General features: G+C 54.7%; 50 protein-coding genes and 1 tRNA gene. 38 read left to right on the top strand and 13 right to left on the bottom strand.

Going from position 1 to position 54,501, the window contains the following annotated elements:
* The first annotated feature begins 95 nt into the window (after positions 1-95).
* Positions 96-172: transfer RNA gene (locus VV869_RS23625), tRNA-Met, on the top strand.
* 971 nt (positions 173-1,143) lie between these two features.
* Here VV869_RS23625 and queG read toward each other — a convergent pair.
* Positions 1,144-2,271 carry a tRNA epoxyqueuosine(34) reductase QueG gene (gene queG, locus VV869_RS23620; RefSeq protein ID WP_337737402.1) on the bottom strand — a complete coding sequence of 376 codons (1,128 nt, stop codon included), beginning with the start codon at positions 2,269-2,271 and terminating at the stop codon, positions 1,144-1,146.
* A gap of 209 nt (positions 2,272-2,480) precedes the next feature.
* Here queG and VV869_RS23615 point away from each other — a divergent pair, with 209 nt between their 5' ends.
* The 12 genes from VV869_RS23615 to motX all read left to right on the top strand — a co-directional run bounded on the left by VV869_RS23615 (position 2,481) and on the right by motX (position 15,733).
* A complete protein-coding gene (locus tag VV869_RS23615; RefSeq protein ID WP_337737401.1) occupies positions 2,481-3,968 on the top strand; it encodes an NAD(P)H-hydrate dehydratase in 1,488 nt (495 codons plus the stop codon).
* A 9-nt stretch (positions 3,969-3,977) separates the two neighbouring features.
* Positions 3,978-4,442, top strand: a complete 465-nt coding sequence (gene tsaE, locus VV869_RS23610) for a tRNA (adenosine(37)-N6)-threonylcarbamoyltransferase complex ATPase subunit type 1 TsaE (protein ID WP_337737400.1) — start codon at positions 3,978-3,980, stop codon at positions 4,440-4,442.
* A 50-nt stretch (positions 4,443-4,492) separates the two neighbouring features.
* Positions 4,493-6,166: a LysM peptidoglycan-binding domain-containing protein gene (locus tag VV869_RS23605; protein WP_337737399.1), complete on the top strand. Its 1,674-nt coding sequence runs from the start codon at positions 4,493-4,495 to the stop codon at positions 6,164-6,166.
* Positions 6,167-6,168: 2 nt separating this feature from the next.
* Positions 6,169-8,262 carry a DNA mismatch repair endonuclease MutL gene (mutL, locus tag VV869_RS23600; RefSeq protein ID WP_337737398.1) on the top strand — a complete coding sequence of 698 codons (2,094 nt, stop codon included), beginning with the start codon at positions 6,169-6,171 and terminating at the stop codon, positions 8,260-8,262.
* A complete protein-coding gene (gene miaA / locus VV869_RS23595; RefSeq protein WP_337737397.1) occupies positions 8,255-9,190 on the top strand; it encodes a tRNA (adenosine(37)-N6)-dimethylallyltransferase MiaA in 936 nt (311 codons plus the stop codon). Before mutL ends, miaA begins: the two co-directional genes overlap by 8 nt.
* Positions 9,191-9,275: 85 nt before the next feature.
* Positions 9,276-9,542, top strand: coding sequence for an RNA chaperone Hfq (hfq, locus tag VV869_RS23590; protein WP_337737396.1), 267 nt, complete (start codon positions 9,276-9,278; stop codon positions 9,540-9,542).
* Between the two features lie 28 nt (positions 9,543-9,570).
* Entirely contained in the window at positions 9,571-10,860 is a 1,290-nt protein-coding gene (hflX, locus tag VV869_RS23585) for a ribosome rescue GTPase HflX (protein WP_337737395.1), read from the top strand.
* 57 nt (positions 10,861-10,917) lie between these two features.
* Complete coding sequence (hflK, locus tag VV869_RS23580) at positions 10,918-12,078, top strand: FtsH protease activity modulator HflK (protein ID WP_337737394.1); 1,161 nt, start codon at positions 10,918-10,920, stop codon at positions 12,076-12,078.
* 2 nt (positions 12,079-12,080) lie between these two features.
* Positions 12,081-13,067 carry a protease modulator HflC gene (gene hflC / locus VV869_RS23575; protein WP_337737393.1) on the top strand — a complete coding sequence of 329 codons (987 nt, stop codon included), beginning with the start codon at positions 12,081-12,083 and terminating at the stop codon, positions 13,065-13,067.
* Between the two features lie 140 nt (positions 13,068-13,207).
* Positions 13,208-13,402 (top strand): DUF2065 domain-containing protein, encoded by a 195-nt coding sequence (locus VV869_RS23570; RefSeq protein ID WP_337737392.1) that lies wholly within the window; start codon positions 13,208-13,210, stop codon positions 13,400-13,402.
* A 122-nt stretch (positions 13,403-13,524) separates the two neighbouring features.
* Entirely contained in the window at positions 13,525-14,841 is a 1,317-nt protein-coding gene (locus VV869_RS23565) for an adenylosuccinate synthase (protein WP_337737391.1), read from the top strand.
* Positions 14,842-15,106: 265 nt separating this feature from the next.
* A complete protein-coding gene (motX, locus tag VV869_RS23560; protein ID WP_337737390.1) occupies positions 15,107-15,733 on the top strand; it encodes a flagellar protein MotX in 627 nt (208 codons plus the stop codon).
* A 143-nt stretch (positions 15,734-15,876) separates the two neighbouring features.
* Here motX and hmpA read toward each other — a convergent pair whose 3' ends face one another.
* Positions 15,877-17,061: an NO-inducible flavohemoprotein gene (gene hmpA, locus VV869_RS23555; RefSeq protein WP_337737389.1), complete on the bottom strand. Its 1,185-nt coding sequence runs from the start codon at positions 17,059-17,061 to the stop codon at positions 15,877-15,879.
* A gap of 113 nt (positions 17,062-17,174) precedes the next feature.
* On the opposite strand from hmpA, the gene nsrR reads away from it, so the two are divergent.
* The 7 genes from nsrR (at position 17,175) to rplI (ending at position 22,694) form a co-directional block, all read left to right on the top strand.
* Positions 17,175-17,606: a nitric oxide-sensing transcriptional repressor NsrR gene (gene nsrR / locus VV869_RS23550; RefSeq protein WP_337737388.1), complete on the top strand. Its 432-nt coding sequence runs from the start codon at positions 17,175-17,177 to the stop codon at positions 17,604-17,606.
* A gap of 121 nt (positions 17,607-17,727) precedes the next feature.
* Positions 17,728-20,280, top strand: a complete 2,553-nt coding sequence (gene rnr, locus VV869_RS23545) for a ribonuclease R (protein ID WP_337737387.1) — start codon at positions 17,728-17,730, stop codon at positions 20,278-20,280.
* A gap of 3 nt (positions 20,281-20,283) precedes the next feature.
* Positions 20,284-21,024 carry a 23S rRNA (guanosine(2251)-2'-O)-methyltransferase RlmB gene (gene rlmB, locus VV869_RS23540; protein ID WP_337737386.1) on the top strand — a complete coding sequence of 247 codons (741 nt, stop codon included), beginning with the start codon at positions 20,284-20,286 and terminating at the stop codon, positions 21,022-21,024.
* Between the two features lie 238 nt (positions 21,025-21,262).
* Entirely contained in the window at positions 21,263-21,649 is a 387-nt protein-coding gene (rpsF, locus tag VV869_RS23535) for a 30S ribosomal protein S6 (RefSeq protein ID WP_261601114.1), read from the top strand.
* 7 nt (positions 21,650-21,656) lie between these two features.
* Positions 21,657-21,959 (top strand): primosomal replication protein N, encoded by a 303-nt coding sequence (gene priB, locus VV869_RS23530; RefSeq protein WP_261601113.1) that lies wholly within the window; start codon positions 21,657-21,659, stop codon positions 21,957-21,959.
* Positions 21,960-21,975: 16 nt separating this feature from the next.
* The gene (gene rpsR / locus VV869_RS23525) at positions 21,976-22,203 is read left to right on the top strand and encodes a 30S ribosomal protein S18 (RefSeq protein WP_002539422.1); all 228 of its coding nucleotides are present in this window, start codon (positions 21,976-21,978) and stop codon (positions 22,201-22,203) included.
* 38 nt (positions 22,204-22,241) lie between these two features.
* Complete coding sequence (gene rplI / locus VV869_RS23520) at positions 22,242-22,694, top strand: 50S ribosomal protein L9 (RefSeq protein WP_261601112.1); 453 nt, start codon at positions 22,242-22,244, stop codon at positions 22,692-22,694.
* Positions 22,695-22,835: 141 nt separating this feature from the next.
* Here the strand turns inward: rplI and VV869_RS23515 are convergent, their stop codons facing one another.
* Positions 22,836-23,600, bottom strand: a complete 765-nt coding sequence (locus tag VV869_RS23515; RefSeq protein ID WP_337737379.1) for a DUF481 domain-containing protein — start codon at positions 23,598-23,600, stop codon at positions 22,836-22,838.
* A gap of 239 nt (positions 23,601-23,839) precedes the next feature.
* Here VV869_RS23515 and VV869_RS23510 point away from each other — a divergent pair, with 239 nt between their 5' ends.
* Complete coding sequence (locus tag VV869_RS23510) at positions 23,840-25,237, top strand: replicative DNA helicase (protein WP_337737377.1); 1,398 nt, start codon at positions 23,840-23,842, stop codon at positions 25,235-25,237.
* A 22-nt stretch (positions 25,238-25,259) separates the two neighbouring features.
* Positions 25,260-26,339, top strand: coding sequence for an alanine racemase (alr, locus tag VV869_RS23505; protein ID WP_337737376.1), 1,080 nt, complete (start codon positions 25,260-25,262; stop codon positions 26,337-26,339).
* Between the two features lie 156 nt (positions 26,340-26,495).
* Here the strand turns inward: alr and VV869_RS23500 are convergent, their stop codons facing one another.
* Entirely contained in the window at positions 26,496-27,962 is a 1,467-nt protein-coding gene (locus tag VV869_RS23500; protein WP_337737375.1) for a RimK family protein, read from the bottom strand.
* 74 nt (positions 27,963-28,036) lie between these two features.
* Here VV869_RS23500 and VV869_RS23495 point away from each other — a divergent pair, with 74 nt between their 5' ends.
* Positions 28,037-29,152, top strand: a complete 1,116-nt coding sequence (locus VV869_RS23495) for a GNAT family N-acetyltransferase/peptidase C39 family protein (protein WP_337737374.1) — start codon at positions 28,037-28,039, stop codon at positions 29,150-29,152.
* Here the strand turns inward: VV869_RS23495 and VV869_RS23490 are convergent.
* Entirely contained in the window at positions 29,133-29,552 is a 420-nt protein-coding gene (locus VV869_RS23490; protein WP_337737373.1) for a secondary thiamine-phosphate synthase enzyme YjbQ, read from the bottom strand. The genes VV869_RS23495 and VV869_RS23490 overlap by 20 nt on opposite strands.
* A gap of 281 nt (positions 29,553-29,833) precedes the next feature.
* Here VV869_RS23490 and pgi point away from each other — a divergent pair, with 281 nt between their 5' ends.
* Positions 29,834-31,486, top strand: coding sequence for a glucose-6-phosphate isomerase (gene pgi / locus VV869_RS23485; protein ID WP_337737371.1), 1,653 nt, complete (start codon positions 29,834-29,836; stop codon positions 31,484-31,486).
* A 69-nt stretch (positions 31,487-31,555) separates the two neighbouring features.
* Here the strand turns inward: pgi and VV869_RS23480 are convergent, their stop codons facing one another.
* The 3 genes from VV869_RS23480 to zur all read right to left on the bottom strand — a co-directional run bounded on the left by VV869_RS23480 (position 31,556) and on the right by zur (position 32,980).
* Positions 31,556-31,765: a cold-shock protein gene (locus tag VV869_RS23480; RefSeq protein WP_261601104.1), complete on the bottom strand. Its 210-nt coding sequence runs from the start codon at positions 31,763-31,765 to the stop codon at positions 31,556-31,558.
* A 266-nt stretch (positions 31,766-32,031) separates the two neighbouring features.
* Positions 32,032-32,496, bottom strand: a complete 465-nt coding sequence (locus tag VV869_RS23475) for a chemotaxis protein CheX (protein ID WP_337737370.1) — start codon at positions 32,494-32,496, stop codon at positions 32,032-32,034.
* Between the two features lie 34 nt (positions 32,497-32,530).
* Complete coding sequence (gene zur, locus VV869_RS23470; protein ID WP_337737369.1) at positions 32,531-32,980, bottom strand: zinc uptake transcriptional repressor Zur; 450 nt, start codon at positions 32,978-32,980, stop codon at positions 32,531-32,533.
* 844 nt (positions 32,981-33,824) lie between these two features.
* Between zur and dusA the strand changes: the two genes are divergently transcribed.
* The 7 genes from dusA (at position 33,825) to VV869_RS23435 (ending at position 40,846) form a co-directional block, all read left to right on the top strand.
* Positions 33,825-34,865, top strand: a complete 1,041-nt coding sequence (gene dusA, locus VV869_RS23465) for a tRNA dihydrouridine(20/20a) synthase DusA (RefSeq protein ID WP_337737368.1) — start codon at positions 33,825-33,827, stop codon at positions 34,863-34,865.
* A 220-nt stretch (positions 34,866-35,085) separates the two neighbouring features.
* A complete protein-coding gene (pspG, locus tag VV869_RS23460; protein WP_337737367.1) occupies positions 35,086-35,322 on the top strand; it encodes an envelope stress response protein PspG in 237 nt (78 codons plus the stop codon).
* 146 nt (positions 35,323-35,468) lie between these two features.
* Positions 35,469-36,107 carry a TIGR04219 family outer membrane beta-barrel protein gene (locus VV869_RS23455; protein WP_337737366.1) on the top strand — a complete coding sequence of 213 codons (639 nt, stop codon included), beginning with the start codon at positions 35,469-35,471 and terminating at the stop codon, positions 36,105-36,107.
* A 114-nt stretch (positions 36,108-36,221) separates the two neighbouring features.
* Complete coding sequence (locus VV869_RS23450; protein WP_261601098.1) at positions 36,222-36,455, top strand: thymidylate kinase; 234 nt, start codon at positions 36,222-36,224, stop codon at positions 36,453-36,455.
* A 134-nt stretch (positions 36,456-36,589) separates the two neighbouring features.
* Positions 36,590-38,401 carry an assimilatory sulfite reductase (NADPH) flavoprotein subunit gene (locus tag VV869_RS23445; protein ID WP_337737365.1) on the top strand — a complete coding sequence of 604 codons (1,812 nt, stop codon included), beginning with the start codon at positions 36,590-36,592 and terminating at the stop codon, positions 38,399-38,401.
* The gene (gene cysI, locus VV869_RS23440) at positions 38,401-40,092 is read left to right on the top strand and encodes an assimilatory sulfite reductase (NADPH) hemoprotein subunit (RefSeq protein WP_337737364.1); all 1,692 of its coding nucleotides are present in this window, start codon (positions 38,401-38,403) and stop codon (positions 40,090-40,092) included. Before VV869_RS23445 ends, cysI begins: the two co-directional genes overlap by 1 nt.
* A complete protein-coding gene (locus tag VV869_RS23435; protein WP_337737363.1) occupies positions 40,085-40,846 on the top strand; it encodes a phosphoadenylyl-sulfate reductase in 762 nt (253 codons plus the stop codon). Before cysI ends, VV869_RS23435 begins: the two co-directional genes overlap by 8 nt.
* A gap of 155 nt (positions 40,847-41,001) precedes the next feature.
* Here the strand turns inward: VV869_RS23435 and VV869_RS23430 are convergent, their stop codons facing one another.
* Positions 41,002-41,490 (bottom strand): DUF2780 domain-containing protein, encoded by a 489-nt coding sequence (locus tag VV869_RS23430; protein WP_337737362.1) that lies wholly within the window; start codon positions 41,488-41,490, stop codon positions 41,002-41,004.
* Between the two features lie 213 nt (positions 41,491-41,703).
* Positions 41,704-42,324 (bottom strand): FKBP-type peptidyl-prolyl cis-trans isomerase, encoded by a 621-nt coding sequence (locus VV869_RS23425; protein ID WP_337737361.1) that lies wholly within the window; start codon positions 42,322-42,324, stop codon positions 41,704-41,706.
* A gap of 121 nt (positions 42,325-42,445) precedes the next feature.
* On the opposite strand from VV869_RS23425, the gene VV869_RS23420 reads away from it, so the two are divergent.
* Entirely contained in the window at positions 42,446-43,159 is a 714-nt protein-coding gene (locus VV869_RS23420) for a LysM-like peptidoglycan-binding domain-containing protein (protein WP_337737360.1), read from the top strand.
* 72 nt (positions 43,160-43,231) lie between these two features.
* Here the strand turns inward: VV869_RS23420 and VV869_RS23415 are convergent, their stop codons facing one another.
* From VV869_RS23415 to VV869_RS23405, 3 genes are all read right to left on the bottom strand, one after another.
* Positions 43,232-43,696, bottom strand: coding sequence for a GNAT family N-acetyltransferase (locus VV869_RS23415; RefSeq protein WP_337737359.1), 465 nt, complete (start codon positions 43,694-43,696; stop codon positions 43,232-43,234).
* A 187-nt stretch (positions 43,697-43,883) separates the two neighbouring features.
* Positions 43,884-44,453, bottom strand: a complete 570-nt coding sequence (locus VV869_RS23410; protein ID WP_337737358.1) for a Crp/Fnr family transcriptional regulator — start codon at positions 44,451-44,453, stop codon at positions 43,884-43,886.
* 95 nt (positions 44,454-44,548) lie between these two features.
* Entirely contained in the window at positions 44,549-46,507 is a 1,959-nt protein-coding gene (locus VV869_RS23405) for a bifunctional 2',3'-cyclic-nucleotide 2'-phosphodiesterase/3'-nucleotidase (protein ID WP_337737357.1), read from the bottom strand.
* 411 nt (positions 46,508-46,918) lie between these two features.
* Here VV869_RS23405 and cysG point away from each other — a divergent pair, with 411 nt between their 5' ends.
* The 6 genes from cysG to cysQ are packed head-to-tail and all read left to right on the top strand — an operon-like array spanning position 46,919 to position 53,836.
* Complete coding sequence (gene cysG / locus VV869_RS23400) at positions 46,919-48,325, top strand: siroheme synthase CysG (RefSeq protein WP_337737356.1); 1,407 nt, start codon at positions 46,919-46,921, stop codon at positions 48,323-48,325.
* A 13-nt stretch (positions 48,326-48,338) separates the two neighbouring features.
* Positions 48,339-49,247, top strand: coding sequence for a sulfate adenylyltransferase subunit CysD (gene cysD, locus VV869_RS23395; RefSeq protein WP_337737355.1), 909 nt, complete (start codon positions 48,339-48,341; stop codon positions 49,245-49,247).
* Between the two features lie 10 nt (positions 49,248-49,257).
* Positions 49,258-50,688, top strand: a complete 1,431-nt coding sequence (cysN, locus tag VV869_RS23390; protein ID WP_337737354.1) for a sulfate adenylyltransferase subunit CysN — start codon at positions 49,258-49,260, stop codon at positions 50,686-50,688.
* Between the two features lie 5 nt (positions 50,689-50,693).
* Entirely contained in the window at positions 50,694-52,421 is a 1,728-nt protein-coding gene (locus tag VV869_RS23385) for an SLC13 family permease (protein ID WP_337737353.1), read from the top strand.
* Positions 52,422-52,456: 35 nt separating this feature from the next.
* A complete protein-coding gene (gene cysC / locus VV869_RS23380) occupies positions 52,457-53,080 on the top strand; it encodes an adenylyl-sulfate kinase (protein ID WP_337737352.1) in 624 nt (207 codons plus the stop codon).
* 15 nt (positions 53,081-53,095) lie between these two features.
* Positions 53,096-53,836, top strand: coding sequence for a 3'(2'),5'-bisphosphate nucleotidase CysQ (cysQ, locus tag VV869_RS23375; protein ID WP_337737351.1), 741 nt, complete (start codon positions 53,096-53,098; stop codon positions 53,834-53,836).
* Positions 53,837-54,501: the final 665 nt, after the last annotated feature.

Here is a 54,501-nt window from a genome sequence, read left to right as displayed (position 1 = left end):
GCCTAGTTCCTTGAAGATCAGGAACCTCGTGTGTCGCTCCACTTTTTATTTAGTGGAAAGCATAGTTGTCATCGTGCTTAACGATGAAATACGGACGCGGGGTGGAGCAGCTTGGTAGCTCGTCGGGCTCATAACCCGAAGGTCGTCGGTTCAAATCCGGCCCCCGCAACCAACAATTTCAGACAGTCGGGTGTTGTCTTTGTCATAACCCTCAGGCCGTCGACGGAAGCGCCGCCCGGATCAAATCCGAGCCCGCAACCAATGCGACACTAGCTCAGCTGGTAGGCTACAACCTTGTTAAGGTTGAGGTCACGCCTGGTTCCTCGAAGATCAGGGGCCTCGTATGTCGCTCCAAATCTTGCTGTCGCCAAGAACGTGGTGATACGGCAAACTACTACTGTGAAGTATTAGTCCTACTGCAACATTCCTCGATCAGACGATAAATTCGTTGATCTTGTGTGTCGCGCCAGAGTTCCGGATCCATACGATTCAGAGCCCAAGGAAGCAATCAGCTTCAATGACATCATCAGATAGAGATTTCAGCAGCCCGAGCGGCTGTTTATTTGTCTCTGCTAGTTAGGATGTTTTGTCAGCCAGCCGATGAGAGGCTGGATCCCTGGTAACGGTACATGCTCTTTGATTTTGTGGATACCCCCTGATGATTGCAGGGAGGCTTGATCTGTAAATCATATTTCTTATCCAGAATCTAACCCCGCCGGAATGCAGATATTCTCTGGGTTTGCAGTGAGCTGGGTTGATCAATTCAATCGTTCGTGCACAGAGTTATCCACATCTTTTGGGTTGTGGGTAACTCAGTTGATTACATGTGCCGACGTCGTGTGAATAACTCTTTTCACTCACTTGTTATTTTCCTATTTCTTATTTTTCAATAAAAGATACCAACAAGGCAAGTCGTTGATAAGTCTTGGTTTTTCTGTTTTTGCCCAAGGCTTATATACAGCCTGATCAATATGTTCAGCCTTGGGATAACTGTTTTGATTGTGAGTATATTCGGCTGTGTTTAATCTTTTTGAGAATGGAAAATATTGGCGGGGGTGAAACGGTTTTCCACATTTCCGGTGAAGGCTGACATCGCTCCCACTTTGTGCAATGTCTCGAACGGGCGGGAGCGTTTCAGACGCTTTAAGCGTCGCGGGGGAGTCCTTTTTCGATAATTCGGATGAGTCGTTTGGTTTTACCCGGCAACACTTCAATGGTGAGTTCCTGGCGTTTTTCACGTTGCTTGTCGAGGGCCCAGTGGATGTGCTTATCTAAGAGCTCACTCTCCCCCTGCCGTTGTTCGAGGGCATCAATAATCTCTTGCCGATAGGGGGCATTGCCCATCGCAATAGTCAGGTTTCGCAGCCACTGCAGGTGACCGATCCGCCGAATGGCTGAGCCTTCGGTCTGTTTGAGAAATTGCGATTCTGTCCACTGATATAAAACATGCAGGGGCTGTTGGTCTAGGCTGTCCCGGCAATGATAGTCACGCTCTTCGGTAATTTCGGCATAGCGATTGAACGGACATACCAGCTGGCAGTCGTCGCAGCCGTATATCCGGTTGCCCATTGGCTCGCGAAATTCTTCCGGGATCACCCCGTCGAACTCGATGGTCAGATAGGAAATACAGCGTCTGGCATCCACGACGCCTTCTTCAACAATGGCGCCTGTCGGACAACTGGTCATGCAGGCGACGCACTTACCGCATTGGTTCTCGACGGGTTGGTCAACGGGTAAAGGTAAATCGATCAGAAGTTCACCCAGGAAAAACCAGGAACCGGCCTGCTCACTCAAAATTAACGAATGTTTACCGGTCCACCCTAATCCGGCTTTTTCAGCCAGTGGTCGTTCCAGAATCGGGGCTGAGTCGACAAACGGCCGATACCCAAAGGCCCCGACGGCTTGTTCAATCCGCTGGCCCAACAGCTTCAAGCGGTTTCGGATCAGCTTGTGGTAATCCCGGCCCAGAGAATAGCGACTGATGTAAGCCAGCTCCGGTTGCTTCAGGGTTTGGGCAAATCCGGCTTCAGGGGGCAGATAATTCATCCGCACGCTGATCACCCGCACGGTGCCGGGTAAAAGTTCGTCCGGTCGGGCGCGCATCATGCCGTGGCGGGCCATCCAGTCCATTTCGCCGTGATAGCCGACATCAAGCCAGCGCTGAAGCTGGGCCTCGTGTTTTTTCAGATCCACATCGCAGATCCCAACCTGCTGAAAACCGAGTTCTTTTCCCCATTGCTTAATGTTTAGGGCCAGTTCGCTGTAGTTTATCGTCATTTTGGGTGTGTACTGCGTGGCTGAGAGTAAAGGGGCCGAAGTGTACCATAATCATCAACGATTGAATCAATCATAGAAGCCTTGGTGTCTGCTTCAAGCTGTTGGGGATTTATGATTGTACCTGATGGCGGTTTTGGGCACTATTTGTTCACTGTCAGCCGTGCGCTCGAGGATGGGCTCAGGCTGTGAACGAGGGAGCGCATATGGTCACAACACAATTACCTCAATTGCTGTATCGGGCTGAGCAGGTCCGTAAAGGTGAGCTTCGGGCTGCCCAGGCGATGCAATTGGAGATGTATCAGTTAATGCGACGCGCGGGCGAGGCCGTATTTTCCGTGCTGAGCCAGCGTTACCCGACGTGCCGGTCTGTGCTGATCTGTTGTGGGGGTGGGAACAATGGCGGTGACGGGTATGTGGTCGCCCGGCTGGCGCGTGCGGCAGGGATCTCGGTTCGACTGTGGCAATTGGGTGATGCAGCGCGACTCACCGGCGATGCGGCGCGGGCGCGGGATGACTGGTTGGCTGCCGGTGGGCAGATCACTTCGGCGCAGTCGCAGGTTCCGGATGATGTCGAAGTGATTGTTGACGCGCTGCTGGGCACAGGCCTGACCGGCCCGGTGCGCGAAGATTGCGGACAACTGATTGGGCTACTGAATCAGGCTGCCCGGCCGATCATCGCAGTGGATGTACCTTCGGGTCTGTGTGCCGATACGGGGGCCGTTCTGGGAACGGCCATTCAGGCTGAAGCCACGGTGACCTTCATTGGCTGCAAGCAGGGCTTGTGTACCGGCCAGGCCAGCCAACATTGCGGGCAGCGTTATTTTGCCGGGTTGGGGGTGGAGTACACCTTTGCGAGCGAGACGGAGCCTGCAGCTTATCGGGTGGATCACCAAAGCGTGCTGCACGCGTTACCCCCGCGGCGGCGAACGGCGCACAAAGGCGATCATGGCCGGGTCTTGTGTGTCGGGGGCGATTTGGGGATGCCGGGTGCGATTCGGCTGGCTGCTGAAGCTTGTGTCCGGAGTGGTGCCGGGCTGACGGCCGTGATCACGCAATCTGACAATGTATTGTCAATTGTGACAGCCAGGCCTGAAATAATGGTGCAGGGCTGGCACGACAAAGCCCATGAAATTCGCCAGCGGCGGGACTGGGCCGATGTGATTGTGATTGGACCGGGGCTGGGACAAAGTGATTGGAGCAAGGCCTTGCTGTTCCACTTTGAAGACACCGAGAAAAAAATGGTCGTGGATGCAGACGGGTTGAACTTATTAGCCCTCTCACCAGACTATAAAAATAATCGTATAATAACGCCGCACCCGGGCGAGGCGGCCCGGCTGTTGGGCTGGTCTGTGGCCAGGGTCGAAGCTGACCGGTTTACGGCAGCCCGGCAGTTGCAGCAACAATTTGGTGGTGTAGTGGTCCTCAAAGGGGCCGGTACACTAATTGATGATGGTAGGCAGTGCTGGATCTGTACTGCCGGTAATCCGGGAATGGCAACGGGCGGCATGGGAGATGTGCTGTCCGGGATCATCGGGGCACTGGCAGCGCAGGGTATGTCCTTATCCGAAGCGGCACGAACGGGGGTGTGGATCCATAGCACCGCAGCCGATTTATGTGCCCGTGATGGTGAGCGTGGGATGCTGGCCAGTGATCTGTTTCCCTATCTTCGCCAACTGGTTAACCCAAGATAAAAGAAAACAATGCAAACATTTGAAACATTGCTTGCCGATGAGCAGGCAACCGTCGCGTTAGGCCTTCAACTGGCCAATGCTTGTCATCGCCAGACCACGATCTATCTGCATGGCGATCTCGGCGCGGGAAAAACCACGTTTAGCCGTGGCTTTATTCGTGCACTGGGTCACGAGGGTAATGTTAAAAGCCCGACGTACACCCTAGTGGAACCGTATGAGCTGCCGCCCTGGCAGGTCTACCATTTCGATCTGTATCGCCTGGCCGATCCGGAAGAGCTGGAATTTATGGGGATCCGGGATTACTTCACGGCAGATGCGATCTGCCTGGTAGAGTGGCCGGAGAAAGGAGAAGGTCTGTTACCGGCCCCGGATCTGGATATTGAGATGCGCTATCATGACACTCAGCGCCAGGTCATTATGACGGCGAATAATGAGTATGGTCGAGCATTGATCGAGCGTTTGGAGTTGTGTTGATCAGGATGTCACTTCGGTCTTTATTGCCCATATTGATAGCCGGTGCAGGGATGTGCAGCTCGTTGGCCTGGGCCAACGAGCTGAAAAGCATTCGTGTCTGGCCGGCACCGGATGAAACCCGGGTAGTGCTGGATGTGCAGGATGAAGTGGCATTTACCTTTTTCACCCTGACTAAGCCGAACCGCCTGGTTGTCGATCTAAAAGAGACTGCGCTGAAAACCAAGTTGCCGCTTCGCGTGGACAATAGTGCCGTCCTGACGAACATTCGCAGCAGCAGCCCGCCGGAGGCCGGAACCTACCGCCTGGTGTTTGAAACCAAGGCCGGGACCGATCCGACGATCTTCAAGCTGGCACCGACGCCGGATGGCCATTACGGCCACCGTCTGGTGCTGGACCTGCCGCATCAGAAAAAAGTGACGCCAGCGCAGCCGGTCGCCAAGAAGCCGGTGACTCAGAACCGTGACGCGCTGCTGCCGTATGGTACTGACGATATTATCGTTGCGATTGATGCCGGACACGGCGGTGAGGATCCGGGCTCGATCGGCCCGAGCCGTAAGTACGAGAAAAACGTCACCCTGGATATTTCGAAAGAGGTCGCGGCCAAGATTAATGCGACCCCGGGGATGAAAGCGGTCCTGACCCGGCGCGGCGATTATTTCGTGAATCTCAATAAGCGCTCGGAAATCGCCCGCAGGAACAAGGCACACCTGTTGGTGTCCATCCATGCCGATGGATTTCACCAGCCGCACCCGCGTGGGGCTTCGGTCTGGGTACTCAACACCCGTCGGGCCAATAGCGAGATTGGCCGCTGGCTGGAGCAACAAGAAAAGCAGTCAGAGTTGCTCGGCGGGGGCGATGTGCTCACGGGGGGCAACGATGATCAATACCTGAGCATGGCGGTATTGGATCTGCAGTTCAGCCACTCCCAGAAAGAGGGGTATGACGTGGCTTCGCGGGTACTGAAAGAGCTCAGTAAAATTACCGCGTTGCATAAGAGCAAGCCGGAACACGCCAGCCTGGCCGTGCTGAAGTCGCCGGATATTCCTTCCCTGCTGGTCGAAACGGGTTTTATCACGAACCCGCAGGAAGAGCGGCTTCTGAACACCCGGGCCCATCAGAGCAAGCTGGCCAATGCCGTCTACCGGGGGGTGCTGGCTTACTTTAACGAGAAACCGCCTGAAGGGACGCTGTTTGCAGCCCGGAAAAACGGGGTCAAACATACCGTGGCCCGGGGGCAGTCGCTCAGTTTGATTGCCGAACGCTACGGCACGACCACCGCGGCGCTGAAACAACTCAATCACCTTAAGAGCACGACACTACGGGTTGGGCAGGTACTGCAGATCCCGCATGCCGGAACGCCGACCCCGAGCGTGGTGCCTCCGGCCGCGACTCCTGTATCGCCTCCGGCAGGGACCCGTACCGTGACCCGCACCCATACGGTGAAGCGGGGGGAATTTTTGGGCAAGATTGCGGCCGACTACGGCGTAACAGTGGCTAGTATTCGTCAGGCAAACCGGTTGCGCTCGGATGAGTTGGCGATCGGTCAACAACTGCAGATTGCCGTGAAGGCGCCGGAAGCCCTGACCCACACCGTGAAACGGGGGGAGTTTCTGGGTAAAATCGCGGCCCGCTACGGGGTCAGTATCAGTCGTATTCGTGAGGCGAATCAGCTAAGCTCAGATACACTGGCTGTCGGCCAAACGCTAACGATACCTAGAAGTTAATTATGCCTATTCAGATCTTGCCGGCCCGCCTGGCAAACCAAATCGCGGCGGGAGAAGTGGTCGAGCGCCCGGCATCAGTGGTGAAGGAGCTGGTCGAGAACAGCCTGGATGCTGGAGCCACCCGAATCGAGATTGATATCGACAAGGGCGGCAGCCGCATGATCCGGATCCGCGATAACGGCAAAGGGATCCCCAAAGATGAACTTCAGCTGGCGCTGAGTCGTCATGCGACCTCCAAGATAGCGACGTTGGATGATCTGGAAGCCATTGTCAGTCTGGGCTTTCGCGGCGAGGCACTGGCCAGTATCAGCTCGGTTTCCCGGCTGACGCTGACGTCACGGACGGCGGCGCAGGAGGAAGCCTGGGCCGCGTATGCCGAAGGGCGGGAGATGGAGGTCAAGCTCAAGCCAGCGGCCCACCCGGTGGGAACCACGCTGGAAGTGCTGGATCTGTTTTTTAATACCCCGGCCCGGCGCAAGTTCCTCCGAACCGAAAAAACCGAATTCGGCCACATTGACGAGCTGCTCAAACGAATTGCCCTGAGCCGGTTTGATGTCACCATCAACCTGCGCCACAACGGCAAGAGTGTGCGCCAGTACCGGGCGGCGCAAACGCAGATCCAGCAGGAGCGTCGGTTGGCCGCAGTCTGTGGCACCCCTTTCCTCAACCATGCCCTGGCTGTATCGCTCGAGCATGGCGATCTGAAGCTGTCGGGCTGGATTTGCAGCCCGCAAGGTGCCCGATCTCAGAACGATATTCAGTATTGCTACGTCAACGGCCGGATGATGAAGGACAAGCTGATCAACCACGCCATTCGTCAGGCCTATGAGAGTAGCCTGACGGCGGATCAGTATGCGGCCTACGTGCTCTATATCGAGGTTGACCCGCATCAGGTGGATGTGAATGTCCACCCGGCCAAACATGAAGTCCGCTTTCACCAGGCGCGTCTGGTGCATGATTTTATTTGCCAGGGGCTGCAAAGCGCGTTGCAGCAGTCGCTGGCTGAGCCGAATGGCCTGTATCAGACGCCGACCCGGGCCAGTGCCCGGGCCGACTATGACTACCCGGCGCAACCCAGCGCGCCGTCCGCTGAACCGGCGACGGAGATCCCGACATCAATGATGGCGGCACTGGCCCGGACGCCGGATTACCCGAATAAAGCACAAGCTCACAAATGGATGCCTGCTACAGAGACGCCGCGGGATCGTCCGGTCCCGGCCCGACGTGGTGAATCGCGTGCGGCCGCGCCGCATTCAGCCCAGCGCCCGGCTTCCGGCAATGCGGCTTCTGGTGGTGATCGCCGCTATGGCAGCGAATCTCCTTCGGCCCGGGAAGTTCGGGCTTACCAGCAGCTCATGCAGACCCCGGCGCCACCGGAATCTCCGGCGCGGCATCCGGCACCGGCACCGGCACCTGCACCGCGCGATGTGCGTCCGGCTTCAGCCCCGGTGAAACCAGCGGCTCCATCGTCAATTGCCGTCACTCCGGCCAGTGGCGTTTCTGCGCCGGTCACCGATTATGCGGGGGCTGGATTGGGCAAAGCCCTGTGTCTGATGGAGCAACGTTATTTGCTGCTCAACCGGGAGGGCGGATTGGCGTTGTTATCGCTCGATTATGCCCAGCGACTCCGGTATAAAGGCCAGTTGCGCCAGGCGCAGGGCGAGGGGCTGAAACCACAGCCTTTGTTGATCCCGCATGCGCTGCCGGCTGAGCCGGCGATGATCGAGTGCGCAGAGCAACATGCCCTGCTGCTCAAGCAACTGGGGATTCAGCTTAAAGCCAAGGGCAATACTGGCTTGATCGTGATGTCGGTGTGTTTGCCGCTGCGCCAGCAGAACCTACAACAACTGGTGCCGGCACTGCTCGATTATCTGGCCGGGGTGGCCGATGATCCGGAGGCCCAGGGCTGGGAGCCGTTGTTGGACTGGCTTGCTGCCCAACTTGTGATCCCCACCGCAACATTCAGTTTGTCCCAGGCGATTCAGCTGGTGGCCGAGCTGGAACAATTGTGGGGGGAGACCCTTGAACATTATTATTCACACCTGTTGCGTCCGGTCGATATCCGCGCAGCAGTAGAAGCATTTCATTATGACTAAGCCACTACCACAGGCCATCTTTTTAATGGGGCCGACCGCATCGGGAAAAACGGATCTGGCCATTCGTTTGCGTCAGCAATTACCGGTGGAGTTGATAAGTGTTGATTCCGCCCTTATTTATAAGGGGATGGATATCGGAACAGCCAAACCGGATGCCCGGGAGCTTGCTCTGGCGCCGCACCGTCTGATAGATATTCGTGATCCAGCGCAAAGTTATTCAGCTGCGGACTTTCGTGCTGATGCACTGAAAGAAATGGCTGATATAGTGGCTGCTGGACGGATTCCTCTGCTGGTTGGTGGTACTATGTTGTACTACAAAGCCTTGCTGGAAGGCTTGTCTCCTCTGCCTGCGGCCGATCCTGCGATTCGGGCAGCGATCGAGCTGGAAGCAGAAACCAAAGGGTGGCAGGCATTGCATGAGGAATTGGTACGGATTGATCCGGTCTCTGGAGAGCGGATCCACCCGAATGATCCGCAGCGTTTGTCTCGGGCATTGGAAGTTTTCCGTATTTCGGGTAAAACTTTAACTGAGCTGACGAAAACCCAGGGTGAGTCTTTGCCGTATAAGGTTCATCAGTTTGCAATAACCCCCAAGGACAGGGCTGTCCTGCATCAGAGGATCGAACAGCGTTTTGCCAACATGATCAAAGCCGGTTTTGAACAGGAAGTTCGTGCTTTGTATGAGCGAGGGGATCTCCATCCGGATTTGCCGTCGATACGCTGTGTAGGATACCGACAGATGTGGGAATACTTGGACGGGAACTGCGATTTAGACGAAGCGGTGTTCCGCGGGATCTGCGCGACCCGTCAATTGGCGAAACGTCAAATCACCTGGCTGAGAAGCTGGAAAGATTTGACGTGGTTGGATAGCAGTGATGTGGAGACTGCGTTACAAACCGTCACAAACTCAGTTAGATGTGACGTTTGATTCGCGTGTATACTCACACTGTTTTGCGTATTTTTAATGTTGTTCGTTGCTAAATACAACTACAAACAAATAAGGAAAAGAAATAATGGCTAAGGGGCAATCTTTGCAAGACCCGTTTTTGAATGCGCTGCGTCGAGAAAGAATTCCGGTCTCTATCTACCTGGTCAACGGTATCAAACTGCAAGGCCAAATCGAGTCATTCGATCAGTTCGTTATCCTACTCAAAAATACGGTTAACCAGATGGTGTATAAACACGCTATCTCGACTGTTGTACCGGCTCGCCCGGTGAACCACCATCATGCCGGTGAGCGTCAGCCTACCGAGCGTACTCAGGAAAAACCTGAAGAATAATTTCATTCTTCAATAAGGAGTTGATTGCTTGTTTGACCGTTATGAAGCCGGCGAGCAGGCTATTCTTGTTCATATCAACTTCACGCAAGAAGGGGAATGGGAAGACTTAAGCGAGTTTGAAATGCTGGTCTCCTCCGCGGGAGTCAATGCGCTGCGTGTGATCACAGGCAGTCGTAATACTCCCCACCCTAAGTATTACGTGGGAGAAGGTAAAGCACAGGAAATTGCCGATGCGGTTCGGGCCGAAGAGGCCGAGATCGTCATATTCAACCACTCCCTCTCTCCAGCGCAAGAGCGGAACCTGGAGCGGATCTGTAAATGCCGGGTGTTGGATCGAACAGGTCTGATCCTGGATATCTTTGCGCAGCGGGCGCGCACTCACGAAGGTAAACTGCAAGTTGAACTGGCGCAGCTACGCCATATCTCAACCCGATTGATCCGGGGCTGGACCCACCTTGAGCGACAAAAAGGCGGGATCGGTTTGCGTGGTCCGGGTGAGACCCAGCTGGAAACAGACCGTCGTTTGTTAAGGGAGCGGATCAAAACCATCCTGAAACGGCTGGATAAAGTGGCTAAGCAGCGGGATCAGGGCCGCCGGGCGAGAAATCGGGCAGAAATTCCGACGATCTCGTTGGTGGGTTATACCAACGCCGGGAAGTCGACCTTGTTCAACCGGGTGACAGACGCTGGGGTGTATGCTGCGGATCAGCTGTTTGCAACGCTGGATCCGACGCTACGTAAGATCGATGTGGCGGATGTCGGTACCACCATTCTGGCCGATACGGTCGGATTTATCCGCCACCTGCCGCATGATCTGGTCGCCGCGTTTAAAGCGACTCTGAAAGAAACCCAGGATGCCAGTTTACTGCTGCATGTCGTTGATGCCAGTGATGATCGCTTTCGCGAAAACATTGATGCGGTCAACAACGTGCTGGAAGAAATTGAGGCTGCCGAAGTGCCGACGCTGGTGGTCATGAATAAGATTGACTGCCTGGAAGGGGCGACGCCGCGGATTGAACGCGACGATGACGGGATGCCGCGCCGGGTCTGGATTTCTGCGATGGCCGGGCAGGGGATTGACCTATTGTTCGAGGCCCTGACGGAGCGTCTGTCCGGTACCATGGTGAAACATACCCTGCGTTTGCCGCCGCATTTGATTGGGCGCTATCGCAGTAAGTTTTACCAGTTGGGCTGTATTGTGCGTGAAGAATATGAGCCCGATGGCAGTCTGACGGTGGACATTCGCATCCCGCTGGCAGAGTGGTCCCGGCTGCAAAAAAGAGAAAGTACAACGTTAGATGACTTTATCGTAGCCTGATGGGCTGCTAGAGTAATAAGAAAAACTGTCGTCATATCATATTGATGGAGTTCTATAATGGCGTGGAATGAGCCTGGTAACAACGGTGGCCGTGATAAAGACCCTTGGGGGAATAATAATCGCGGCGGTCGTGATCAAGGGCCACCGGATCTCGATGAGGTTTTCTCGAAACTGAGTCGTAAGTTTGGTGGCATTTTGGGGAATAAGAGAGGTCCTTCGTCCGGTGGCAGTGCTGCGGGTCTGGGGGCAATTGCCGTACTGGCAGCCGCTGTTTGGGGATTTTCCGGATTTTACACCATCGGGGAAGCTGAGCGGGGCGTTGTGCTGCGTTTTGGTAAGTTCTACGAAATGGTCGATCCGGGTCTGAACTGGAAACCGACCTTTATCGATGAAGTTGAGCCGGTCAACGTTCAGGCGATCCGTTCGCTGCGTAGCTCGGGCCTGATGCTGACCAAAGATGAAAACGTGCTGAAAGTCGAAATGGATGTTCAGTACCGCGTTTCTGACGCCAATAAGTTCCTGTTTAGCGTGACCAGTGCCGATGACAGCCTGCGTCAGGCGACGGATTCTGCACTACGTGCGGTGATCGGGGACTCGACCATGGATGCGGCACTGACCACAGGTCGTCAGGTGATCCGTTCGAAGACGCAGGAAGAGATCGACAAGATCATCAGCAAATACGACATGGGTATTCTGGTTGTCGATGTGAACTTCCAGTCGGCACGTCCGCCGGAAGCGGTGAAAGATGCGTTTGATGACGCGATTGCCGCCCGTGAGGATGAAGAGCGTTTTGTGCGTGAAGCGGAAGCTTACAGCAACGACATTCTGCCGAAAGCGACCGGTCGTGCTGAGCGTCTGAAGAAAGAAGCCCAAGGTTATTCGGAGCGGGTGATCAACGGAGCACTGGGTGAAGTGGCACAGTTTGAGAAACTGCTGCCGGAGTACCTGGCGTCCCGGGAAGTCACACGGAACCGTCTGTATCTGGAGACGATGGAGCGTGTTTACGGCAATACCAGCAAGGTCATGATCGACTCGAGCTCGAGCGGTAACCTGCTGTATCTGCCTCTGGATAAGCTGATGAACCAATCGGGCCAGGGTAGTCAGCCGAAGAGTACGACACCAAGTGGCTCTTTTGGCATTGAGCTGGAAAAAGTAGAAAATTCCGATCCCGTATCGCCGACTCCTCGTGGTGATACTGGCCGTCAGGGGAGATATTAATCATGCGTAAATTAATGATCCCAGTGATTGTCATCTTTATCGCGGCATTGCTGATGTCAATGTTTGTGGTGAAGGAAGGCGAGCGCGGTATCGTCGTCCGTTTTGGTCGGATCCTGAAAGACAACAATGAAATCGCGCGGATTTATGAGCCGGGCCTGCATTTCAAAGTGCCGGTTTTTGACCGCGTGCGGATGCTGGATGCCCGTATTCAGACCATGGATGACCAAGCTGACCGTTTTGTGACGTCTGAGAAGAAAGACGTCATCATTGATACCTACCTGAAATGGCGTATCAAAGACTTCGGTCAGTACTACCTGACCACTGGTGGCGGTAACGTCTCGACGGCCGAAGCGCTGCTGAAACGTAAAGTGGTCGACAGCCTGCGCTCGGAAATCGGTTCGCGTGAAATCAAGCAGATCGTTTCCGGTCCGGATAGTGATGTGCTGGGCTCGGTGAGTGCTGAGCTGGCGGATGCGCCGGCAACAGAAATTGTTGCCGAAGTTGCGCCGCGTAAAGAGATCGAAGGTCAGCGCGATGAGATCATGGCGAACGTTCTGGCGGATACCAAGATCAGCGCGATGAAAGACCTGGGTGTCGAAGTGGTTGATTTCCGGATGAAGAAAATCAACCTGCCGGATGAAATCAGTGAATCGATTTACCGCCGGATGCGTGCAGAGCGTGAGTCAGTGGCTCGGAAACACCGCTCGCAAGGCCGTGAAAAGGCTGAAGTGATCCGCGCCCAGTCTGAGCTGGAAGTGGCGAAGATCCTGTCCGAAGCCGATCGCCAAGCGCGGACGGTTCGCGGTACTGCGGATGCGAAAACTGCTGAAATCTACTCGGCTGCGTTCAATAAGGATCCGGAGTTTTACAACTTCCTGCGTTCTCTGAAAGCTTATGAGAACAGCTTCAAGTCGAAGAACGATGTGCTGGTGGTTGATCCAAACAGCGACTTCTTCAAATACATGAAAGAAGCGAACGGCGTACAGTAATCGCCTGCAGAACCCGAAAAGACAAGGCTCTGGCCTTGTCTTTTTTTTTGCCTGGCGTCTGGCCCCGGGACGGCGATGGCAGGATAATACCGGGCGCAATGATGTAATGGACACCCAATACGGGGCAGGTGGAAGAAACCATGAGTGAAGCGATATGGCTGGCGGTCGGGCTGGTCTTGGTGGTGGAAGGCTTAGGACCGCTGCTGGCACCGCGCGGGTGGCGTGAGATGGTCAGTCAGCTCAGTCAGCAGAATGACAATACACTACGGCGGATTGGCGGCTGCCTGGTGGCGGCGGGTAGTGTGATTGCTTACATGATGTACAGTCGTATGTAAAATAGCCTAACCTGCAATCGTGACGCTCTTCTGACAAAAATATTGCCCATGGTTAAAAAATGACTGCAAGGCGAAGATGAAGGTGCTAGAATCGGTTTTTAACTACTGATAGACGAAGAAAGATGGCAAATAATGTAGTCGTTCTTGGCACCCAGTGGGGTGACGAAGGCAAGGGTAAGATCGTTGATCTGTTGACCGAAGATGCTAATTATGTTGTGCGCTACCAGGGTGGTCACAACGCGGGTCACACCCTCGTCATTGATGGTGAGAAAACTGTTCTTCACCTGATCCCATCCGGTATCCTGCGTGACAACGTTAAATGTATCATCGGTAATGGTGTGGTGCTTTCTCCGGATGCCCTGATGAAAGAAATGGGCCCGCTGGAAGAGCGTGGTATCCCAGTTCGCGAACGTCTGTTCCTGTCAGAAGCTTGTCCGTTAATCCTGCCATATCATATCGCTCTGGACCAAGCGCGCGAAGCTGCCCGTGGTAAGAAAGCCATCGGTACGACTGGCCGTGGTATCGGTCCTGCCTACGAAGATAAAGTTGCCCGTCGCGGTCTGCGTGTTGGCGACCTGCTGGACAAAGAAGCCTTTGCTGAGAAGCTGAAAGAAGTCATGGCCTTCCATAACTTCCAGCTGGAGCATTACTACAATGCCGAGCCAGTGAGCTACGAAGTAGTGCTGGAAGATGTCATGGCACAGGCGGACATCCTGACGTCGATGATCATCGACGTGACCCAAGAGCTGGACGATGCGCGTAAGCGTGGCGACAAGATCATGTTTGAGGGTGCGCAAGGGACGCTGCTGGACATTGACCACGGTACTTACCCATATGTAACGTCTTCTAACACCACTGCTGGCGGCGTTGCTGCAGGCTCTGGTTTCGGTCCGCGTCACCTGGGTTACATCCTGGGTATCGCTAAAGCTTACTGTACCCGTGTGGGTGCGGGTCCGTTCCCGACCGAGCTTTATGACGGTCAAGAGAAGCAAGACCCAGTTGGTAAGCACCTGGGTACAGTCGGTCACGAATTTGGTGCCACAACGGGTCGCCTTCGTCGTACCGGTTGGTTTGATGCCGTGGCGATGCGCCGTGCCATTCAGATCAACTCCATCTCTGGTTTCTGCCTGACCAAGCTTGACGTCTTGGATGGCCTGAAAGAAATCAAGATCTGTACGGGTTACAAGACCAAAGATGGCAAGGTCCTGGAAGTTTCTCCAATGGCGGCTGATGCTTACGAAGATCTAGAACTGATTTACGAAACGATGCCTGGTTGGTCTGAAAACACCGTTGGTGCGAAGTCACTGGATGCGCTGCCACAGGCTGCTCTGGATTACATCGCGCGTATCGAAGAGCTGACGGGTGTGCCAATCGACATCATCTCGACTGGCCCGGATCGTAACGAGACGATTATCAAGGTTCACCCATACGGGAACTAATCGCCGTCTGGCACCCTTGATGTACGCCGCACCGTGAGGTGACGGATAGAAGAAAACCAACCTCGTAAGGTTGGTTTTTTTTATGCCTCCTATTTGGCAAATACGGCTTGATGTTGCTCCCAAACTTGGCCGGATCTTGTTGCGTCAAATTTTTCGCCATGGATCGACTGCATAGTGGCAAAAAAATGCCGATTTTCTGATAAAGTGATTAAAGTCTGATCCCGAACCGCCGATAAGATAACTACGGTTCAACAGAGAAGTTTTCATGAGACTGCATACCCTGCTTCTTTTTACATGGCTGGCTGCAACACCTGCGCATGCATTGGAAGATGTCGGCGATGCAGTACCCGTCTATACCGACAATGAGTTGAACCGGTTGTTTGAAAACAACACGCACTTGCAGCGCGTGAAGGCAGATGATTGCCAGTTGATCCAGGATATTGAGGCCAGGGCAGTCCGGGTGGAGTCGCCGTCGTATCAGTTCTTGTACGGGGATATGCTGGCCTGGGGCGTGTGTGTGGAGCGGGATGTGGAGCTGGGGGTGTATTACATGCAGTCAGCGGCGCATCAGGGCTCACCAGCCGCGTTGGAGCAACTCGGGCGCTATTATGCTACCGGCACTCTGGTGCAACAGGATCAGGAACGTGCGATTCCGTATTTGCGCGAAGCCGCAGCCATGGGGCACGTGGAAGCCCGGATCCAGCTGGCAGAGCTGTTACTCCGAGACTATGGCAGCCCGCTGGACTTTGAAGATGCCTATCGCTGGTTATATAACACCGTGACTGCCAGCCGACAGAAACACAGCCAGATCGCCCGGTTGCGCAGCAGCCTGGAAACCCGGATGCCGGGTAATGTGATCGCCCGGGCCAAGCGCCGGGATACCTTCTGGTAAGTCGTTATCGCGGCGAAGCGGGAGAGTTTTCTGCACTGTGAAGCCGTCAGACAAATCGAGAATATAAAAAGAGAGGTCATTGACCTCTCTTTTGCGTTTCTGGGGATCGGTAACCGAGCTGTATTACACGGTCCCGGCTGTTGTTAAAGCACTTTGTGCGGACCGAAGCACTCGTAATGCAGGCGATCTTCGCTGATCCCCATCGCCTGCAACTGGCGGGCGACATGCTGCATAAAGCCAACCGGGCCGCAGAAATAGTAATGCATGGCCGGGTTGTCGAGCGCTGCGCTCAGCTTGGACAAGTCGACCAGGCCCTGATACTGGAAATCTTCCGCCGGGCGATCCTCGGCTTGTGGTTCGCGATACCAGGTATGGGTCGCGATATGCGTTGACTGCGCGGCCAGGTGTTGGACATGTTGGCGGAACGCGTGTTGGGCGCCGTTTTCCGTGGCGTGGATCCAGTGCACCTCGGCCTGATGATCGCACAGGCTTTCCAGCATCGACAGGGTCGGGGTGAGGCCGACACCACCGGAGATCAGGGCGACCGGGGTTTGCGGGCTGACGTCAAGGAAAAAGTCCCCGGCCGGCGGGGCCAGTTCAACGCGATCGCCGACTTGCAGCGAATCGTGGAGATAGCTGGAGACCTTGCCACCAGCCTCGCGCTTGACCGAAATGCGGTAATGATCAGGATGAGGGGCGCCGGAGAGACTGTACTGGCGGATTTCCTGGTGCTCAAAACCGGCTGGTTGCAGCACGATCCCCAGGTATTGGCCGGGCTTGAAGGTCGCGACTGCTTCACCGTCAATCGGCTTGAACACGAAGCTGGTGATGGTGTCGCTCTCGCGCTGTTTTTCAATCAGCATGAAGGTGCGGATGCCGCGCCAGCCGCCTTGTTTGTGCTCATTTTCCTGATAGATCGCTTCTTCACGCTGGATAAAAACCTCAGCCAGCACGCCATAGGCTTCGCCCCAGGCATCCAGAACCGCCTGTCCCGGCGCGAGTAGCTCATCAATGGTGGCCAGCAGATGGCCGCCGACAATCGCATATTGCTCGGCCGTGATCATAAAACTGGTGTGCTTGTGGGCAATTTTTTCAACCGCGGGGAGCAGGGCCGCCAGGTTATCGATGTTGTTGGCATAAGCACAAATTGCGTTGAACAGGGCTTCACGCTGATCCCCGTTGCGCTGGTTGCTCATGTTAAAAATATCTTTGAGTTCAGGGTTATGGCTGAACATGCGCTCGTAGAAATGGGCCGTCAGGGCCGGGCCGGTTTGGGCCAGGATCGGTGCGGTGGCTTTGACGGTTTCAATGGTTTGTTGGCTAATCATGGCTGAAGGACTTTCTCTTTTTAAAGTTGTATATTTAATGCACCTTATAAGTTGTATCTGATCTGTATCTTTTAGTCAATAACCAGATTAAAATGGCAGCAGGAGGAGTTATTGTGCAGCTAACGAGTTTTACTGATTATGGCCTGCGGGCCCTGATTTACCTGGCGACCCTTCCGGAAGGTGAGTTGGCCAGTATTTCGAAAGTCACAGATATCTACAGCGTCTCCCGCAATCACATGGTGAAGATCATCAATAAGCTCGGGCAATTGGGCTATGTGGAGACGGTGCGGGGAAAAAATGGCGGGATCCGTTTGGGGATGCCGGCAGAGCAAATTGTGATCGGGGATGTAGTTCGGGCGATTGAACCGTTGCAGATCGTCAATTGTAGTGACGACTTTTGTCATATCACCCCGGCGTGTCGCCTCAAAGGGGTCCTGGATACTGCGCGGAGTGCATTTCTGGCTGAGCTGGATAGACATACCCTGGCCAGCATGGTGACCGATAATCCACCGCTTCGTGTCCTTCTGGACCGTCCTGTCGTATAATCGTAACAACGAATCAATAACTTCTTAGCTTTATTCCGTGGCGACAGGCACAGTCTGTCTCCCGTCTGTTCACCTAAAGGCGGATATACTCATTATTATTTTCGCCAAAACGGATCTGCATATGTCCAAAGGTACTACCGATTTACCGGTCGATCCTTTTCGCGATCGCGAAGCACAAAATTATGAAAACCCTATCCCTAGCCGCGAAATGCTCCTGGAAGTGATCCGCGGCTTTACCGCACCGGTCAGCCGGGATCAGCTGTTTACTGAGCTGAAGCTGGAAGGGGATGACCAATACGAAGGCTTACGCCGCCGGCTGCGCGCCATGGAGCGCGACGGCCAACTGATTTTTACCCGTCGCCAGTGCTATGCCCTGCCGGAGCGGCTGGATTTGATTAAAGGCCATGTGATTGGCCACCGTGATGGCTTCGGCTTCCTCCGTCCGGAAGGCAGCCATGCCAAAGAAGATGATTTATTGCTGCCGCACCACCAGATGCGCGGTGTGATCCACGGTGATTACATCCTGGCCCAGGTAGCCGGAACCGACAAAAAAGGCCGCCGTGAAGGGCGGGTGGTCCGAGTGCTGCAACAGTACGAAGGCCAGATTGTCGGGCGTTTCTTCATTGAAGACGGCATGGGCTATGTGGTGCCGGATGATTCGCGGATTGCCCAGGATATCGTGATCCCGAACGAGCAGCGCATGGGTGCCCGGATGGGGAACGTGGTGGTGGTTGAAATTTCCCAGCGGGCGACCCGCCAGTACAACGCGGTCGGTAAGATCGTCGAAGTACTGGGCGAGAGCATGGCGCCGGGGATGGAAATTGATATAGCTCTGCGCACCTATGATATTCCGCATCAGTGGCCGGCTGAGGTCGAGAAACAAATCAAAGGTCTGAGCGAAGAAGTGCCGGAATCGGCCAAGCAAGGACGGGTTGATCTGCGCGATTTACCGCTGGTCACCATTGATGGCGAAGATGCCCGTGACTTTGATGATGCCGTCTATTGTGAACGCAAAAAGTCCGGCGGTTGGCGCTTGTGGGTGGCGATTGCGGATGTGAGTTACTACGTCCGTCCGGGTTCGGCCCTGGATCACGAAGCGATCAAGCGCGGCAACTCGGTGTATTTCCCGGCCCAGGTGATCCCGATGCTGCCGGAAGTGCTGTCGAACGGGCTGTGTTCGCTCAACCCGCAGGTCGATCGCCTGTGTATGGTGTGTGAGATGACCGTTTCGGAAAGCGGCCGTTTGTCGGGTTTCAAACATTATGAAGCGGTGATGAACTCCCACGCCCGCCTGACTTACACCAAAGTCAGCAAAATGCTGGAAGGGGATGAAGAGCTGCGCGAGCGTTATGCGCCGCTGGTTCCGCACTTAGAAGATCTGTACAGCATGTACAAGGTGCTCAAGCAGTCCCGTGAGGAGCGGGGCGCGATTGAGTTTGAGACGGTGGAAACCCAGTTTATCTTCAATGCCGATCGCAAGATTGAACGCATTGTGCCGGCGGAGCGCAATGACGCCCATAAGATCATCGAAGAGTGTATGATCCTGGCCAACATCGCCTCGGCTCGCTTGGTGGAAAAAGCCAAAGAGCCGGCCCTGTACCGGGTGCATGACGCGCCGGGTGAAGAGCGTCTGACCGGCTTCCGCGACTTCCTGGGCGAGCTGGGCCTGCAGCTGTCGGGTGGCCTGGAGCCATCGCCGAGAGATTATGCGGCCCTGGCGCATCTGATCCATGGCCGGGCGGATCAGGAGCTGATCCAGACCATGCTGCTGCGCTCAATGAAGCAGGCGGTGTACCAGGCGGATAATATCGGCCACTTCGGCCTGGCGCTGAATCAGTATGCCCACTTTACCTCGCCGATCCGTCGTTATCCGGATCTGCTGCTGCATCGGGCCATCAAGTACCTGATTGCCAAAGAAGCCGGGAATAACCAGGATCGCTGGACTCCGACCGGGGGCTATCACTACTCGTTTGATGAAATCGACACTATGGGTGAGCAGTGCTCGATGACCGAGCGCCGTGCTGATGATGCTACCCGCGATGTGTCGGACTGGCTCAAATGTGAGTACATGCAGGATCATGTCGGTGATGAGTTTGATGGTGTGATTGCCAATGTCACCGGCTTCGGTTTTTTTGTCCGCCTCAATGAACTCAACATTGATGGTCTGGTGCATATCTCCAACCTGGCCAATGATTACTACCAGTTTGATCCGGTTGGTCAGCGGTTGATCGGGAACAGCTCGGGTCAGGTCTACCGTCTGGGCGATACGGTGAAAGTGAAAGTTGCTTCGATCAACCTCAACGATCGCCAGATTGACTTTGACATCGTCGGCAGTACCCGCAAGCCGCGCGGCGCTGGCAAAACCGCCAAGCAACGTGACGAGCGTGAGCAGCAACAGCGGATGCGCAAGGCGGAAGGGCTGAAGCGCCAGAGCCTGAAAGTATACCGGGTGGAAGAAGGCGAAGCGCAAGAGTCGACCAGCAAAGCCAAGAACGAGCGTCGCTCGATCCGCCAGAAGCTGAAAGCCGGGGCGATCCCGCGGGTTGAAGGCGACAAGGCGCCGGGCGACAAAGCAGACGATAAAAGTGCCAAGGGGAAAAAGAAAAAATCCACCAAGGCTCGTAAAAAGAAACAACGTGCCGGTAAACAAGAACGGACCGCGAAGAAGAATTAACCAATGAGTAATGAAATGATTTTCGGCATTCATGCCGTGAAAGCCGTTTTAGCGTCCGATCCCGCGCGCTTTATTGAAGTCTTTGTGCTCAAGGGGCGTCAGGACGAGCGTCTGCTGCCGATCTTCAATGAGCTGCAACAGTTGGGGATCACCATTCAGCAAGCGGGCCGCAAGGCGCTGGATGACAAAGTCAAAGGCGCGTCGCACCAGGGGATCGTGGCCCGGGTGCGTCCGGGTAAGCAGTACAACGAGAACGATCTCGAGGATGTGCTGGCCGGGAAAGACAACCCGCTGCTGCTGGTATTGGACGGCGTGACTGATCCGCACAACCTGGGCGCCTGTCTGCGTAATGCGGATGCAGCCGGTGCCGTGGCGGTGATTGTGCCTAAAGATCGCTCGGCGCAGCTCAACGCGACGGCCAGCAAGGTGGCCTGCGGGGCGGCGGAAGTGGTACCGCTGATCCGGGTCACCAACCTGGCCCGGACCCTGCGCAGCCTTCAGGAGCAGGGTGTCTGGGTGGTTGGCACCGCCGGGGAAGCGACACATGATCTGTACCAGAGCAAGCTGACCGGCCCGCTGGCGATTGTGATGGGGGCGGAAGGGGAAGGCATGCGTCGCCTGACCCGGGAAACCTGTGACGATTTGATCAAAATCCCGATGGCCGGCTCGGTCTCAAGTCTGAATGTCTCTGTGGCGACCGGGATCTGCCTGTTTGAGGCGGTACGTCAACGCCAGGTATCCTGATTATTCAGCAGGGTAACAGCATGAAAACCGGCGCGGCCTGAACAGCCGCGCCGGTTTGTTTGAGGCCATTGGCATAATGACCGTCGACCTGCATCATCTTGGACAAAATTAGCTTGCTAAGATTGCCCATTCTCTGTACTATTCTGCCTCCGAATTCTCGGTTCTTTATTTTAGTTCCTTGCTTCTCCTGGATGACCGAGCCAATTAGAGAAGCTGATTAATCCGTAAGGAGCAACCCATGCGTCATTACGAAATCGTATTCATGGTGCACCCAGACCAAAGCGAGCAAGTTGCTGGCATGGTCGAGCGCTACACTGGTGCAATCAAAGATTCTGGTGGTCAGATTCACCGTCTGGAAGATTGGGGCCGTCGTCAACTGGCTTACCCAATCAACAAACTGCACAAAGCACACTACGTTCTGATGAACGTTGAAGCTGAGCAGTCTGTAATTGACGAGCTGGAGTCTAACTTCCGCTTCAACGATGCTGTGATCCGTAACATGATCATGCGCACTAAAGGCGCTATCACTGAGCCATCTCCAATGATGAAGGCTAAAGAAGAGCGTGCCCCACGTCGTGAAGAGCGTGCAGAAGCACAATCTGAAGGCGAAGCTGCAGCTGAGTAATTGTTAAATGACCAATCGTCTGGAGTTGGCCGGCGTTATCGCTAAAAACCCCAAACGAAGCCAGTCCCCTGCGGGCATTCCTCATTGTCACTTTGTGCTTGAGCATCGCTCGGTTCAGCGGGAAGCTGATTTACCTCGCCAGGTGTATTGCTACATCAACGTGGTGGTCAGTGGCCAAGGTCAACAAGCACTCACGCAAGATTTAGCTATCGGCAGCCACATTAAGGTAGCGGGATTTATCTCCTACCAAACCGGCCGGAACGGTATCGGGAAATTAGTGTTGCATGCCGATCACATTGAAAAAATTTAGTTCAGGAGATAAGCCCATGGCACGTTTCTTCCGTCGTCGTAAATTCTGCCGTTTCACTGCAGAAGGCGTACAAGAGATTGACTACAAAGACGTAGCAACTCTGAAAAACTACATCACTGAAGCTGGTAAAATCGTACCAAGCCGTATCACTGGTACTCGCGCTAAATACCAGCGCCAGCTAGCTCGCGCTATCAAGCGTTCTCGTTACCTAGCACTTCTGCCATACACTGACAAGCATCAGTAATTGGTAGCGGCTTCTATTACGTTTAAGAGGACAAGATAATGCAAGTTATTCTACTTGATAAAATCGGTAACCTGGGTGGCCTAGGCGATCAGGTTAACGTTAAAGCGGGCTTTGCACGTAACTTCCTTATCCCACAAGGTAAGGCTGTTATGGCAACTAAAGCTAACGTTGAGATGTTCGAAGCTCGTCGTGCTGAGCTGGAAGCTAAAGTTGCTGAGCAACTGACTGCTGCCCAAGCACGTGCTGAGAAATTGAACGCTCTGGAAGCAGTTGTTCTTGCTTCTAAAGCTGGTGATGAAGGTAAACTGTTCGGTTCTATCGGTACTCGTGACATCGCTGACGCAATCACTGCGGCAGGTGTTGAAGTAGCGAAGAGCGAAGTTCGCCTACCAGAAGGTGCACTGCGCACAACTGGCGAGTTCGAGATCAGCATCCAGCTGCACTCTGACGTGTTCGCTACAATCAACCTGAACGTTGTTGCAGAAGACTAATAACGTTTGGTGTTGAAACAGAAAACCAGCCTTCGGGCTGGTTTTTTGCTATCTGGGGATTGGTTGTCGCAGTCAAACGGGCAGAAGAGCTGAGAGCGCTTCGGTGAACGTGCGCTTGAAACTTGAAACTTGAGTGCAGGATTAGCGGACGGGATCGAACCGGAACAGCAGGTTGATGGTCATGATGGAATCTCGTTTATCCAGCCCATCCGGGACCCAGCTGTTGAGCTTCTGGGTATTGCTCAGCTTAATGGCGATATGTTCCGAGATTGCACTGGTCAGGTTCAGTTCTGCTTCCAGGGTGCTGTTGCTGTTGCCGGCAATGGTGGTGACTCGCCCTTCGACTTCCACGGTCTTGGAAGGTTTCCAGATAAACTTGGTATTGCCCCGCAGGATCAGCTCGTTGACCGTCATCGGCACGATAATATCGTCATCATCGATCTCGTCGATATTCGGCTCCTGGTGGCGATAGCCCGGACCGGCTTCCACTTCCATCTGAAAGGTTTCCAGCCGCAGCAACTGATAACCCAGACCGGTTGAAAAGGTAAAGTCGCTGAAGTATGGCCCGTAGCGATCATCGATGTAGCTGACGTTCCCCAGCACGTAGGTACTGTCATTGATCTTCATGTCGCTTTGCAGCTCAAGCTGGCCTTTGCGCTTGTCTTCCTCGCCGTCCTTCTCGGCCAGTAGATACTTGGCCTCGGTGGTATGCCGGTACTCGTTTTTGACATAGGTGAGTCCGACGCGGGCGTTGAGCGATTCGGAATCCGAGTTCCCGCCCAGGGCCTGGTAACCCAGCTCCAGCTCGCTTGCCCAGGGAGATCGTGGTCGCTTGGGTTGATCCTCATCGTTGGCATAAGCAGTCGCATTGGCAAGCAGCAATAAGGTCAGTAGATATCTTGCCAAGGATCCTCCGGCGGTTGCTCATGTTCATCGGGTGGAAAGCAAGCCGCAGAGTGTAGCCGAGAAATGTCAGCGTTTCGTCAAGAAATGTGAGGAATCTCGCGCTGGGGGAAGGATGCAGGGCATAATCAATGACAGGAGTGGGGCGACTTTGATCGATGTTTTTCCCATGATATTGATACATTGCGCCCGCATGAAAAGGTATAATGCCCGGTCTGGTTCCCGGTAAGCACGCAAATCCTATGGCAGAAAACAGTAAACCGTATAAACCGAAAGATTCGAAGATGGACGCCATCAAGATGCCGCCCCACTCGCTGGAGGCAGAGCAGTCCGTTCTTGGCGGCCTGATGCTGGACAATGAAAAGTGGGATACGGTCGCGGAAAAGGTCGTTGCCAAAGACTTCTACAGTCGGCCGCACCGGCTGATTTTTGAAAGTGCCGCGATGCTGCTCGAAAGCGGCCAGCCACTGGATTTGATCACTCTGTCGGAGCATCTGGAGCGGGGAGATCAGCTGGAAGATGTCGGCGGCTTTGCGTATCTGGCAGAGCTGGCCAAAAACACCCCTTCGGCGGCGAACATTTCAGCGTATGCAGATATCGTCCGGGAGCGGGCGCTGATCCGCGACATGATCGGCGTGGCTAACGAAATTGCCGATGCCGGTTACGATCCGCAGGGGCGTACCAGTGAAGATCTGCTTGATATGGCCGAGAGTAAGGTCTTTGCCATTGCCGAGCAGCGCACCTCTGAAAATGAAGGTCCCCAGAACGTCGACAGTGTGCTGGAGAAAACCCTGGAGCGGATCGAGCTGCTCTATCAGTCGCCGCAGGACGGGGTGACCGGGGTGTCGACCGGGTTTACCGATCTCAACAAGAAAACCGCCGGTTTGCAGGGCTCAGACTTGATCATCGTGGCGGCCCGTCCGTCGATGGGTAAAACCACCTTTGCGATGAACCTGTGTGAAAACGCCGCGATGGAGCAGGAAAAGCCGGTGCTGATCTTCTCGCTGGAGATGCCCGCAGAGCAGATCATGATGCGTATGCTGGCCTCCCTGTCCCGGGTGGATCAGACCAAAATCCGGACCGGTCAGCTGGATGACGAAGACTGGGCCCGGATTTCATCGACTATGGGTATTCTGATGGAGAAGAAGAATATGTATATCGATGACAGCTCCGGTCTGACGCCGACCGAAGTGCGCTCCCGGGCGCGCCGGGTGGCGCGGGACCACGGTGGCCTGAGCATGATTATGGTCGACTACCTGCAGCTGATGCGCGTCCCTGGCTTGCAGGACAACCGGACCCTGGAAATTGCCGAGATCTCTCGCTCGCTGAAAGCCCTGGCCAAAGAGCTCAACGTGCCGGTGGTGGCGCTGTCGCAGCTGAACCGATCGTTGGAGCAGCGGGCGGATAAGCGGCCGGTCAACTCGGACTTGCGTGAATCCGGTGCGATCGAGCAGGATGCCGACTTGATCATGTTCATCTACCGGGATGAGGTTTACCACGAAGACAGTGCGCTCAAGGGCATTGCCGAAATCATCATCGGTAAGCAGCGGAATGGTCCCATCGGCTCTGTACGCTTGACCTTCCAGGGCCAGTTCTCCCGGTTTGATAACTACGCCGGCCCGGCCTTTGATGATGAATAACTTGTAAGTGACAGGACAATACATGAAAGCCGCGACCGCATATATCGATACCCAGGCACTGCGCCATAACGTCAGCCAACTGCGCAAGCAGGCACCGGCCAGTAAACTGCTGGCGATGGTCAAGGCCAATGGCTACGGCCACGGGTTACAGCAGGTCGCGACCAGCCTGCCGGATGTCGATGGCTTCGGTGTGGCACGGATTGAGGAAGCGTTGTCCCTGCGGGCCTGCGGGGTGGTGCAGCCTATTTTGCTGATGGAAGGGTTTTATGCCCCGGGTGATTTGCCGGTTCTGGTGACCAACAATATCCAGACCGTGGTCCATACCCCGGAGCAGCTCGAAGCGCTGGAGCTGGCGAGCCTGGAGGCACCGGTCAAGGTTTGGCTGAAGATTGACAGCGGCATGCACCGGCTCGGGGTGCGCCCGGAAGAATTTCACGAGTTTGTCGAACGGCTCCATGCTTGCCCGAACGTCGCGAAGCCGCTGCGTTACATGAGCCACTTTGCCTGTGCCGATGAGCTGGAAAATCCGGTGACGGAGTCGCAAATCCAGACTTTTATGGCCCTCACGGAGGGGTGTCGCGGTGAACGCTCCCTGGCAAACTCCGCCGGGATCCTGGCCTGGCGTCACAGCCATCTCGACTGGATCCGTCCCGGGATCATCATGTTCGGGATTTCGCCGTTTGCAGACGAAAGTCATTCGGCCCAGGCGTTTGGCATGAAGCCGGTGATGACCCTGGCTTCAAGCGTGATTGCGGTGCGCCAGGTGAAACAAGGCGAGCAGGTCGGCTATGGTGGCACCTGGACCAGTGAGCGGGATACCAAAATCGGGGTGGTCGCCATCGGCTACGGTGACGGCTATCCGCGTTCGGCGCCCAATGGCACGCCGGTGCTGATTAACGGCCGCTGGGTACCGATTGCCGGTCGGGTGTCGATGGATATGCTGACGGTCGATTTGGGACCGGAGGCTACCGATCAGGTCGGTGATGAAGCCATTTTATGGGGACGTGGCTTGCCGGCGGAGGTGGTGGCCGAGCATGTCGGAACCATCGCTTATGAGCTGGTGACCAAGCTGACTTCCCGGGTGGCCATGGCCTACAGCTAAGTGGCCAAGGACTGCTTCGGCATAACAAGGCGAGCTCAGGCTCGCCTTGTTGGTTTTGGTTTGGTCATCAGGCAGTGCCGGTAGAATCACCGCCTGTTTCATCAAAGCATGATTTTATCAAAGCATTGAAATGCATGGCTTCAGAAATACACGGCTTCAGAATCCGCGCAGCTGGATCCGGCGCAGAAACTCGGTCATGACCCGGTCATAGAGCAGATCGCCGAGAAACGCATCTTCCACATGGTGATCAATACTCGGATTGTCATTGACCTCAATCACCCGCACCTGGCCATCCACTTCCTTCAAGTCCACCCCATACAGGCCGCTGCCGATCTGGTTGGCAGCCTTCAGCGCGGTATCGATCACGGCTTTGGGCACCTGCTTGAGATCCAGGGTTTCAAACCCACCGGAGCTGACCCGTCCGCTTTGATGATGCTGGTAGATCTGCCAATGGCCGCGGCTCATGTAATATTTACAGGCAAAGAGCGGCTGGCGGTTGAGGATCCCGATCCGCCAGTCGTAATCGGTCGGCAGGAACTCCTGAGCCAGGATCAGCGTGCTGCGGGCAAACAGGTTCTCCATCTGGGTCAGCAACTGCTCGCGATGACTGACCTTGACCACCCCGACCGAAAACGCCCCGTCCGGAACTTTCAGCACCATGGGGTAGCAGATCTCGGCTTCGGCCAGGGCCAGCCAGTGTGGGTCGAACCGCTTCAACACCACGCTCTTGGGCGCCGGAATATGGTGCAGGTGCAGCAACTCGGTCAGAAAAACCTTGTTGGTACATTTCATGATGGACTCCGGATCGTCCATCACCACCAGGCCCAGCTTCTCTGCGGTTTTGGCAAACCGGTAGGTGAAGTTATCAATATTCGTCGTTGCCCGGATAAACAAGCCGTCAAATTCCCCCAACCGGGACAGATCGTCCGGGGTGATGGTTTGCAGGCGCATGCCCAGCCGTTTGGCCGCTTTCTTGAACTGGTGCAGGGCCGGGCCGTCGGAAGGCGGCATCTTCTCGTTCGGATCGACCAGCAGCGCCAGATCATATCGGGCGTTCTTACTGGGCTTGGGAGAGCGCCAGACCTTGTTGGAGAATCGCTCCAGGGCATCGGCAAACTGATCCTGCTCCGGATCAGTCAGGTCCTGGAACGGAAACGGGGTGATTTGCTCGACTTGCCAGTGCGTTTCCGTCCGGCGAATACTCACCTTCATCACCGGCATCATAAAGTGCTCGAACAGCCGACGGGCAATTTTGGCAAATCCCGGCACCGCTGACCGGCCGAAATAGATTTTTTCTTCCAGGAGCGCTCCGACGGGCAGTTGCTGATCGGCAAAGGCTTTTTCCAGCTGATCGGAGGGCACCGACAGCAGGAAGGGCTGGGACAGATCGGTAATCGTCATCATCCGGGGGATCACCCGGTGCCCCCGGGCCTCAGCCATCAGCGAGCAATAATAGCCGCTGCTCAGATAGTCGTAATCCCGGCACAGGTTGATGATTTGGGTTGCCTTCTGATCGCAAAATGCGCCCTGCTGTAAATAGGCGTCGACCGTGACTACCCTGTCTGAGGGAAAATACTGCCGCCAGTCACTGTCGTTGTCGGTAATGATGAGAACTTTCGTCATCGCGAAGCTTACCTCTAGCCTTGCGGCTAAATTTGGGATTAAATCGAGTCAGTCCACTAGAGGCGATTCCGTCCATGAAAGTCCGTACTGCGCAGCTTAATGATCTCGATAGCTTAAATACTCTGGAGGCTCAGCTTTTCGACGGGGATCGGATTTCGCCCCGTCAGATGCGGCGGTTTATCAAATCGCCTCAGAGTGTCTTGTTTCTCGCGGAAGAAGAAGGCCGAACCGCCGGCTATGGGCTGGTGTTGTTTCACCGGGGAACCCAGTTGGCGCGTTTGTACTCCCTTGCCGTCGATCCCGATTTTCGAGGCCGGCGTCTGGCCCAGCAGCTCTTGGCTGCCTGTGAAACGGCGGCCCTGGAAAATGGTTTCAATACATTAAGGCTGGAAGTGCGTCATGACAATCTTCCTGCGCGAAATCTTTATGAAAAATGCGGTTACTCACCATTAAAAGTCTTAATCCATTATTACGATGATCTGGCCGACGGCATCCGAATGCAAAAGCGTCTGACCCCCGTCGAGTCAAAGTGGCTGTTACCGTTGCCCTTGTATGTGCAGACGACGCCGTTTACTTGCGGTCCGGCCTGTCTGATGATGAGTCTGGCTTATCTGCAGCCGGGTTATCAGCCAAGCCGTCAGCTGGAGATGCAGCTGTGGCGGGAGGCCACGACGATTTTTATGGCTTCCGGCCATGGTGGGTGTAGCGGGCATGGTCTGGCGCTGGCGGCAAACCGGCGGGGCTGCCGGGTGGAGCTGTGGGCACAGTCGCAGTCCACGCCGTTTATAGACAGTGTCAGGGATCCGAAGAAAAAAGAGATCATCGAGCTGGTCCATCTGGATTTTTGTCAGCAGCTTGATGACGCAGGCGTGGCGGTGGTGGAAGCGATGCCGTCGGTGCCCCAGATTGAAGCCTGGCTGCGGCAGGGCTGTTGCCTGCTGATGTTGATCAGTACCTACCGGTTTAACGGCTGCAAGGAGCCGCACTGGATTTTGCTCACCGGCGTCAGTGAGCAGTTCTTTTTCTTCCATGACCCTTTTGCTGAAGATCGGGCGGACAGCGGCCACCGGGCCCATGTCCCGTTGACCAAAGCCGGACTGAGTCAGGTGCTGGGTTTCGGGCGGCAGAAACAGACCGCCTGCGTGGTGCTCCGGCCCGACACGTTGACCATCACGCCCCCTGAAGGGTGATCACAACCCGGCGGCTGCCGCCCTGGTCGCGGTGTTCGCCGAGGTAAATTCCCTGCCAGGTGCCTAAAGCCAGGCGGCCATTTTGGATCGGAATCGAGACGCTGCACCCCAGGGTTGAGGTTTTGATATGGGCCGGCATGTCATCATCGCCTTCGTACGTATGGCGGTAATAAGGGGCTCGCTCCGGTACGGCCCGGTTGAAATGGGCCTCCATATCACTGCGCACGGTCGGATCGGCGTTTTCGTTGATCGTCAGGCTGGCGGACGTGTGCTGGATAAAGCAGTGGGCCAGGCCGACCTGAAAGTCCTGGATTTCCGGAATTTGTTGTTCAATTTCATCGGTGATGAGATGAAAGCCCCGGCGCTTGGCGGAAAGTTGAATTGTTTTCTGAAACCACATAGTCTTTGCCTTATTGTCACCATCTGACTGTAATCTTAGATGATTACGGTACTCATCCGCTGCTTTTCCGTCTATGATTTATGCTTGGTTTTCGTGACCTGACTCAATGAAGGCAGGGGTCGGTTCACGCCATAATTTGTCATAAGTCGTAAAATTACAAAAATATAGCCAGCCGGACAGGGTGGGCTACACTTGACAACATTTACACACATCAGGGATCCACGGCTTGGATGAGACTGACTAGGCCCATGGATTGAAATGAAATTATCAGGAACTTCATCATGTTGAAAAACATTAACCCAACGCACACCCAAGCATGGCAAGCGCTGACGGCACACTTTGAAGAGGCCCAGGATCTGCAACTGAGCGAGCTGTTTGCCCAGGACAGCGAACGCTTTGCTAAATTCTCCGCACAATTCGGCTCAGATATTTTGTTGGATTACTCCAAAAACCTGATCACCGAAGAGACGATGGCTAAGTTGTTGGCTCTGGCTGAGCAAACGGAAGTGAAAGCGGCGATTGCCGACCTGTTCGGCGGCGAGAAGATTAACCGCACCGAAGATCGCGCGGTCCTGCACACGGCGCTGCGTAACCGCAGCAATACCCCGGTGATGGTGGACGGCGAAGATGTGATGCCGAAAGTCAATGCGGTACTGGAGAAGATGAAGGGCTTCACGACGCGCATCGTGGACGGTGAGTGGAAAGGGTACACCGGCAAGGAAATTACCGATGTGGTGAATATCGGGATCGGCGGGTCGGATCTGGGACCTTATATGGTGACCGAAGCGCTGATGCCGTACAAAACCCGCCTGAACATGCATTTCGTCTCCAATGTCGACGGCACCCATATTGCAGAAACACTGAAGTCGCTGAACCCGGAAACCACCCTGTTCCTGATTGCATCGAAAACTTTCACCACCCAGGAAACCATGACCAACGCCCATTCTGCGCGTGACTGGTTCCTGGCGACGGCCGAAGAGCAAGGCCATGTTGCCAAACACTTCGCGGCCCTGTCGACCAATGCCGAGGCCGTAGCGGCGTTTGGCATTGATACCGAGAACATGTTTGAGTTCTGGGACTGGGTCGGCGGCCGTTACTCACTGTGGTCGGCGATTGGCCTGTCGATCAGCCTGGCAGTCGGTTTCGACAACTTTGTCGCTCTGCTGGAGGGCGCGCATGCCATGGATCAGCACTTTGCCGAAGCCCCGCTGGCGGAAAACCTGCCGGTGATCCTGGCGCTGATTGGCCTGTGGTACAACAACTTCCACGGCGCGGAATCTGAAGCTATCCTGCCGTATGATCAGTACCTGCACCGCTTCGCGGCCTATTTCCAGCAAGGCAATATGGAATCGAACGGGAAGTACGTCGATCGCGGCGGCAATCCGATTGATTACCAAACTGGCCCGATCATCTGGGGTGAGCCGGGTACCAACGGTCAGCATGCCTTCTATCAGCTGATCCACCAGGGCACCAAACTGATCCCGTGTGACTTTATTGCGCCGGCGCTCAGCCACAACCCGCTGAGCGATCACCATCCGAAGCTGATGGCCAACTTCTTTGCTCAGACGGAAGCGCTGGCGTTCGGTAAGACCCAAGCTCAGGTTGAAGCGGAATTCCTGGCGGCCGGTAAGTCACTGGATGAAGTGAAGGAACTGGTACCATTCAAGGTCTTTGAAGGGAACCGTCCGACCAACTCGATCCTGGTGAAACAAGTCACGCCGGCTGTGCTGGGCGCGTTGATTGCCATGTACGAGCATAAGATCTTCACCCAAGGGGTCATCTGGAACATCTTCAGCTTTGATCAGTGGGGGGTTGAGCTGGGTAAACAACTGGCTAATAACATTCTGCCGGAGCTGACCAATGAGGCGGCGATCAGCAGCCACGACAGTTCTACCAACGGGCTGATCAACGCTTTCAAACAGTGGCGTAGCTAAGGCCTTCATCATTGTATGAAAAAACGCCGCAAATTGCGGCGTTTTTCTTATGAGTCTGTTTCAGCAGTATTAAGATAGTGCGACCACTTCGCTTGCTTGCGGACCCTTCTGACCATCAGTCACGATAAACTCAACACTTTGGCCTTCTCTCAGCGTGCGGCGACCCTGAGCCTGAATGGCGCTGAAGTGGACGAAAACATCCTTACCATCTGCACCAGAAATAAAACCAAAGCCTTTTTCATCGTTAAACCATTTAACGGTTCCAGTCAGTTTGCTCATGTTACGATCTTTCCTTTGAATGAGGGTATTTCCTTGCGAGGCCGGAGCGGCCCGCAAACTTACGCGCTGAAAAACAGGGCCATAGGAGCGTGAATGCTTATTCAGCATAGTTCAGTCTAGACCGGATTCTGGAGAGTGGGTAGTTTTTTGTCCGGGATTTAAGAGGACTTCACATAAAATTCAAAGTGATAGTCAGCATGATTGCTGGCGGGGAGATCGCCAGCCAGAACGTGCTGGCTGGTGCGATAAAGTGCGTGTTGCGCGGCTTAACCGTCGAAGCAAATCTCGATGAAGGCTTTGCCGTACTCAGAGTCGAACGGCATGATGATGATCGCGCCATCACACTTGTGGGTGATGGTGTGGCCGCGGCCGGAAACCACCGCCGGTGTTGCCATTTCAAACTCATAGCCTTTGTCGGACAGGATTCGCTTGGCGCCACCGGTCACCATATTGGTGATTTCACCGACCATATCAGTCACTTCTTCGTTAATAGCGTTGGGGCGCTCGCCCAACATACGTTGCATGATCTCAAGCGCCAGCCGTTCATCAAAAGTGATCGACATTGAGCCTTTAGTTTTTGGACCCACCATCCCGATCAGACCGGAAACGTCACCGCGTGCAACTTCGTCTTTCTTCAGTCGTGGCTTTTGCGGAGCAAGCTCCATCGAGGCCATCGTCTTAAGCACATTCAGCAGTGAAGCTAGAAAAGGGTTTACAAATTCTGCGCGCATAATCTCATAATGACTGTATTAGTAAGTGGTAAGGTTACTGCTTGCTGCTTTGGCATTGCTGACAAATGCCATGGCTCTCCACAACATGGTTGGAGATCTGAAAACCATGTTTTTCTGCCTTCTGGCGCAGCAATTTCGCCAGCTCATCGTCATGACATTCTTCGACGGTCCCACACTCATCACAGATCAGCAGCTGAGAGCAGTGATCTGCATGACCGAGCACGCAACAGGCAATATAACTGTTGGTTGACTCGACTTTATGTACAAATCCTTGCGCGAGGAGAAAGTCGAGGGCCCGGTAGACCGTCGGCGGTTTGGCCTGCGGCTCGCTCTCGCGCAGCAGATCCAGCAACTCATAAGCGCTGATGGAACTGTGGTGTTCAATGATGAGCTCAAGGACCTTCAGTCTTTGAGGGGTTAGCCTAACGCCTCGTTCTTCGCAAATCTGTTGCGCTTTGGTCAGCAATTGCGTGTGATTCGCCATATAACCTCAAAAAACAGCGATAAGTCCAATAGTTTATCATAGCATTCGGGAAACGTATCTCTGTTCCTCGGGATCGAACAAAATCAGCCGAAAAAACCGTGTCATAGATCACGCCGGTTTGCTTCCGGGCTGACTGGCGAACGGGGAATTATGTTCACCTTTCGATGAGTATGGCAGCAAAAAGCTGCGCCATTCAATTCCTATCCGATAAGCCAGATTATAACTCTATGATTCATAAGTGAAGAGCGGCTTGTGCAGCTTTTGGAGCATCATAACCCAAAAGCTAAAAGAGCTGTACATCTTGGCGAGGACTGTTTCTTTTATTCTTTTAAATCATTGTTTTATGTTTAATTATAATTGTCTCGTGATGTTCTATTCGCATAGGGTCTCTTTTGAACGATAGGTGGGTTTGACAACCGATCTTCGTACAGCTTTTTGCTGAATGAGCGGGAAAAAGGTTTCAATGTTTGGTTTGATATTTTGGCTTGGTTTTAACTGGTTGATATTTTGATGTTTTATCAGATGTACAGCTTTTTGGGTTATTGGTGGTCAAAAGCTATTATTGCTGTACATGAGTGAAAGAAAATTGATATTTTTCATTTAAAAACAGTGCATTGCTATTTATTTTGTTTGGCCTGTAATGTTCTTTTTGCTGGGGGCGCTTTCTGTCTGGGAGTGAATCCGGGGGCGTGAGAGTTGGGCTGACCGCCGGAATGCGATAGAATCCACTCTCTTTTCATTCACACCGGTGTTTCGGACCGGGTGAAGGTCGCTGCCGGGTGTGCTCTCCGGGCTGGGTAGCGGGATTGCAACACGGAGGCGCGGGTTACAACGAGGCTTTTCGATGTCAGAGAATGCTGTGGTCGAGCACGACAAGATACAAACTGAATCAACCCCCAATGCGGACATTCCCGCTTGCCGCTTTTCCGTGGCACCGATGCTCGATTGGACGGATCGGCATTGCCGCTATTTTCATCGTCAATTGAGTGAGCATGCCCAGTTGTATACGGAGATGGTCACGACCGGGGCAATTATTCACGGGAAGGCGGATTACCTGGCATATAACGAAGAAGAGCATCCGTTGGTCCTGCAACTCGGCGGTTCGAATCCGGCGGATCTGGCCCAGTGCGCTAAGCTGGCCCAGGAGCGCGGCTACGATGAAGTGAACCTCAACGTGGGCTGTCCGTCAGATCGGGTGCAGAACGGTCGTTTCGGTGCTTGCCTGATGGGCGAAGCTGAGCTGGTGGCTCAGTGCGTTGCTGCCATGCGGGAAGTGGTGGATATTCCGGTTTCGGTGAAGACGCGGATCGGGATTGATGAGCAGGATTCCTACCCGTTCTTGACCGACTTTATCGGTACGGTCAGTGAGAAAGGCGGCTGTCGCGACTTTACCATCCATGCCCGCAAAGCGTGGCTGAGTGGCTTGAGCCCGAAAGAGAACCGTGAGATCCCGCCGTTGGATTACCCGCGCGTGTATCAGCTGAAGCAGGATTTCCCGCATCTGACCATGGCGGTGAACGGCGGGGTCAAAACCTTTGAAGAGATGGCGGAGCATTTGGTACACCTGGACGGGGTGATGGTGGGGCGTGAAGCTTATCAGAATCCTTACCTGCTGGCGGAAGTGGATCAGCGACTGTTCGGCAGCGCTCAGCCGGTGAAAAAACGCCGTGCCGTGGTTGAAGCCATGTTCCCTTATATTGAGCGCGAGTTGTCCAAGGGCGCCTATCTGAATCATATCTCCCGTCATATGCTGGGCCTGTTCCAGAACATGCCGGGTGCACGGCAGTGGCGCCGTCATATCAGTGAAAATGCGCACAAGCCGGGCTCGGGGATCGAAGTCCTGGAGCAGGCACTGGCGAAAATCCCGGCGCATTTGGATGTATAAGCACGGAGCCCTGAACGCGGACCCGCAGACATCTTGTGCCGCCAACATTGGTGTGTTTTACCACTGAGTTGGCGAAAGTCGCTAAATCTTGCCTGAGGCGTTGATCGGAAACGATCAGCGCCTTTTTATTTCCCCTATTAAATCAGTTGCTTGTATTTTGTTCTAAGTTGGCCTGGTTTGTGCTGTAGTACAGGAAGCAGATCAGGAGAGAGGACCTATCATGATTGAATTTCTGTTTTTAATTGCGTTTGCGTTTGTGCTGCTGTTTACCGGGGTCAGCCTGGTGGGGATGGCGCTCGCCGTATTTGTCGGTTTTGTGGTGATGGCCGTGGTCGGAATGCTGGGTGTGGTACTCAAGCTGCTGCCCTGGCTGGTGCTGATTGCCGTCGGTGTCTGGTTGTATCGTCGTCATCGCCCGGCGCAGTGTCGCCGGACGTATGAACACCGTCGTTATTAAGTGTATTCTGGAAGCAAGATCACCCGCTTCCGGGCCGAGTAAAATCATGCTTATTCATGATGGCAGGAAATGCGGTTTTCTTATACAGCATCTGGTATAGTCTGGCCGAACTTGAATATTCTAATAAAGAGCGGAGACTCGGAATAATGAATAAACTGACAACTTCGGCTGTCGCGGCAGCAGTGGCGCTGGCAGCAGCTGTGCCTGCGCAGGCAGCTGTGCTTTTGGGTGTGAAGGCAGGGGCGGACGCTTGGTTTACCAATGCGACCATTAACGACGTGAAGAGCAACGAAGACGAGACAAATTTCTCATATCATCTTGCTTTTGAGCATTTTGTACCGCTGGTACCGAATGCGCGTCTGCGGTATACCGATGTTGATGTGGGTGCGGTCTCTTTCGGCCAGACCGACTACACGGCGTACTACGAGTTCCTGGACAATGACCTGGTGTCACTTGATGCGGGGATCACCCTGACGAAGTTCAACGATGGTAAATTTGCAGGGGAAAGCTTCAGCGAATGGCATCCGAGCCTGTACGGTAATGCGGAAGTCGGCCTGCCGATGACGCCGGTCTCTGTCTTTGTTGATCTGAACATGGGCAACTATGACGGCACCAGTACGGTGGACGGTACTGCCGGGGTGAACTGGGCTCTGCCGCTGATTGCTGCCGACCTGAACCTGCGTGCGGGCTACCGGGTGATGGACTACGATCTGGATTTCATCAAGAGCTCAGCTGGTAAAGTGAAAATTGACGGCTGGTTTGCCGGGGTTGAACTGGACTTCTAAGTGATTGTTCTGCTCAGCTGAAGATAAAAGCCACGACGCCTCGTGGCTTTTTTGTTGCCTGTTTTCAGGTTTCTGTACCATTTTTAAAATGATACAACGCTAAGGAAACAGGCTATGACCATCACTGAATTACAGCAACTGTACGCGAATAAGGATATTGTGGAAGCGGTGATTGAGCCTTCCATTCAGGCGAATGGGTGGATCGTTGAGTTCCGTCATCGCCGCGGCGGTTTTGTCCCCTTGACCGACGGCTCCGGCAGCGAGAAATGCTACCACGATATCGACACCGCGACTGAGCGGGCGTTTGAGGTCGGGTTCCATCAGGTACGAATCGCCGATACGTTTTAAGCTGGCGGGGAAGCACAGCTCTTCCCCGTGGCTCCTCCCTTACAAAAAGTTATAAAACATTCTTATCTATTCTTTCTTGTTATTTCCTTGAGTAGCTAATCTAACACTACGCAATGTAAAGGGATCGTCGTGTCATGTTACTTAAGGAACTCTCGGCCATAGCCAGCCCGCTTAATGATCAGCAAATAGGTCAGCTGCAACAGGCTGCCGCCGAACTGTCGCCACAACAACTGGCGTGGATCAGCGGCTACTTTTGGGGGCTTAGCCAGAATCAACCTGCAGGCCAGCATGTGCCTGCTTCGCAGCCTGTGGCGGCCGTCCGGCCGGCAGGCAAACTTACCATTATTTATGCCTCGCAAACCGGAAATGCCAAAGGGGTTGCAGAAGCGCTGAAACAGGAAGCGGAAGCTGCCGGTGTGGCCGTCGCGCTGTTTTCTGCCGGTGACTATAAAGGCAAGGATCTGGTCAAGGAAACCCACGTCATTATCGTCGCTTCGACGCATGGTGAAGGGGAAGCGCCGGATGATGCCATCGAGCTGCATGAATTCCTGCAATCGAAAAAAGCGCCGAAGTTGCCGAACCTCAAGTATGCGGTGATTGGTCTGGGGGATTCCAGCTACGAGTTCTTCTGCCAGACGGCCAAGGATTTCGATAGCTATCTCAGCCGCTTGGGCGCAGAGCCGATGCTGGTGCGCCTCGACTGTGATGTGGATTACGATGCGCCGGCTGCCGAGTGGCGTAAAGAAGCGCTGACCAAGGTGAAAGAAACGCTGTCGACCGGCGAAGCCGAGGTGGTGCAACTGCCGGTGGGCCAGGCCCAGCAGACGGCGAGCCAGTACAGCAAGCAGAATCCGTATGAAGCCACTTTGCTGGCCAGCCAGAAGATCACTGGCCGTCGTTCCGGTAAAGATGTGCGCCATGTCGAGATTGATTTGGAAGGCTCCGGCCTGACGTATCAGCCGGGTGATGCCCTGGGCGTTTGGTTCGAGAACGATCCGGCGCTGGCTGAGGCCCTGGCGGTCCGCGTGGGCCTGGACGGCTGTGAGTCGGTGGAAGTTGACGGGGAAGCGATGTCCCTGCAGCAGGCGCTGATCAGCAAGTTTGAGATCACCGCGGCGAATCCGCAGCTGGTGACCAAGTTTGCCGAGCTGTCCGCCAGCAAGAAGCTGGAGAAGCTGGTCGCCGATAAAGACAAGCTGCGCCAGTATGCCGGTAATACGCAGGTGATTGATGTACTCGCCGAGAAGAAGACCCAACTGAGCGCCGAGCAACTGATCGGCCTGCTGCGTCGACTGACCCCGCGTTTGTACTCAATTGCGTCGAGCCAGGAAGAAGTTGGCGAAGAAGTGCATTTGACGGTCGGGCTGGTGGAATACCAGCAGGGTGATGAAACCCGCCAGGGTGGTGCGTCGAGCTATCTGGCACAACGGCTGGAAGAAGGCGAGCCGGTGAAGGTTTTTGTCGAGACCAACAACAACTTCAAGCTGCCCGCTGACGATAATACCCCGGTCATCATGGTTGGTCCGGGGACCGGGATCGCACCGTTCCGTGCATTTATTCAGGAACGTGATAACCGCGGTGCTGAAGGGAAGAACTGGCTGTTCTTTGGGGACCGTACCTTTACCGAAGATTTCCTCTATCAGGTTGAGTGGCAGAAGTACCTCAAGTCCGGGGTTGTGAACCAACTGGATGTGGCCTTCAGCCGTGATCAGGTTGAGAAAGTATACGTTCAGCACCGCATTCTTGAGCATGCTGCTCAGGTTTGGCAGTGGCTGCAAGATGGTGCCCATGTGTATGTGTGCGGTGATGCCAACCACATGGCTAAAGATGTCCATGAAGCGCTGCTCACCGTGGCAGAGCAACAGGGGAACTACAGCCGCGAACAGGCCGAGCAGTACTTGAATGAACTGCGCAAGAACAAGCGTTATCAGAAGGACGTGTACTAATGAGCGAGCAGAAATTATCAGATAACGAACGCCTGAAGCGTGAAAGTAACTTTCTGCGCGGGACGATCAGCGAAGACCTGAACGATCGGATCACCGGTGGGTTTACCGCAGATAACTTCCAGCTGATCCGCTTTCACGGCATGTATCAGCAAGATGACCGGGATATCCGCAATGAGCGTGCCAAGCAGAAGCTGGAACCGCTGCATAACGTGATGCTGCGGGCGCGGATGCCGGGCGGGGTGATCAACCCGACTCAGTGGCTGGCCATCGATAAGTTTGCGGCCGAACATAGCCTGTACGGCAGCATTCGTTTGACCACCCGTCAGACATTCCAGTTCCACGGCGTGCTTAAGCCGAATATTAAGCTGATGCACCAGACCCTGAACAGCATCGGGATTGATTCGATTGCGACCGCCGGGGACGTGAACCGGAACGTACTGTGTACCACCAACCCGGTGGAGTCTGAACTGCATCAGGAGGCCTACGAGTGGGCCAAGAAGATCAGTGAGCACTTATTGCCGAAAACCCGGGCGTATGCCGAGATCTGGCTGGACGGCGAAAAGGTGGAAACCACTGACGAAGAGCCAATCCTCGGCAGTACTTACCTGCCGCGTAAGTTCAAGACCACGGTGGTGATCCCGCCGCAAAATGACGTGGATGTCCATGCCAACGACCTGAACTTTGTCGCGATTGCTGACAATGGCAAGCTGGTGGGCTTCAACGTCCTGGTGGGGGGCGGCCTGGCCATGACCCATGGCGATCAGGCGACGTATCCGCGTCGGGCTGATGATTTCGGTTTTATTCCGTTGGAGAAAACCCTGGATGTGGCTGAAGCGGTCGTGACGACCCAGCGTGACTGGGGGAACCGCTCGAACCGGAAGAATGCCAAGACCAAGTACACCCTGGATCGGGTCGGCAGCGATGTCTTCAAAGCGGAAGTTGAGAAGCGCGCCGGGGTGGCGTTTGCCGACAGCCGTCCGTATGAATTTACCGAGCGCGGTGATCGCATCGGTTGGGTCGAAGGCATTGACGGCAAGCACCATCTGACGCTGTTTATTGAGAATGGTCGGATCCTCGACTATCCGGGGAAACCGCTGAAAACCGGGGTCGCCGAAATTGCCAAGGTGCATCAGGGGGATTTCCGGATGACGGCAAACCAGAACCTGATTGTGGCCGGGGTGCCTGCTGGTGAGAAGGAACGGATCGAAAAGATCGCCCGCGATCATGGCTTGATCGACAATGCGGTCAGCGAGCAACGTAAAAACTCGATGGCTTGTGTCTCCTTGCCGACCTGTCCGCTGGCGATGGCGGAAGCCGAGCGCTTCCTGCCTGAGTTCGTCACCGATGTGGAAGGGGTGCTGGCCAAGCACGGCCTAGCAGAGGATGAGAATATCATCCTACGGGTGACCGGCTGTCCGAATGGCTGCGGCCGGGCAATGCTGGCGGAAATCGGTCTGGTGGGTAAGGCGCCGGGGCGCTATAACCTCCACCTGGGCGGGAACCGCAATGGCACCCGGATCCCGAAAATGTACCGGGAAAACATCACGGTTGCTCAGATCATGGCAGAAATCGACACGTTGGTCGGCCGCTGGGCAACCGAGCGGGAAGATGGAGAAGGTTTCGGGGATTTCACCATCCGGGCCGGGATCATCGACCCAGTTATCGTATCGAAGAGGGACTTTTATGCCTAAATTTTCGCTGGCTGAGCTGGTCGGTCAAAACAAGGTGGCGCAGATCCTGCAGCTGGCGGAAGTGAACGCAGCGCTGGAGCAGTTGACGGCCCAGGAGCGGATCCGTTGGGCGCTGGAACATTTGCAGGGAGAATTTGCCCTGGCTTCCAGCTTCGGCATCCAGTCCGCGGTGATGCTGCATATGGTCACGCAGGAAAAGCCGGATATTCCGGTGATCCTGACCGATACCGGTTATCTGTTCCCGGAGACGTACCAGTTCATTGATCACCTGACCGAACGCTTGTCGCTGAACCTGCATGTGTACCGCGCGACACAGAGCGCGGCCTGGCAGGAAGCACGTTATGGTCAGCTCTGGGAGCAGGGGCTGGATGGGATCAAACAGTATAACCGGTTGAATAAAGTCGAGCCGATGCGCCGGGCGCTGGATGAGCTGCGGGTCGGTACCTGGTTCTCCGGACTGCGCCGTGAGCAGTCGGACAGCCGGGCGAGTCTGCCGGTGCTGGCGATTCAGAATGGGGTGTTTAAGTTTCTGCCCCTGATCGACTGGTCGAACAAAGACATTCATCAGTATCTGACCAAGTATGATCTGCCGTATCACCCGTTGTGGGATCAGGGGTATTTGTCGGTGGGCGATACTCACACTACCCGGAAATGGGAGCCGGGAATGTCCGAACAGGAAACGCGTTTCTTCGGTCTCAAGCGTGAGTGTGGTCTGCATGAAGATGATGTCGAGGCCGACGGGTCCGGGATCTGAGCCGAACAACCTCATGCGGTCATGATTGAAACCTTATCTGCCCAAAGCAGATAAGGTTTTCTTTTATGGGGGAAGTGGCTGAATTCAAATCAGATTTGACGTCTCTCTGACAGGTTCAGCCCGCGATCCTTATATCCTCGCCAGTCGGTATCGGATCACCCTGCGGGGTTCCAAATGTTCCCCAAGGCGCCCATGAGTTCGGTGCTGGCACCCTGGTTGCCGACAAATTTGAGGATCACCGGAATAAACTGGCTGACCATGCTCGGATCCATGCCTAGGGTGGTGAAGACTTTGTTGATGGTCTCCATGTTGCTCAACATGCCGCTTAATCCGGTTGGAATGGCGGCACTGAGTTGATCGGCTCCAGGGATCATTTTGCTCAGCTCGCTGGCCTGATCGCCGCTCAGTTGGCTGGAAGCCAGGGACAGCAGGGCACCGGTGCCCCCGGCTGCCTGTTCGGGGCTGACATTCAACTGGCTGGTGATGAGCTCAGTCAAGGGATTACTCGCCACGGCAGATGTTTCTTTACTGCCGCCGAAGAGATCGGACAGGCTGAAGGCGGCGCTGGTGGTTGGTAGCAGAAGGGGGATCAGCAGGGTGACGGGGACGAAGAAGCGTTTGAGCGATGAAGGGGTGTTTACCATGACATTTTCCTGTGCTTGAAACGGTTTAGCTATAAGCGTAGCGGCAATTGCGGCAGGATAGGTCAAGTTTTGGTGAAAATATGGCGGGGTCAGGGATGTGGCGCTGGGGACGACTGAAGTTGCGGAATGAAATCGCCCGTCGAGCAGAGGGCGCGGCATAAAAAAACGGCACCGTCGGCACCGTTTTTTACGAACGCTGAGTTGCAGATAGACTTACAGGATGTCCAGCAGCTCAACTTCGAAGACCAGGGCTGCAAATGGCGGGATCGCTGCACCCGCGCCACGCTCACCGTAGGCCAGGTCTTGTGGGATGTACAGTTTCCACTTCGAGCCAACAGGCATCATTTGCAGGGCTTCAACCCAACCTGCGATCACGCCGGTAACCGGGAATTCAGCTGGCTGGCCGCGGCTGACAGAGCTGTCAAAAACAGTACCGTCAGTCAGCTCACCGTGGTAGTGAACGCGAACTTGTTTGTCTGAAGTTGGGATCTCGCCGTTGCCTTCAACCAGGATTTCGTACTGAAGACCAGACTCAGTCACTGTTACTTCCGGACGGAGTGCGTTATCTTTGAGGAACGCTTCGCCTTCAGCTGCTGCAGCTTTGGCTTGCTCCTGGCGTACGGCTTCCGCACGGGTGTGAAGCTCACGCAGTGCATTGTTGATTTCGTCAACTTCGATTTCTGGCATCTCGCCAGTCAGTGAAGTGGTAATACCTTTGGCAATGGCTGCAACGTTCAGGCCTTCAAGACCACTTTGTGCCAGCTGTTGGCCCATTTGTAGACCGATACCGTAGCTTGCTTTCGTTTCGACTGTATCTAGTTTAACGTCAGACATAATGTCATCTCTTTAGGTAGAGTGAATAAAGCAGGCAGGATAACAGTTTCGACCCCGAGGGGTAAACTTTTGTGACAAGTTGTCGATTGATTGCGTGAGTTGAGAGTGCCGGAGTGTGACTATGGGACAGGCCAGACGCCGTTCAAAGAAAAAGAGTGAATTTACGTTTCCCCGTTTTTCCCTGAGCCAACTAAAAACGCTGAAAACCGGAGCGATAACAGCGCGGGGTGCGGCCGCCGTGTCGCGCGTGAAAAGCAAATGGGACGCGTTGCCGGTATTGCATCGCCGGGCCTTGGCGGTGTTGACCCCGGTGGTCGGCATTTTATTATTGTTGCCGGCCAAAGCACCGCTGCCGGATGACAACGCCGCGACGGTTCGTCGGGAAGTTACGCTGGATATCGGGCAGCCGCAACGCCAGGACTTACCGCCGGTCGGCCAGCGGCCGGAGCCGCCGTCACCCCAACGCACGCAGGTGGCTACCGCTGCAAGCGAGACAGGCTCGGGCACTACTGCCTCAAGAGCCACCGTCTCAAGCGCCTCGGCACCGGTTGAGGCCGCACCGTCTGCGGCTATTGCCTGGCAGACCTATCAGGTCAAACAGGGCGAAACCCTGGCCAATATCTTCAGGGATAAATCGCTGCCGCTGGGCGATCTCTATGCTGTTGCCGCGATTGAAGGTAAAGACAAGCCGCTCAGCCGGATTAAAGCTGGGCAGTTGCTGCGCTACAAGCAAACAGCTCAGGGGGATTTGGATGTGTTGCAAATCGAGAGTCGCTCGGGAGAGCCGGTGATGTTCTTCCGTCGCTCAGACGGTAGCTTTGCCCGCAGCCAATAAGCTTCCTTCCTGCGACTTTAATTGCGGCTCGGTCGCCTTTCCCCGACGTGGTTTTCGGGGCAGGGCGGCCGGTCAGTCGAAGACTGTTCCTTTGCGTAGCCGCATGTCGATATGCGGGATCCCATCTTCCAGATATTCTTCAGAAATCGGCTCAAAGCCGTAGCGGCCATAATAAGGCTGCAAATGCGACTGGGCGCCAATATCCAGGCTGTGATCCGGCCACAGCTGCTCAGCGCGTGCTAATCCTTCTTTCAGCAGGGCATGACCGGCCCCATGGCCCCGTGCGAACTCGGCGGTCAGTACCCGGCCGATGCTTGCGTTCGGGTAGGTGCTGCCCGGTGCCAGTAGTCGTAGGTACGCGGCCAGCTGACCTTGCTGGTAACCGAGTAAATGACGGGTGTGTGGTAGCCGATCTTTATTATCCAGCTCCGGGTAGGGACAGTGTTGCTCGACCACAAACACATCCACCCTGAGTTTGAGGAGTTCATATAGCTGGTGGTTCGACAGTTGTTCAAAGGTCAGGCATTGCCATTGCATCGTTTTCTCCTTGGCTCTGGGCCCTGGGTTGTTCTTTTCTTCGGTGGGACCTGGGTTGAATACGCCGGGCATGATGTTGAAACGGTTACCCTAACAGATCCGGTGCGCCCGGACATTACCCAAGGTTAAGCAAAGCCATCGGAATGATTGGATGCGTCCGGTCGGGGGAAGGGCGGAGCCCTGCCGGTTACGTTTCTTGATCCAGGCGTTGTTTGAGGCGGCTCAGACTACTGGGGTTGATCCCCAAATAAGAGGCGATTTGATAGTCCGTCACTCGCGACATGAGTTCCGGAAAGCTGCTGCTGAACAGGCGATAGCGCTCCTCGGGTGTGTGCATCAGCATAAAGCGTTCTTTTTGCTCTTTGAACAGCAACTGTCTTTCCAGCAAGCGGGTGAACAGGGGCTCGCCTTCATCCCGCCAGGTGCGGAACAGACTCAGCGGCAGGGCCAGCAGGCGGCTGGCCGAGAGGGTTTCCAGCAGGTACGGCGACGGCTGTTCGCTCAGCAGGCTTTCAAACCCGAGCAGGACATCCTGATCCCAGTAAAACTCTTTACTGTATTGTTTGCCTGCCTCGGTCAGATAACAGGCATGGCAAATGCCTTCCAGCAGAAAATAGCCGTGGGTCGGGGATTCTCCCTGGTTGAGCAGGATGTGGCGGGTTGGCAGCTCCATTGGCTCGGCGGCGGCCAGGGCTTGCGCCACGGCAGCCGGAGAGGCGCCCAACTGGCTGAGAAAATGTTGTAGTTCGTCGTTCATCTTGAGGCTCTTGGCGAAATATCCCCCTGCATCATAGCAAAAAAATACCGCAGCCAGGCTGCGGTATGAGAAAGCTTTGCGGTGTGCGATCCGTGTTACCGGAGATCGATCCGGTACACGGCAAAGCCAATTTTGTCGGTCGCTACCTGTGTCATCGGATACTGACGGTTGGCCTCAATAAAGGCCGCCGCTTTGTCACTCGGTGAGGTTTCGAAGCGGATATCCAGCGGCTGCTTGCTCTGTAGCGGCGCAAAGCGCCAGTTGTTGTCTGCTTTTGGGATGACCTGACCTTGGGACTTGCTGATCCGGCTGATGTAATCGGCCAGCACGGTACGGTTTTCATCCGGGGCTGCAAAGGCAATAAAAGCATCACCGGTCCCGGCAAATTTTGCCCCGTAGGCGCGGTAGTTGTTGGTCGCGATCAGGAAGGGCTGTTGCGGATCCACCGGCTTGCCGTTGAAGGTCAGCTCACGGATACGCGAGGCCTGTTCATTGATCAGCTTACAGTCGCCGTCATAGCGCGCGGGTTGCGATACATCAATCTGGTACTGAACTCCGTCAATGACATCAAAGTTATAGGTGCGGAAGCCGTCCCAGTTGATCAGCCCTTGTGGCTGGTCGCTGTGCAGGTTGACTTGGTTGAACTGGGCCGCGGAGCACTCCAGCCACTCTTTCACTTCCTTGCCGGTGACTTTCAGCGCCACCAGGGTGTTCGGGTACAGGTACAGGTCGGCGGCGTTGCGGAATGTCAGCTGACCGGCTTCAACCTCGGTGTAGTTGGCCGGATCGTTGGCCCGGCCACCGGCTTTGAACGGCGCCGCCGCAGACAGGACCGGGATGCCGTCCAGGTCCGGATCGCCCTGGATAAAGCGCTCGACATAATCTTTCTGAGCCAGGTTAACGATTTGGACCGTCGGATCATCCTGCACCAGGGCCAAGTAGCTGTACATCACATCGCTGGCTTTGCCGATCGGCTGATTGACGAAGGTTCGGGTCGCTTTGTGATCGTCAGCAACGGCGGCAACAAGCTTGGCATCGGCATCGACCAGGGATTTTTTCTCATATTTATCGTAGATCGGGCGGGCTTCAGTTTGCGCGTCGGCAACACTCCAGCCGTCAGCGGTTTTCTCCAGCACCAGATCCATGACTCCGAGGTGATCGCCCCAGCGGCCCGGCATGACGGCCGCGACGCCGTTGATGGTGCCTTTGTCGATATCCGTATTCGGCAGGTTGGCAAAGGCTTTGCTCGGGAAGACTGCGTGAGAGTGGCCGAAGGCAATAGCATCAATCCCCTCGACTTGGGTGAGATAGTAGACCGAGTTTTCAGCCATCACTTTATACGGGTCGGCAGAGACGCCGGAGTGCGGGATCGCCACGATGATATCGGCCCCTTCCGCTTTCATTTGCGGGACAAATTTCTCCGCCGCCTGCTTGATATCCAGCGCTTTGACTTTGCCTTCCAGGTTGGTCTTGTCCCAAATCATGATTTGCGGCGGGACGAAGCCGATATAGCCGACTTTGACATCGTGGGTTTGGCCATCGGTATCCTGGAACCGGTGCGTTTTGATCAGGTATGGCGTAAACAGGTTCTCACCGGTTTTCAAATCAATCACATTGGCGTTGACATATGGGAACGCCGCGCCATCAAGCGATTTCTTGAGGAAGTCGAGGCCGTAGTTAAACTCGTGATTCCCCAGGTTGGCAACATCATAATCGAGTTGGTTCATCGCCTTGTAGACCGGGTGGACTTCACCGGCGCTGATCCCCTTGGCGGCCATGTAATCCCCCATCGGGCTGCCCTGAAGCAGATCGCCGTTATCCACCAGAATGCTGTTGGTGACTTCGGCACGGGCCTGTTTGACCAGCGTCGCGGTTCGAACTAGACCGGTTTTCAGCGTCGGTTTATCCTTGTAATAGTCATAATCCATGACATTGGTATGGATATCGGTGGTTTCCAGGATCCGTAGCTTGATCGTTTCGGCGGTCGCCGGGCCGGCCAGGGCCAGTAAGCCGCCCAGAACGGCAACAGACAATGGCTTGACAGGTAATTTCATGAGTTTCTCCGGAACAGTGAGTTGTCAAAGCGTGCTTAACGTACCAAAAGAATGATGATCGTAACGTGAAAGGGGAAGCATATTGTGTCCGGGGTCTCATATTTAAAGGAAACCAGCGCCATTGACTGGTTAAGCAGGCAATATTTTTCAAGCGGCGGTGTTCGGTACATCAGATGAAAATGGCATAACATAAGTCCAAACGGCCTATCATCAAGGAGGGAACTGGTGTTAAATGGATCAAATCAGGCGCAGAACCCACCTGAACGCCCCATCTTTGTACACGCAGCCTCCTTTCGCTCCAACGTTGACCAATCTCAAACTTTTTGGAATAAAAAATGAAATTTTAGAATTTCAGGTAATATCTTGCCCCGTCTATAGTGCTGAGAGTTATCAGTACAGAGGGCGCAGGACATGGATTACTTGCCAATATTTGCAGACTTGAAGCGACGGCCGTGCCTGGTGGTCGGCGGCGGTGAAGTTGCATGGCGCAAAACCCGCTTATTATTAAAGGCTGGTGCAGATGTCCGGGTGATCGCCCCTGCACTGAATCCGGATTTTCAACAGGCCGTTCAACAGGGGCAAGTGACGCACCTGGCTGACACCTTTGAGCCGTCGCATCTGGATGGCATCTTCCTGGCGATTGCTGCCACTGATCGGAAAGCGGTCAATGCACTGGTGTACCAGTCGGCCAACCAGCGCCAGGTGATGGTGAATGTGGTGGATGATACCCAGCGCTGCAGCTTCATCGTCCCTTCTATCGTTGATCGCTCGCCGATCATCGTCGCGATTTCTTCTTCCGGCAAAGCGCCGGTCCTCGCCCGTTTGCTGCGGGAGAAACTCGAAGCGCTATTGCCGGCACACCTGGGTCAGATGGCGACCATCGCCGGGCGTTTTCGCAAGCGTCTGTCTGAAACCGTGACGACCCTGACGGGGCGCCGCATGTTCTGGGAGCAGGCCTTCGGTGGGCGTTTTGCCGAACTGGTCGCAGCCGGTCAGGCGCAGGCAGCTGAGCAAGAGCTGGAAGCGCTGTCGCAGCAGGTTTCGCCGCAAGGCCAGGTAGCCCTGATTGGCGCCGGCCCGGGCGATCCGGGGTTGCTTACCCTGCGGGCGTTACAGCTGATGCAGCAGGCAGACGTGGTGCTTTATGATTACCTGGTCTCCGATGAAGTGATGGAGCTGGTGCGCCGGGATGCGGAGCTGGTCTGTGTCGGTAAGAAAGCCGGTTTCCACAGTGTGCCGCAGGAAGAAACCAATCAACTGATCGTCAAGTATGCCGAGCAGGGCAAGCGGGTGGTACGCCTGAAAGGCGGCGATCCGTTTGTCTTTGGCCGCGGCGGCGAAGAGCTGGAAGTGCTGTTCGATGCCGGGATCCCGTTTCAGGTGGTTCCGGGGATCACGGCGGCCGCCGGGGCAACGGCGTATGCCGGGATCCCGCTGACCCATCGCGACTATGCCCAAACGGCGATGTTTATTACCGGTCACTTGAAGCCGGGGAGCGATCAGCTGGACTGGTCCACGCTGGCCCGCGGCAAGCAGACCCTGGTGATCTACATGGGGCTGATGAAATCGAGCCATATTCAGCAGCAATTGTTGACCCATGGCCGCGCCGCAGAGACGCCGATTGCTATTATCGAGCGCGGCACCCAGGCAACTCAGAAAGTTTTGAAAGGTCAGCTCAGTGAGCTGGCCACACTGGCAGAGCAGGCAGCTTCCCCATCCCTGATTGTGGTGGGTGAAGTGGTGACCTTATCAGAAAAATTACATTGGTTCGGCAAGCAGGAACAGCCTCAGCAGCCTGCTGTGGTCAAGCTGGCATAGAATGGAGAGAGTGATGGACCCTAAACGATTGACCCATCTCAAGCAGCTGGAAGCGGAGAGCATTCATATCATCCGCGAAGTGGCTGCTGAGTTCGACAACCCTGTGATGATGTATTCCATCGGTAAAGATTCATCCGTGATGCTGCACCTGGCGCGCAAAGCGTTCTATCCGGGAAAAATTCCGTTCCCGCTGCTGCATGTGGATACCGACTGGAAATTCCGCGAGATGATCGAATTCCGGGATCGCACGGCAGAAAAATACGGCTTTGAATTGCTGGTCCATAAAAACCCGGAAGGCATGGCCATGGGGATCAGCCCGTTCAAACATGGCTCTTCCAAGCATACCGACATCATGAAAACTCAGGGCCTGAAGCAGGCGCTGAACAAGTATGGCTTTGACGCCGCATTCGGTGGGGCCCGCCGGGATGAAGAAAAATCCCGCGCCAAAGAGCGGGTGTATTCGTTCCGCGATAAAAACCACACCTGGGATCCGAAGAACCAGCGTCCGGAGCTGTGGAAAACCTATAACGGCCAAATTAATAAAGGCGAAAGCATTCGCGTGTTCCCGCTGTCGAACTGGACCGAGCTGGATATCTGGCAATACATCTATCTGGAAGGGATTGAAATTGTGCCGCTGTACCTTTCTGCAGTGCGGCCGGTGGTTGAGCGTGACGGCATGCTGATCATGGTCGATGACGATCGGATGGAGTTGCAGCCGGGTGAGACAATTGAGCAAAAGAGTGTGCGTTTCCGCACCCTGGGTTGCTATCCGCTGACCGGCGCCATTGAATCCGAAGCCGATACGTTGCCGGGAATTATTGAAGAGATGCTGGTGGCGACTTCCAGTGAACGCCAGGGGCGGGCGATTGACCACGATCAGTCCGGCTCGATGGAATTGAAAAAACGCCAGGGTTACTTCTAAGGAGAGCACAATGAACAGCGTAATTGAACAACAAGTGGCTGAGCTGGGCATTGAAGCCTATCTTGATCAGCACCAGAACAAATCCCTGCTGCGTTTTTTAACCTGTGGCTCGGTAGATGACGGGAAGAGTACCCTGATTGGCCGTCTGCTGCACGATTCCCAGCAAATCTACGAAGATCAGCTGGCCGCGATCCATGCTGACAGCCAGAAAGTCGGCACCACCGGCGACAGGCCGGATCTCGCTTTGCTGGTGGATGGCCTCCAGGCCGAGCGTGAGCAAGGGATCACTATTGATGTGGCGTATCGTTATTTCTCGACCAAGCAGCGCAAATTCATCATTGCTGACACGCCGGGACATGAGCAGTACACCCGGAATATGGCCACCGGTGCGTCCACCTGTGATGTGGCGGTGATCCTGATTGATGCCCGCAAAGGGGTGTTGGATCAGACGCGTCGTCACTCCTATATCGCCAGCTTGCTGGGGATCCGTCATTTTGTGGTCGCGATCAACAAGATGGATTTGGTCGGTTTTGAGCAGGACCGCTTTGAGGCAATCCGGGATGAATACTTGGCGTTTGCCGAGAAACTCAACAGCGATCTGGATATCAAGCTGGTGCCGCTGTCTGCCCTCGAAGGCGACAACGTGGTGGATGCCAGTGAGCAGACGCCGTGGTATGACGGTGAGCCATTGCTGACGATTCTGGAGCAGATTGAAATTGGCCAGGAAAAAGAAGCCGGTGAGCTGCGCTTCCCGGTGCAGTATGTGAACCGTCCGAATCTGGATTTTCGCGGCTTTGCCGGGACGCTGGCCTCTGGTGTAGTGAAAGTCGGGGATGCCGTGAAAGCGTTGCCGTCCGGTAAAACGTCCACGGTTGCCCGCATTGTTACTTTCGACGGTGACTTGCTGGAAGCCCATCCGGGCCAGGCGATCACCCTGACGTTAACGGATGAGATTGATATCAGCCGTGGCGATACGTTGGTGGCTGCGGATGCCGACGTGCCATTGAGCAACCGTCTGCTGGCCGATATGGTCTGGATGGCAGAAGCGCCGCTGGAAGTGGGGCGTCAGTACGACATTAAAGTGGCCGGGAAGAAAACGGTCGGGACGGTAGAAGCGATCCGCCACCAAGTTGACATCAATAACCTGGAGACCTTCCAGACCGAGAGTCTGCCACTGAACGGCATTGGCTTGTGTGAAGTCGCACTGACCGAAGCGATCGCCGTCGACGCCTATCAGGCGTGCGCAGATACCGGCGGCTTTATCGTGATCGACCGACTGACCAATGTCACCGTAGGAGCCGGGATGGTGCGTGAAGCACTGGCCGAATCAAGCCAGGTGCAGAGCACGTCGTTCAGTGCTTTTGAACTGGAATTGAATGCCCTGATCCGCAAACACTTCCCGCACTGGGAAGCGAAAGACATCCGTCACTTACTGGGATAAATAGCATGACTTGGGAACAAGGAACGGTTCTGGCCATGTTGATGGTGATTGTGACCTGCTTACTGACCACGCGGATCAAGCCGGCTTACTTGTTTGCCGGGGCGGCGTTTGTCGGTTTTCAGACCGGGATGATTGACTTGCCGACCCTGGCGGGCAATTTTACCAACTCATCACTGTTAACGCTGGTCCTGCTGATCCTTGTTTCCATTGCCCTGGAGAAAACACGCCTGATCAGCTGGGTCGGGCGTCAGATCTCCCAGGGCGGCCAATCCTCGGTGGTGGCGAAACTGGGACTGTCGACCGCCTTTCTTTCATCATTTACCAATAACACTGCGGTGGTGGTGTCGCTGATTGGGGCAGTGAAGCGCAATCAGCGCCATGCCCCGTCACGTTTGCTGATCCCGTTATCGTATACCGCGATACTCGGCGGTACGTTGACCTTAATTGGGACCTCCACCAATCTGATCATCAACAGCTTTGTGGAAGATGCCGGGTTGCCCGGATTGGGGTTCTTTGCGCCTACCGCAATTGGGCTGGCCGTATTGGTGGTCGGCTTGGCGGTGTTGATCCCGCTCAGTTACCTACTACCGGTCTATGATGATCAGAGCCAAGATGATCTGCCGTATTTCCTGGAAGCCAAAATTGAAGGGGGGTCACCGCTGGCCGGAAAAACCGTGGCGGAAAATGGGTTGCGTGCCCTGCGCCGTTTGTTTCTGGCTGAAGTGATCCGGGATGGAAAAACCATTGCCCCGGTCTGCCCGGATACCCGGTTGATGGCCGGCGACAGCCTGCTATTTTGCGGAGATGTAGAAAGTGTCACCACGTTGCAGGAAATTAATGGCCTGCACCTGTTTGGCCAGCACCACCTGAATGGTCAGTCAATGATGGAAGTGGTTGTTAGTCATTCGGCCGGCATTCGGGGCAAAACCCTGAAAAGTGTGCGCTTCCGTGAGCGGTTTGATGCGGTGGTGGTGGCGATTCGTCGGGGGCATGAGCGTCTGGGTGGCGGCTTGGGCAATATCGAGTTACACGCAGGCGATACGCTGGTGGTGGTACCGGGGAAAACATTCCACGAGAAGAAACAACAGCTCAACCGCGAGTTTGTGCTGGTGAACGGGCTGGATTCGAGCGCCCGCCTGGACAGCGCGAAAAGCCTGAGCGTGCTGGTTGGCTTCTTGGCCGTGATTGCCGCGGCCTTGTTGCATGTGTTACCGATCATCAATGGTCTGGCTGCTTATCTGCTGCTGCTGGTTGCCACCGGGATCATCTCGTTTGCCGAAATCCGGCGACGTTTCCCGGTGGATATTGTGGTGATCGTCGGTTCAGCTTTATCTGTCGCCCAACTGATGATGTCCAGTGGATTATCCGAACGGATGGGCAGCCTCCTGATGAGTTCGTTCAATGGCTGGGGGCTATACGGCGCCTTGATCGCGGTGTACTTGCTGACCTTAGTCCTGACCGAGCTGGTCACCAATAACGCTGCTGCCGCACTGTCGTTTCCGGTCGCCTACAGCCTGGCGGTCAGTTCTGGGGCCGATCCCATGCCGTTCATCATGGCCATTTTGTTCGGCGCCAGTGCCAGCTTTATTTCTCCTTACGGATATCAGACCAATTTGCTGGTCTATAGCGTCGGGAACTATCAACTGAAAGATTATGTGCGAGTGGGGCTGCCGGTTTCTGTGGTGTATTCCGTGGTGGTGTTGGCGTTAATCCCGCAACTCTTTCCTTTTTAATGCTATGTATTGGCATCGTTTAAACGGAGTTTATTATGACAGCCGTCATTGAGCCGCATGAGAATGAAAACGTGGTTTGGCATCGCCATCAGGTGACGAAAGCCAGCCGGGCGCAACAAAAATCTCAGCAACCTGCGGTATTGTGGTTTACCGGACTCAGCGGAGCCGGGAAATCAACCATTGCGGGCGCCTTGGAAGAGCGTCTGGCTGAGTTGGGTTATCATACTTATTTGTTGGATGGTGACAATGTTCGCCATGGTTTGTGTCGTGATTTAGGTTTTTCGTCGGAAGATCGTCGGGAAAATATTCGCCGCATTGGTGAAGTCGCTAAGCTGATGGCTGATGCCGGACTGATTGTCCTGACGGCTTTTATCTCACCTCATCGCCAGGAACGCCAACTGGTACGGGATATGTTACCGGCTGGTGAGTTTCTTGAAGTTTTTGTCGATACCCCACTGGCGGAATGTGAGAAGCGTGATCCCAAAGGCTTGTATAAGAAAGCGCGAGCGGGTGAAATTAAACAGTTCACAGGGATCGACTCTGAGTATCAGGCACCTGATTACCCAGAGATCCACTTACCGGCTGGTGATGCGTCTATCGCCGAGCTGGTTGACCTGTGTCTGGAGTCGTTAAAAGAACGTCAGATTATCCGCCAATAAAAGGAGTCATCGCGGGTGAGTACGCTACTCGAATCGATTTATCACATCGCCAAAGAAGCCGGCGCTGCCATCATGGAGCACTATCATACCAACGTTGAAGTTTCAGAGAAGGCTGATAGCAGTCCGGTCACGGCGGCGGATCTTGCCGCGAATGCCATTATTGTTCAGCAACTGACAGCATTAACTCCGGAGATTCCGGTGTTATCTGAGGAATCAGCTCATACCCAGTGGCCGGAGCGCCAGCATTGGCAGCGTTTTTGGCTGGTGGATCCGCTCGACGGGACCAAAGAATTCCTGCGTAAGAACGGTGAGTTTACGGTCAACATTGCTCTCATTGAGCAAGGGAAGCCTTTATTGGCTGTTGTTCATGCTCCGGCGTTGGATAAATCCTGGCTCGGGGATGGGCATAAAGCCTGGTTGGAGACCAAAGCTGGACGTGAACAGATCAAGGTTCGGCCGGCGACTGTGCCGACCGTGGTGGGAAGCCGTTCTCATCCGAGTCCTGATATGGCAGCGTTTCTGGAACAACTGGGAGAGCACAAGATGACAGAAGTGGGCTCTTCATTGAAATTTTGTCTGGTCGCTGAAGGTCGGGCGCAATACTACCCGCGTTTAGGACCAACTATGATGTGGGATACTGCAGCGGGTCAATGTGTTGCAGAAAGTGCGGGTGCGACTGTGAAACAGTTGGATGGAGAACCGCTGAACTACCATCGAGAAACATTATTGAATCCTCATTTTATAGTGATGCTCTGAGCTTCGTCTTAATCGCCAGAATAACGGGCAGCGTCAGCTGCCCGTTTTTATGAAGTTTAAAAATAAGATCTGTTTTTGTATTTTTCGGCTACTTTTAATCTACTGTCTATTGGTTTAGTTGCTGTCTGTGACGAAATACGGTGCCTTTAGTATCAATTTTGACAGTTATGGACGTAAATCTCATCAGTTGGCATAAAATATCAAAAAACTAGTTGTCATCTCCCTGGTGCTCTCTATAATGCCGCCTCACTGACAGGGCAGGCGCGTAGTGAGTAAGTTATTTGCAAACTGTGTATAACTTGTTGGTGAGCCTTCTGGATAAGAAAATTAATTGGAAATGGTGCTTGACACGGTTTTCAAAGTGTCTAAGATGGCCATCCTCTTCTGAGTTGAGTTTTAAGGCTGTAAAAAGCCATCTCTTCTCTGGTGAGGTAAGTTGAGTGCTGGTTTGGGTTCCTAAGGAATTTAAAAAAAGTGCTTGACCCTGAAAGAGGCTTGTGTAGAATACGCAGCCCTGACCGGAAAGAAATCCGAGTCAATGTTCTTTAACAATTTGACCATGCAATCTGTGTGGGCACTCGTGAAATGATAGTCAAAAGATTTATCAGTGAACTGAGTGACCAAATCGATAGTTCTTTTTAATAAGAGCATCGGCACAGTCAATT

Origin of the sequence: Photobacterium sp. MCCC 1A19761 (genome assembly GCF_037389125.1) — a bacterium.
Lineage (GTDB): Bacteria > Pseudomonadota > Gammaproteobacteria > Enterobacterales > Vibrionaceae > Photobacterium.
The sequence above is the reverse complement of the archived record's forward strand: the minus strand, read 5'-3'. Positions and strand labels throughout refer to the sequence as shown.

Excerpts from the sequence above, each read along its gene's own strand:
- hflC (WP_337737393.1), top strand. The coding sequence starts at position 12,081 with ATGCGTAAATTAATGATCCCAGTGATTGTCATCTTTATCGCGGCATTG.
- VV869_RS23435 (WP_337737363.1), top strand. The coding sequence starts at position 40,085 with ATGCCTAAATTTTCGCTGGCTGAGCTGGTCGGTCAAAACAAGGTGGCG.
- VV869_RS23445 (WP_337737365.1), top strand. The coding sequence starts at position 36,590 with ATGTTACTTAAGGAACTCTCGGCCATAGCCAGCCCGCTTAATGATCAG.
- cysI (WP_337737364.1), top strand. The coding sequence starts at position 38,401 with ATGAGCGAGCAGAAATTATCAGATAACGAACGCCTGAAGCGTGAAAGT.
- VV869_RS23420 (WP_337737360.1), top strand. The coding sequence starts at position 42,446 with ATGGGACAGGCCAGACGCCGTTCAAAGAAAAAGAGTGAATTTACGTTT.
- VV869_RS23450 (WP_261601098.1), top strand. The coding sequence starts at position 36,222 with ATGACCATCACTGAATTACAGCAACTGTACGCGAATAAGGATATTGTG.
- mutL (WP_337737398.1), top strand. The coding sequence starts at position 6,169 with ATGCCTATTCAGATCTTGCCGGCCCGCCTGGCAAACCAAATCGCGGCG.
- VV869_RS23480 (WP_261601104.1), bottom strand. The coding sequence starts at position 31,765 with ATGAGCAAACTGACTGGAACCGTTAAATGGTTTAACGATGAAAAAGGC.
- cysD (WP_337737355.1), top strand. The coding sequence starts at position 48,339 with ATGGACCCTAAACGATTGACCCATCTCAAGCAGCTGGAAGCGGAGAGC.
- VV869_RS23425 (WP_337737361.1), bottom strand. The coding sequence starts at position 42,324 with ATGTCTGACGTTAAACTAGATACAGTCGAAACGAAAGCAAGCTACGGT.
- zur (WP_337737369.1), bottom strand. The coding sequence starts at position 32,980 with ATGGCGAATCACACGCAATTGCTGACCAAAGCGCAACAGATTTGCGAA.
- rlmB (WP_337737386.1), top strand. The coding sequence starts at position 20,284 with ATGAGTAATGAAATGATTTTCGGCATTCATGCCGTGAAAGCCGTTTTA.
- VV869_RS23415 (WP_337737359.1), bottom strand. The coding sequence starts at position 43,696 with ATGCAATGGCAATGCCTGACCTTTGAACAACTGTCGAACCACCAGCTA.
- VV869_RS23570 (WP_337737392.1), top strand. The coding sequence starts at position 13,208 with ATGAGTGAAGCGATATGGCTGGCGGTCGGGCTGGTCTTGGTGGTGGAA.
- pspG (WP_337737367.1), top strand. The coding sequence starts at position 35,086 with ATGATTGAATTTCTGTTTTTAATTGCGTTTGCGTTTGTGCTGCTGTTT.
- hflK (WP_337737394.1), top strand. The coding sequence starts at position 10,918 with ATGGCGTGGAATGAGCCTGGTAACAACGGTGGCCGTGATAAAGACCCT.
- cysC (WP_337737352.1), top strand. The coding sequence starts at position 52,457 with ATGACAGCCGTCATTGAGCCGCATGAGAATGAAAACGTGGTTTGGCAT.
- alr (WP_337737376.1), top strand. The coding sequence starts at position 25,260 with ATGAAAGCCGCGACCGCATATATCGATACCCAGGCACTGCGCCATAAC.
- VV869_RS23385 (WP_337737353.1), top strand. The coding sequence starts at position 50,694 with ATGACTTGGGAACAAGGAACGGTTCTGGCCATGTTGATGGTGATTGTG.
- VV869_RS23500 (WP_337737375.1), bottom strand. The coding sequence starts at position 27,962 with ATGACGAAAGTTCTCATCATTACCGACAACGACAGTGACTGGCGGCAG.
- rnr (WP_337737387.1), top strand. The coding sequence starts at position 17,728 with ATGTCCAAAGGTACTACCGATTTACCGGTCGATCCTTTTCGCGATCGC.
- rpsF (WP_261601114.1), top strand. The coding sequence starts at position 21,263 with ATGCGTCATTACGAAATCGTATTCATGGTGCACCCAGACCAAAGCGAG.
- cysN (WP_337737354.1), top strand. The coding sequence starts at position 49,258 with ATGAACAGCGTAATTGAACAACAAGTGGCTGAGCTGGGCATTGAAGCC.
- VV869_RS23475 (WP_337737370.1), bottom strand. The coding sequence starts at position 32,496 with ATGCGCGCAGAATTTGTAAACCCTTTTCTAGCTTCACTGCTGAATGTG.
- motX (WP_337737390.1), top strand. The coding sequence starts at position 15,107 with ATGAGACTGCATACCCTGCTTCTTTTTACATGGCTGGCTGCAACACCT.
- hmpA (WP_337737389.1), bottom strand. The coding sequence starts at position 17,061 with ATGATTAGCCAACAAACCATTGAAACCGTCAAAGCCACCGCACCGATC.
- pgi (WP_337737371.1), top strand. The coding sequence starts at position 29,834 with ATGTTGAAAAACATTAACCCAACGCACACCCAAGCATGGCAAGCGCTG.
- dusA (WP_337737368.1), top strand. The coding sequence starts at position 33,825 with ATGTCAGAGAATGCTGTGGTCGAGCACGACAAGATACAAACTGAATCA.
- priB (WP_261601113.1), top strand. The coding sequence starts at position 21,657 with ATGACCAATCGTCTGGAGTTGGCCGGCGTTATCGCTAAAAACCCCAAA.
- hfq (WP_337737396.1), top strand. The coding sequence starts at position 9,276 with ATGGCTAAGGGGCAATCTTTGCAAGACCCGTTTTTGAATGCGCTGCGT.
- rplI (WP_261601112.1), top strand. The coding sequence starts at position 22,242 with ATGCAAGTTATTCTACTTGATAAAATCGGTAACCTGGGTGGCCTAGGC.
- cysG (WP_337737356.1), top strand. The coding sequence starts at position 46,919 with ATGGATTACTTGCCAATATTTGCAGACTTGAAGCGACGGCCGTGCCTG.
- VV869_RS23430 (WP_337737362.1), bottom strand. The coding sequence starts at position 41,490 with ATGGTAAACACCCCTTCATCGCTCAAACGCTTCTTCGTCCCCGTCACC.
- VV869_RS23455 (WP_337737366.1), top strand. The coding sequence starts at position 35,469 with ATGAATAAACTGACAACTTCGGCTGTCGCGGCAGCAGTGGCGCTGGCA.
- VV869_RS23605 (WP_337737399.1), top strand. The coding sequence starts at position 4,493 with ATGTGCAGCTCGTTGGCCTGGGCCAACGAGCTGAAAAGCATTCGTGTC.
- miaA (WP_337737397.1), top strand. The coding sequence starts at position 8,255 with ATGACTAAGCCACTACCACAGGCCATCTTTTTAATGGGGCCGACCGCA.
- VV869_RS23405 (WP_337737357.1), bottom strand. The coding sequence starts at position 46,507 with ATGAAATTACCTGTCAAGCCATTGTCTGTTGCCGTTCTGGGCGGCTTA.
- VV869_RS23615 (WP_337737401.1), top strand. The coding sequence starts at position 2,481 with ATGGTCACAACACAATTACCTCAATTGCTGTATCGGGCTGAGCAGGTC.
- VV869_RS23490 (WP_337737373.1), bottom strand. The coding sequence starts at position 29,552 with ATGTGGTTTCAGAAAACAATTCAACTTTCCGCCAAGCGCCGGGGCTTT.
- VV869_RS23565 (WP_337737391.1), top strand. The coding sequence starts at position 13,525 with ATGGCAAATAATGTAGTCGTTCTTGGCACCCAGTGGGGTGACGAAGGC.
- rpsR (WP_002539422.1), top strand. The coding sequence starts at position 21,976 with ATGGCACGTTTCTTCCGTCGTCGTAAATTCTGCCGTTTCACTGCAGAA.
- VV869_RS23495 (WP_337737374.1), top strand. The coding sequence starts at position 28,037 with ATGAAAGTCCGTACTGCGCAGCTTAATGATCTCGATAGCTTAAATACT.
- VV869_RS23510 (WP_337737377.1), top strand. The coding sequence starts at position 23,840 with ATGGCAGAAAACAGTAAACCGTATAAACCGAAAGATTCGAAGATGGAC.
- tsaE (WP_337737400.1), top strand. The coding sequence starts at position 3,978 with ATGCAAACATTTGAAACATTGCTTGCCGATGAGCAGGCAACCGTCGCG.
- VV869_RS23410 (WP_337737358.1), bottom strand. The coding sequence starts at position 44,453 with ATGAACGACGAACTACAACATTTTCTCAGCCAGTTGGGCGCCTCTCCG.